The sequence below is a fragment of the uncultured Eudoraea sp. genome, from assembly GCF_947260015.1.
Taxonomy (GTDB): domain Bacteria; phylum Bacteroidota; class Bacteroidia; order Flavobacteriales; family Flavobacteriaceae; genus Eudoraea.
Window position 1 is genome coordinate 1 of sequence record NZ_CAMYOM010000026.1, and the last position, 45,215, is coordinate 45,215.

45 protein-coding genes are annotated in these 45,215 nt (G+C 37.4%); 11 read left to right on the forward strand and 34 right to left on the reverse strand.

From position 1 onward, the window contains the following. Positions 1-23: 23 nt before the first annotated feature. Both Q0X66_RS11025 and Q0X66_RS11030 read right to left on the reverse strand, forming a co-directional pair. Entirely contained in the window at positions 24-398 is a 375-nt protein-coding gene (locus Q0X66_RS11025; protein WP_297706302.1) for a hypothetical protein, read from the reverse strand. A 28-nt stretch (positions 399-426) separates the two neighbouring features. Then, positions 427-1,119, reverse strand: a complete 693-nt coding sequence (locus Q0X66_RS11030; protein WP_297706304.1) for an arylesterase — start codon at positions 1,117-1,119, stop codon at positions 427-429. 74 nt (positions 1,120-1,193) lie between these two features. On the opposite strand from Q0X66_RS11030, the gene Q0X66_RS11035 reads away from it, so the two are divergent. Both Q0X66_RS11035 and Q0X66_RS11040 read left to right on the forward strand, forming a co-directional pair. Beyond that, complete coding sequence (locus Q0X66_RS11035; protein WP_297706306.1) at positions 1,194-1,883, forward strand: ABC transporter ATP-binding protein; 690 nt, start codon at positions 1,194-1,196, stop codon at positions 1,881-1,883. Between the two features lie 50 nt (positions 1,884-1,933). Then, positions 1,934-4,435, forward strand: coding sequence for an FtsX-like permease family protein (locus Q0X66_RS11040; protein WP_297706392.1), 2,502 nt, complete (start codon positions 1,934-1,936; stop codon positions 4,433-4,435). 688 nt (positions 4,436-5,123) lie between these two features. Here the strand turns inward: Q0X66_RS11040 and Q0X66_RS11045 are convergent. After that, a complete protein-coding gene (locus tag Q0X66_RS11045) occupies positions 5,124-5,423 on the reverse strand; it encodes a GIY-YIG nuclease family protein (protein WP_297706308.1) in 300 nt (99 codons plus the stop codon). A gap of 743 nt (positions 5,424-6,166) precedes the next feature. Here Q0X66_RS11045 and Q0X66_RS11050 point away from each other — a divergent pair. After that, the gene (locus tag Q0X66_RS11050; protein WP_297706310.1) at positions 6,167-6,424 is read left to right on the forward strand and encodes a hypothetical protein; all 258 of its coding nucleotides are present in this window, start codon (positions 6,167-6,169) and stop codon (positions 6,422-6,424) included. A 243-nt stretch (positions 6,425-6,667) separates the two neighbouring features. Here Q0X66_RS11050 and Q0X66_RS11055 read toward each other — a convergent pair whose 3' ends face one another. The 10 genes from Q0X66_RS11055 to Q0X66_RS11100 form a co-directional block, all read right to left on the reverse strand. Further along, the gene (locus Q0X66_RS11055) at positions 6,668-6,829 is read right to left on the reverse strand and encodes a hypothetical protein (protein WP_297706312.1); all 162 of its coding nucleotides are present in this window, start codon (positions 6,827-6,829) and stop codon (positions 6,668-6,670) included. Further along, on the reverse strand, positions 6,826-9,351 hold the full coding sequence (locus Q0X66_RS11060) for a M14 metallopeptidase family protein (protein ID WP_297706314.1): 2,526 nt from the start codon (positions 9,349-9,351) through the stop codon (positions 6,826-6,828). Before Q0X66_RS11060 ends, Q0X66_RS11055 begins: the two co-directional genes overlap by 4 nt. 119 nt (positions 9,352-9,470) lie before the next feature. Next, a complete protein-coding gene (locus tag Q0X66_RS11065; protein WP_297706316.1) occupies positions 9,471-10,691 on the reverse strand; it encodes a sensor histidine kinase in 1,221 nt (406 codons plus the stop codon). 470 nt (positions 10,692-11,161) lie between these two features. Beyond that, entirely contained in the window at positions 11,162-14,524 is a 3,363-nt protein-coding gene (gene secA / locus Q0X66_RS11070) for a preprotein translocase subunit SecA (protein WP_297706318.1), read from the reverse strand. 213 nt (positions 14,525-14,737) lie between these two features. Then, positions 14,738-14,962, reverse strand: coding sequence for a DUF2795 domain-containing protein (locus Q0X66_RS11075; RefSeq protein WP_013551418.1), 225 nt, complete (start codon positions 14,960-14,962; stop codon positions 14,738-14,740). A gap of 136 nt (positions 14,963-15,098) precedes the next feature. Beyond that, positions 15,099-15,674 (reverse strand): cob(I)yrinic acid a,c-diamide adenosyltransferase, encoded by a 576-nt coding sequence (locus tag Q0X66_RS11080; protein WP_297706320.1) that lies wholly within the window; start codon positions 15,672-15,674, stop codon positions 15,099-15,101. 89 nt (positions 15,675-15,763) lie between these two features. Next, on the reverse strand, positions 15,764-15,910 hold the full coding sequence (locus Q0X66_RS11085; protein WP_297706322.1) for a hypothetical protein: 147 nt from the start codon (positions 15,908-15,910) through the stop codon (positions 15,764-15,766). A 33-nt stretch (positions 15,911-15,943) separates the two neighbouring features. Next, entirely contained in the window at positions 15,944-16,444 is a 501-nt protein-coding gene (locus Q0X66_RS11090) for a hypothetical protein (RefSeq protein ID WP_297706324.1), read from the reverse strand. Positions 16,445-16,499: 55 nt separating this feature from the next. After that, positions 16,500-18,380 (reverse strand): ABC-F family ATP-binding cassette domain-containing protein, encoded by a 1,881-nt coding sequence (locus Q0X66_RS11095; RefSeq protein ID WP_297706326.1) that lies wholly within the window; start codon positions 18,378-18,380, stop codon positions 16,500-16,502. Continuing rightward, entirely contained in the window at positions 18,377-19,606 is a 1,230-nt protein-coding gene (locus Q0X66_RS11100) for a DUF4105 domain-containing protein (RefSeq protein WP_297706328.1), read from the reverse strand. The genes Q0X66_RS11095 and Q0X66_RS11100 overlap by 4 nt, the downstream gene beginning before the upstream one ends. A 70-nt stretch (positions 19,607-19,676) precedes the next feature. On the opposite strand from Q0X66_RS11100, the gene Q0X66_RS11105 reads away from it, so the two are divergent. Continuing rightward, a complete protein-coding gene (locus tag Q0X66_RS11105) occupies positions 19,677-20,426 on the forward strand; it encodes a CDP-alcohol phosphatidyltransferase family protein (RefSeq protein ID WP_297706330.1) in 750 nt (249 codons plus the stop codon). A gap of 97 nt (positions 20,427-20,523) precedes the next feature. Here the strand turns inward: Q0X66_RS11105 and lptB are convergent, their stop codons facing one another. From lptB to Q0X66_RS11125, 3 genes are all read right to left on the reverse strand, one after another. Beyond that, positions 20,524-21,264, reverse strand: coding sequence for an LPS export ABC transporter ATP-binding protein (lptB, locus tag Q0X66_RS11110; protein WP_297706332.1), 741 nt, complete (start codon positions 21,262-21,264; stop codon positions 20,524-20,526). Positions 21,265-21,489: 225 nt separating this feature from the next. Then, positions 21,490-22,329, reverse strand: a complete 840-nt coding sequence (tatC, locus tag Q0X66_RS11120; protein WP_297706334.1) for a twin-arginine translocase subunit TatC — start codon at positions 22,327-22,329, stop codon at positions 21,490-21,492. Then, positions 22,329-23,294 carry a KpsF/GutQ family sugar-phosphate isomerase gene (locus Q0X66_RS11125; protein ID WP_297706336.1) on the reverse strand — a complete coding sequence of 322 codons (966 nt, stop codon included), beginning with the start codon at positions 23,292-23,294 and terminating at the stop codon, positions 22,329-22,331. The genes tatC and Q0X66_RS11125 overlap by 1 nt, the downstream gene beginning before the upstream one ends. Before the next feature lie 233 nt (positions 23,295-23,527). On the opposite strand from Q0X66_RS11125, the gene recQ reads away from it, so the two are divergent. Next, positions 23,528-25,729 carry a DNA helicase RecQ gene (recQ, locus tag Q0X66_RS11130; protein ID WP_297706394.1) on the forward strand — a complete coding sequence of 734 codons (2,202 nt, stop codon included), beginning with the start codon at positions 23,528-23,530 and terminating at the stop codon, positions 25,727-25,729. A gap of 84 nt (positions 25,730-25,813) precedes the next feature. On the opposite strand, the gene Q0X66_RS11135 is transcribed toward recQ, so the two are convergent. Genes Q0X66_RS11135 through Q0X66_RS11145 form a run of 3 tightly spaced genes read right to left on the reverse strand, consistent with a single transcriptional unit; the run spans position 25,814 to position 26,783 of the window. After that, positions 25,814-26,113, reverse strand: a complete 300-nt coding sequence (locus tag Q0X66_RS11135; RefSeq protein WP_297706338.1) for a CCC motif membrane protein — start codon at positions 26,111-26,113, stop codon at positions 25,814-25,816. A 22-nt stretch (positions 26,114-26,135) separates the two neighbouring features. Then, positions 26,136-26,462, reverse strand: a complete 327-nt coding sequence (locus tag Q0X66_RS11140) for a CCC motif membrane protein (RefSeq protein WP_297706340.1) — start codon at positions 26,460-26,462, stop codon at positions 26,136-26,138. Between the two features lie 15 nt (positions 26,463-26,477). Next, entirely contained in the window at positions 26,478-26,783 is a 306-nt protein-coding gene (locus Q0X66_RS11145) for a DUF2752 domain-containing protein (protein ID WP_297706342.1), read from the reverse strand. 43 nt (positions 26,784-26,826) lie between these two features. On the opposite strand from Q0X66_RS11145, the gene Q0X66_RS11150 reads away from it, so the two are divergent. Then, the gene (locus Q0X66_RS11150) at positions 26,827-26,994 is read left to right on the forward strand and encodes a hypothetical protein (RefSeq protein ID WP_297706344.1); all 168 of its coding nucleotides are present in this window, start codon (positions 26,827-26,829) and stop codon (positions 26,992-26,994) included. 16 nt (positions 26,995-27,010) lie between these two features. Continuing rightward, on the forward strand, positions 27,011-27,559 hold the full coding sequence (locus Q0X66_RS11155) for a Smr/MutS family protein (RefSeq protein ID WP_297706346.1): 549 nt from the start codon (positions 27,011-27,013) through the stop codon (positions 27,557-27,559). A gap of 5 nt (positions 27,560-27,564) precedes the next feature. Here the strand turns inward: Q0X66_RS11155 and Q0X66_RS11160 are convergent, their stop codons facing one another. Further along, the gene (locus Q0X66_RS11160) at positions 27,565-28,071 is read right to left on the reverse strand and encodes a hypothetical protein (RefSeq protein WP_297706348.1); all 507 of its coding nucleotides are present in this window, start codon (positions 28,069-28,071) and stop codon (positions 27,565-27,567) included. A gap of 115 nt (positions 28,072-28,186) precedes the next feature. On the opposite strand from Q0X66_RS11160, the gene Q0X66_RS11165 reads away from it, so the two are divergent. After that, a complete protein-coding gene (locus Q0X66_RS11165; RefSeq protein WP_297706349.1) occupies positions 28,187-29,335 on the forward strand; it encodes a cysteine desulfurase family protein in 1,149 nt (382 codons plus the stop codon). Here the strand turns inward: Q0X66_RS11165 and Q0X66_RS11170 are convergent. The 3 genes from Q0X66_RS11170 to Q0X66_RS11180 are packed head-to-tail and all read right to left on the reverse strand — an operon-like array spanning position 29,322 to position 34,159. Continuing rightward, complete coding sequence (locus tag Q0X66_RS11170) at positions 29,322-29,984, reverse strand: hypothetical protein (RefSeq protein WP_297706351.1); 663 nt, start codon at positions 29,982-29,984, stop codon at positions 29,322-29,324. The genes Q0X66_RS11165 and Q0X66_RS11170 overlap by 14 nt on opposite strands. Before the next feature lie 10 nt (positions 29,985-29,994). After that, positions 29,995-32,463, reverse strand: a complete 2,469-nt coding sequence (locus Q0X66_RS11175; RefSeq protein ID WP_297706353.1) for a TonB-dependent receptor plug domain-containing protein — start codon at positions 32,461-32,463, stop codon at positions 29,995-29,997. Between the two features lie 4 nt (positions 32,464-32,467). Then, the gene (locus Q0X66_RS11180) at positions 32,468-34,159 is read right to left on the reverse strand and encodes a M23 family metallopeptidase (protein ID WP_297706355.1); all 1,692 of its coding nucleotides are present in this window, start codon (positions 34,157-34,159) and stop codon (positions 32,468-32,470) included. A 209-nt stretch (positions 34,160-34,368) separates the two neighbouring features. On the opposite strand from Q0X66_RS11180, the gene Q0X66_RS11185 reads away from it, so the two are divergent. The 3 genes from Q0X66_RS11185 to rny all read left to right on the forward strand — a co-directional run bounded on the left by Q0X66_RS11185 (position 34,369) and on the right by rny (position 36,852). Next, positions 34,369-34,659, forward strand: coding sequence for a hypothetical protein (locus Q0X66_RS11185; protein WP_297706357.1), 291 nt, complete (start codon positions 34,369-34,371; stop codon positions 34,657-34,659). Between the two features lie 14 nt (positions 34,660-34,673). Further along, on the forward strand, positions 34,674-34,970 hold the full coding sequence (locus Q0X66_RS11190) for a cell division protein ZapA (protein ID WP_297706359.1): 297 nt from the start codon (positions 34,674-34,676) through the stop codon (positions 34,968-34,970). Between the two features lie 313 nt (positions 34,971-35,283). Next, on the forward strand, positions 35,284-36,852 hold the full coding sequence (rny, locus tag Q0X66_RS11195) for a ribonuclease Y (RefSeq protein WP_297706361.1): 1,569 nt from the start codon (positions 35,284-35,286) through the stop codon (positions 36,850-36,852). A 101-nt stretch (positions 36,853-36,953) separates the two neighbouring features. On the opposite strand, the gene Q0X66_RS11200 is transcribed toward rny, so the two are convergent. From Q0X66_RS11200 to Q0X66_RS11250, 11 genes are all read right to left on the reverse strand, one after another. Then, positions 36,954-38,237: a DUF3570 domain-containing protein gene (locus tag Q0X66_RS11200; protein WP_297706396.1), complete on the reverse strand. Its 1,284-nt coding sequence runs from the start codon at positions 38,235-38,237 to the stop codon at positions 36,954-36,956. A gap of 83 nt (positions 38,238-38,320) precedes the next feature. Beyond that, complete coding sequence (locus tag Q0X66_RS11205) at positions 38,321-38,533, reverse strand: DUF4266 domain-containing protein (protein ID WP_297706363.1); 213 nt, start codon at positions 38,531-38,533, stop codon at positions 38,321-38,323. Next, entirely contained in the window at positions 38,530-39,516 is a 987-nt protein-coding gene (locus Q0X66_RS11210) for an FAD:protein FMN transferase (RefSeq protein WP_297706365.1), read from the reverse strand. Before Q0X66_RS11210 ends, Q0X66_RS11205 begins: the two co-directional genes overlap by 4 nt. Further along, entirely contained in the window at positions 39,517-39,954 is a 438-nt protein-coding gene (locus Q0X66_RS11215; RefSeq protein ID WP_297706367.1) for a thioredoxin family protein, read from the reverse strand. It abuts the gene before it with no gap. Positions 39,955-40,098: 144 nt separating this feature from the next. Then, positions 40,099-40,674: a cysteine hydrolase family protein gene (locus Q0X66_RS11220; RefSeq protein WP_297706369.1), complete on the reverse strand. Its 576-nt coding sequence runs from the start codon at positions 40,672-40,674 to the stop codon at positions 40,099-40,101. 1 nt (position 40,675) lies between these two features. Then, entirely contained in the window at positions 40,676-41,551 is an 876-nt protein-coding gene (locus Q0X66_RS11225) for an ATP-binding cassette domain-containing protein (protein ID WP_297706372.1), read from the reverse strand. Continuing rightward, entirely contained in the window at positions 41,548-42,219 is a 672-nt protein-coding gene (modB, locus tag Q0X66_RS11230; RefSeq protein ID WP_297706398.1) for a molybdate ABC transporter permease subunit, read from the reverse strand. Before modB ends, Q0X66_RS11225 begins: the two co-directional genes overlap by 4 nt. Beyond that, positions 42,219-42,620: a TOBE domain-containing protein gene (locus tag Q0X66_RS11235; protein WP_297706374.1), complete on the reverse strand. Its 402-nt coding sequence runs from the start codon at positions 42,618-42,620 to the stop codon at positions 42,219-42,221. Before Q0X66_RS11235 ends, modB begins: the two co-directional genes overlap by 1 nt. Beyond that, a complete protein-coding gene (gene modA, locus Q0X66_RS11240) occupies positions 42,613-43,428 on the reverse strand; it encodes a molybdate ABC transporter substrate-binding protein (RefSeq protein ID WP_297706376.1) in 816 nt (271 codons plus the stop codon). Before modA ends, Q0X66_RS11235 begins: the two co-directional genes overlap by 8 nt. Continuing rightward, positions 43,409-44,173, reverse strand: coding sequence for an SOS response-associated peptidase (locus tag Q0X66_RS11245; RefSeq protein ID WP_297706378.1), 765 nt, complete (start codon positions 44,171-44,173; stop codon positions 43,409-43,411). Before Q0X66_RS11245 ends, modA begins: the two co-directional genes overlap by 20 nt. A gap of 133 nt (positions 44,174-44,306) precedes the next feature. Next, positions 44,307-45,215 (reverse strand): TIGR00366 family protein (locus Q0X66_RS11250; protein WP_297706380.1); only part of this gene is annotated, 909 nt, incomplete at its 5' end.

The window sequence follows — 45,215 nt, forward strand, 5'->3', positions numbered from 1 at the left end:
ATTTTCATTTTAATATCTTTCATTTAGGCCATCAGGTATTTCTCGATAAGCATACATCCTACATAAAAGGAGGCGATAATGATCCAGACAATTTGTGGAATCATCCATTTATATTCCTTAATTGGGAGTTTCCGCAATTTTCGCATATAGGCTACTGTTGCCCATAAGGTAATTAGATTGCCTAAAAAAGCAACTTCCAACTGGTTGAAGAGAAAGGTGTATAGTGGATATATCCATACCAGGACCAGCATGAAAACACCGAAGTGGAAGACTGGATGTATCCGCCCTTCTGTTTCATATACTTTATAAAGAAGCCAGAACATGATGATTGTAAGGAAAATCCAAACGGTTGCAGCGGCAGAATCTATCCAGGAAAGTGCATTGATGATGTTTTCCATACTATTTATATTGTAGTGTGTTTAAAATTTATTTGGTCAGTACGGGCTCCAATACTTCCCATACATTATTAGCCACTATTTTTTGTCCTTCCACGGTAGGGTGAATACCGTCTTCCTGGTTTAATTCAGGAATACCTGCAACCTTATCCAGTAAAAATGGAATAATTAACGTCTCATTCTTATCAGCCAGGTCAGGGAAGATCCTTCTGAATTCCGCTGTATACTCCTGGCCCATGTTTGGTGGTATCTGCATCCCTGCAAGGATGATAACCGTATCCGGGTTTTTCTTCCTAACTGAATCCACAATATCCTGGAGGTTTTGACGTGTCTCATGTAATGGTATGCCTCGCAAACCGTCATTGGCACCTAGTTCCAAAATAAACACATCCGCTTTTTGATTCAGCACCCAGTCAAGCCTGTTCCGTCCGCTGGCCGTTGTTTCACCGCTTAGTCCGGCGTTCACAACTATGTAATTTAAATTTAGGGAATCTACAATTTGCTGAATTACCGCCGGAAAAGCCTCCTTCGTGTCAAGACCGTAGCCTGCTGTGAGGCTATCACCAAAGAACACAATGACCTTGCTGTTATCGGTTTTAGCGACATTATTTTCCGTTTGCTCGGTTGTATCCGAAGAATTTCCACTGGTTTGGCCGGACTTGCCTCCACAAGCCACTAATAGTAAAAACACCAAAAAATAACGAAACTTTAAGAGGGTCTGCATGGTTTAAGGGTCTAAAAGTCGAAATCATTTCCTTATTTTGCTGCTTCGTTGCAAACAAAATTTAATTTCTGATAATGTCAAAGATATTAAACGTTGATCAACTTGGGAAGACCTATTCCAGTGGTTCTAAAAAACTAACCGTTCTTGATGCTATTTCATTTGAAATAGAGGAAGGGGATACCTTTGCCATTGTGGGCCCTTCAGGTAGCGGCAAAACTACTTTATTGGGGCTTTGTGCAGGTCTAGATGAACCCGATTCTGGTTACATAGAACTTTGCGGCACCCGAATTAGCGAATTAAGTGAAGATCAACGTGCCCTTTTGCGCAATAAAGAAGTGGGGTTTATTTTTCAGGACTTTCAGTTACTTCCTACGCTGACTGCGCTGGAGAATGTGAGTGTTCCGTTAGAATTACAAGGGGTAAAGGATGCCAGGAAACAGGCGATGGAACTTTTACATAAAGTAGGATTGGCCGACAGATCACACCATTATCCCTCTCAGTTATCAGGCGGTGAGCAACAAAGGGTTGCTCTGGCAAGAGCCTTTAGTAATAGGCCTTCTATCCTTTTTGCCGATGAACCAACCGGTAACCTTGATGAAGAAACAGGAGAAAAAGTTATAAGACTTCTTTTTGAACTTAATAAAGAAGCAGGTACTACTTTGGTTATTGTAACACATGACCTGGACCTTGCAAAACGGACTCAGCATATTCTCAGGCTTAAAGGAGGAAAGATAGCTGCTAATGAAAGCACAGCAATCTCGTGAAAAAGCGACAGAAAGCCTCATCTATTGCAGGCACAGGCTGGCTTTTTAAAATGGCCTGGCGTGATGGAAAGGCGAGTGGGGCCAGACTAATCTTGTTTATGGCCTCTATCATCCTGGGCATTACAGCGCTGGTTTCAATCCAATCTTTTAGTGATAATCTTAAAGAAAATATTAGTCTTCAGTCGAAATCGCTTATGGGAGCTGATTTTATTATAGATTCAAGACAACTTCCAAATGAAAGAGTGCGGGGAATCATGGATTCATTAGGCGGTTCGAAAGGTATGGAAGTAAATTTTGCATCCATGGCCGCATTTCCAAAAAATGAGAGCAGTAAACTGGTTCGTGTGCGGGGGCTGGAAGGTGCATTTCCACTCTATGGGAAATTAGAGACTGAGCCTGCAGATGCGGCAACAACATATATTTCTGAAGAAGGAGCTCTTGTAGACGCCACCGTAATGTTGCAGTTTGGATTAAAAGCTGGAGATATAATTAAAATAGGCAATGTTAGTTTACCAATTACGGGGACACTTATATCTGCACCCGGTAATAGCGCATTTGGCAGTTCTGTAGCACCACCGGTTATTATTCCATTTAGCATTATTGAACGAACCGGGTTATTGCAGGTTGGGAGCCGACTGGACTATAACTACTATTTTGTTGCACCTCTTGAGATGGACCTCGATGCTCTTGACAAAGAACTCGACCCTATTTTGGATGCTGAGAATGCAGATCTTGATACACATACCTCCGGGAGCAGACAACTCGGTAGGTCTTACGGAAATGTTGGAAAATTCCTCAACCTGGTTGCATTTATTGCTCTTTTATTGGGCTGTGTAGGTATCGCAAGCTCTGTACAAATCTATATAAAAGAAAAGTTGAGGTCGGTAGCCGTGCTTAAATGTATGGGTGCCAGCCGAAAACAGACCTTCCTTATTTATTTGATTCAAATAGCGGGCATGGGCCTTCTGGGGGGTGTTATAGGAACTTTAGGGGGCATATTGCTGCAGTTGACATTTCCAAGCCTTTTACAGGAGTTTTTGCCTTTTGAGGTGCAATTGTCTTTATCACCTCAACCAATTATAATGGGGCTATTGCTGGGCGTGTTTATGTCTGTACTATTTGCGCTACTGCCACTTATGAGTACCTGGTATGTTTCTCCATTACAGGTTCTTCGTATACAGGAAACACCGGAGGAACGTCCCAGAAAAGCCAGGGCCCTTGTGTTTATGGGAATAATAATCTTTATTTTCCTGTTTTCCCTTTGGCTTTTAGAAGACTTGCGTTATGCCCTGGGTTTTGTGATCAGTATTGCGGTAACTTTCTCCATATTGGCCGGTGTTGCCACGCTTTTTATGAAAGGAATTAAGAAATACTTCCCCTCCTCATGGGGATTTACCTCAAGACAGAGCCTGCTGAACCTTTTTCGGCCTAATAATCAGACTATGGTATTATTGGTAGCAATTGGAGTTGGTGCTTTTTTAATTAGTACCCTCTATTTTACAAAAGATATGCTGTTAGCTATGGCACAGCTTGATAGCAATAGTAACACTCCCAACATAATTCTCTTGGACGTGCAGAGCGAGCAAAAGGAAGATGTTGAAAATAGCATAACCCCTAAAGGTTTTCAGGTATTAGATAATATTCCAATAGTTACTATGCGTATGCATACGATAAAAGGACGCGCTGCGAATGATCTTAGACAGGACACAACCCTGACAATGAATAAATGGGTTTTAAATCACGAATTTCGGGTTACTTACCGTGATACCATGATTTCTTCGGAAACCCTTACTGAAGGTGAGTGGGTACCTGAAATTCCAAAAGAAGGTCTTATCCCTATTTCCATAGCTGATAATATTGCAAGAGATGCTGAGGTTGCAATAGGTGATACTATTGTTTTTAATGTACAAGGCGTTCTGATGGAAACAGTTGTGGGTAGTATTCGCGCTGTAGAATGGGCAAGAATGCAACCTAATTTTAACCTTGTCTTTCCCAAGGGCGTTTTAGAAAATGCCCCACAGTTTCATGTAATAACAACCAATGCACCCACCGCCGAGGCTTCAGCCAACCTCCAGCGAGAACTGGTTCAAAAATTCCCCAATATCTCGGTGCTCGATTTACGGCAAATCGTAACGCTCATAGAGAACGTCCTTGATAAGATTGCTTGGGTAATTAACTTTATGGCCTTTTTTAGCATCCTTACCGGTATTATTGTATTAATTGGAGCCGTGCGCACCAGTAAATATCAGCGCATTAAGGAAAGCGTTCTTTTACGAACCCTGGGTGCAAAAAGTAAACAAATTCTGCAAATCACAGCCCTTGAATACTTTTACCTGGGAGTATTGGGAAGTGGTATAGGCATATTACTTTCACTGATAAGCAGTCAGTTACTGGCCACATTTGTTTTTAAAGCGCCATTTGTGCCTTCGCTAGTGCCCTTTTTAGTATTGCTGCCCGGGATAACATTACTTGTTCTCTTAATCGGCCTTAGTAACAGCAGGAGTGTGTTAAACAGCCCTCCATTGGTTGTTTTGCGTAAAGAGGGAAGGTAATAATTGAATTATAATATTAAGGATAGATTTCTCAATCGTTGCTTCGCAACTCATGTCGAAATGACTGTTTGGTTTTAAATAAGCCGGTGCAACGTATAGCTGTCATTTCGAACCGCACGAAGTGCGCGTGAGAAATCTCAATTTATGTATTTCCCATACACTTGCGTGCAGTCTGGATTTCTCAATCGTTGCTTCACAACTCATGTCGAAATGACCGTTAGGTTTTAAATAAGCCGGTGCAGCGTATAACTGTCATTTCGAACCGAACGCAGTGAGCGTGAGAAATCTCAAAATAACTGTTTTCAATTACACTTGCGTGCAGTCTGGATTTCTCAATCGTTGCTTCGCAACTCAAGTCGAAATGACTGTTTGGTCTTAAATAAGCCGGTGAAACGTATAACTGTCATTTCGAACCGAACGCAGTGGGTGTGAGAAATCTCAAAATAACTGTTTTCAATTACACTTGCGTGCAGTCTTGATTTCTCAATCGTTGCTTCGCATCTCATGTCGAAATGACTGTTAGGTTTTAATAAGCTGGTGCAATGTATGGCTGTCATTTCGAACCGCACGAAGTGCGCGTGAGAAATCTCAATTTATGTATTTCCCCATACACTTGCGAGCAGTCTGGATTTCTCAATCGTTGCTTCGCATCATTTCGAACCGAACGAAGTGGGTGTGAGAAATCTAATCAAATGATCTCTTGATTTAGAAATTCCCATTCCGGATTGAATGCATTTATTAGTACTTCTTTCTTTTTTCTACGCCATTTTTTGATTTCTTTTTCTCTTAGTATGGCACTATTTGGGTCTTGGAAACCTTCGTAATATATTAGATAAAAGCAATTATATTTTCCTGCAAAAGACTTTTTTGAATTATGGCTATCAAAATAATGTTGTGATAATCGTCTTTGTATATTATTGGTTATTCCGATGTATATCGTGGTTCTGTTTTCATTAGTGGTTATATATACAAAGTAACGGTACAGCATTTCTTTTAGATTTCTCAATCGTTGCTTCGCAACTCATGTCGAAATGACTGTTTAGTTTTAAATAAGCCGGTGCAACGCATAGCTGTCATTTCGAACCGAACGAAGTGGGTGTGAGAAATCTCAAAATAACTGTTTTCAATTACACTTGCGTGCAGTCTGGATTTCTCCATCGTTGCTTCGCAACTCATGTCGAAATGACCGTTGGTTTTAAAATAAGCTGTTGCAACGTATAGCTGTCATTTCGAACCGAACGCAGTGTGCGTGAGAAATCTCAAAATAACCGTTTTCAATTACACTTGCGTGCAGTCTGGATTTCTCAATCGTTGCTTCGCAGCTCATGTCGAAATGACCCGGTTGGCTATATAATTTTATGTAAAATATAGCTGTCATTTCGAACCGCACGAAGTGGGTGTGAGAAATCTCAATTTATGTATTTCCCCATACACTTGCGAGCAGTCTGGATTTCTCAATCGTTGCTTCGCAACTCATGTCGAAATGACTGGTTGGTTTTAAATAAGCCTATGTTGTCCAAATCTGTCAATCATTCTTTTATAATCCATCTAGAAACCCGGCTTAATTACCCAAAATACCGATGAAGGGTTTTTCACTTCAATTCGTTTCATCCGAAATTTTTATCGCTTTATCGCAAATTTTTCCAGCTACCGAAAAATAAGGGCTTTCAGCGATTAATACCTTAAGGATATCACTTTCTGTAGTTATTTTATTATACCCAATCTAATAACATGAAAGCCTTTTTAACCTTAGTACTTATACTTTTATTCGGAGCTGTTGCTCTAGCCCAAAAAACTACAGACTATGGTAAAGTTGAAACATTTCAAATGGATATTGTTCTGGATTATAGCCTTCTTCTTTCTCACGATAGTGGGCAAATTGAGGGAACAAAAGAAGACGCTGTTGCGCGCTTATACAAATTCAAGAATTCAAGAATAAAAAAAGCTTTGGCTTTTTCTACTAAAAAAAATAAACCCAAATTAGCATAATTCCCAAACCTATGATACTATTTATTCTATTATTACCCGTTGCACTTTTAGTAAGTTATACAATTGTTTTTCCAAAAACAAAAGGCGTTTTGAGGCCTATTAAAGTGCCCAAAGGAAGTAGATAAATTCTCCCTTTGTATTTTTAATAAAGCAAGAGTCTCATTATATTTCTAATTTTCTTTTTACTGGCCTTTTGGGATGTTTATCATATCACTTCCGGACTGGTATTTACAGGGCCAAGAGCTAAGCTCTCTTTGGAAATAAATTACGGCTATGGGCAATCGGATATGAATAGGCAATCCAACCTGATAAGGCCATCACCAGCTTGACCATAGTACCTGCCTTTAATGACCTGATCTCTGTGATATCTATCTCAGACTTCATCCCTGCCAATAGGCTTATCAATCATTTTTCTTTGGAATCTTAATTTTATCACCCAGGAAGAGGGCATTCAAAAACAATCGGTTGGTTCCGTACCATGAACCCCGGAAATTTGGATTATCCGCGAACAAAACTACTCTGCCATCACCTAAGGGACTTACTATAAGTGAAGCGGAAGATTTTAAGAATTCTTCGCTGTTCTTTCTACTTATATACCCGTCTATTAGGGCATTCCTGGAGTACTTCGCTACTGTGGAATATTCATTTCTACTTGGTGAAAGCCATACATTATTGTTTTTGTAAACCGGAATGTCTGTATCTCTGTAACCAAATGCCAGCGGATGGGTTATATCCAGATCGGCCTTAAGTATAATTCCTCCCAGTCTTTCTCTACCCAGATTCTCTGCCGCATCTACATAGGGTTTTCGCAATACTGCCTTGGTAGAATCTACCTCGGATTTGGTAAGTTTCTCTTTAACTAATTTTTTATCGATAACCCATTTGGAGGCGGTTCCGATAGTAATAAGTGTATTCCCTTTTTTAACCCAGTCCGAAAGTTTGGTTCGCTGCTTCTCTGTAAGGCTATATTTACCCGAAACCATCACCAATGTATTGTATTCTTCGAGCTTTGCCTTATCGTAATTCCTGAGAGGTATTTTTGTAATTGGCATATGTACCCTGGTATCTAATAAATGCCATACCTCTCCGGCTTCATAAGAGCGAGTTCCATTTCCTATAAGCAATGCGGCTTTCGGTTTGGTTAACGGCCGAACATGCCTGCTACCAAGATCAATTCCCCGGCTGTTGTAACCCGTGGCCATCCCATAAATAGGTACCTGATATTTTTCCTGTGCTTCAAGCACCCATTTGTATACTTCATCCGCATCTTTTTTTTGAAGGCTTACGGGTAGAATTAAGGCTCCATAATTAAAAGACTTGCTGGTATTATTAACCGTTGTGGTAAATGGTTTAAAGGCAGAAGAGATTACCAATTTCTTGGACTGAAGAAAATTTAAAACTGCAGGTGCGTTGTAATCATCCCAATCTATAATATAGGCATAAGAAGATTTTTGTACAGGTTGGACGTTTATAAGATCGGCTGTAGAAGTTATTTTATCTCCCCGATTAAGCTTCTTTATTCCCCTATAGTTAATATTATAGAAATTTGCCACAGACCAGGCAGAAGCATCGTAAAAAACGCTGTCCCGGTATTTTTTATAAGTTTCAAACATGGTTTGCACCATTCTGTATTGCGGTTGGGATGTGGGCACTACATAGGAATCATTTCCGTATTTGTATACATCTATTTTGTGGATTAATAATTTATCAATAAATGCCTTTACCCTGTTTTTGTCATAGCGATCTCCAAAGCTGTATCCTTGAAGTCCTTTTATTGCCGAATTCATCATAGCCGTTTTAAAGAACTCTTTTTGATATGATCTCAGATAGTCTTTGTTTTCAACTGCGGCTTTCACAGTTGTGATACTCGAAGTGTACTGGTTGCGAATAGTGAAGGGAAATGTGATTTCCCCAAAGGCAGTTTTCTGCTTATGCCCCCTTGAGCTGGCCTGTTCAAACAACAGCCCAAGGCCACCCTGAATATCAGGATAGGAAGAGCCGTAACCCGGATAGGTACCGTCAAAAACTTCTTTGGTAAAATAAAATGAGCCTATGCTGTCTAAGGCCTTTGCAAAATAGTTTCCAAACAGATTATTTAGATCTTCATAGTTCTTTTTAGGCATAATTGGGTTAAGAGAACCGTTCGCTTTCATTGGTTCAAAGAAATAGGTGCTTTGTGAACCCATTTCATGAAAGTCTGTAACTACATTGGGGTACCATTCATGATACCATTTAAGTTTACCACGACTCTCCGGGTTTATTGCCAGAAGCCAGTCGCGGTTGAGGTCGAACCAATAGTGATTGGTGCGCCCGCCAGGCCAGTATTCGTTGTGTTCTGCATCCTGGGGGTCTGCCACCAGTGGATTACCCTGATAGCTATTTGCCCATTGTGTATGCCGATCCCGACCATCAGGGTTGATAGTAGGATCTATAAAGATTACTGCGTTGGTTAGGTAATTAAGTATCTCAGGATTATCAGAAGCTACAAAAGTATAAGCGCTTAAAAGGGCTGCTTCGGAACTGGATGGCTCATTCCCATGTACGTTATAACCCAAATTAATAAAAATTGGAAGTGATGCGTCGGGGGCAGAGGATTTGCCTGGATCTGTAAAGGTAAGATGCCTTTCCTTAATAGATTCCAGATTAGCCAAATTATCTGGGGTTGTAATGGTTAAGATTAGCAGTTTTCGTCCCTCATATGTACTTCCATATTCATGAATAGAGGCCCGGTCTGAGAGTTCTGCCAGTTTTTCTAAATAGGCGACAATAAGATCATGCCTGGTATGACGTTCTCCAATTGCATAACCTAAAAACTCTTCAGGAGAAGGAATGTTACTATTAAAAGGATGGTATTTTTTGAGAAAGTAATCCTGACAGAATATAAGGCTACTACAAAGTAAAAAACAGACTAGTAAAATATTCTTCATAAGGGCAATTTTTGAATTAGTCGGCTAAATATAGGTATAAATTGACTTAGTAGAACTGTTTTACAGCAGGAAGAATAAGTGTCAGAAACAGAGATTAACCGTTCACAGCTTAGGTTTTTTTATGCTACTGATTGATGAATGTCGCTCTGACCTATTTCTTTAAAATTCACAATATAGTTTGTTCCTTTTTTGGAAAAGTCCCTGATTATGGATCCTTTTAGCTGACGGGCAAGGTTATGAATTAGCTTTAAGCCCAGGGAAGGTGTATTTTTAAAATTCACTTCGTCTGAAAAACCAACACCATTGTCCCCAATATTAAGTACGTAGTCCTTATTGGCTATTTTCTTTAACTCAATATGAATTTCCCCCTGGTCATTGCCTTTTATTCCATATTTAAGGGCATTTGTAAGTGCTTCGTTAATAAGGAGGCCAAGAGGAATAGCGGTATCTATGCCTAATTCTATTTGAGGAATGTTAATGTTTACCTTAACGTTACTATCGGCACCCTTTACAGATTTCACGAGGTATTCACTTAATTCTTGAACATAGGATTTATAATCTATTTTAGACAAATCGTCGTGCATATAAAGCATTTCATGAACCATGGCCATGGAGATGACTCTGTTCTGACTGCTTTTAATAAGATTTTTTACTTTCTCATCCTTTATTCCCCTTGATTGAAGACTTAATAGGCTGGAAACGGTTTGCAGATTATTTTTAACCCTGTGGTGCACTTCTTTGAGCAGTGTGTCCTTTTCATGTATCCGTTCTTCAACTTCCATCTTGGTTTTATAAAGGTTGTGGTGTGCTTTTAACAGGTTTTTACCCAGAACTCCACCCAGGAGGTAAACTGAGAACAAAACGCTTAAAAAGCTAAATAGGTTTTGGCTCTCGGCGGGAACCACATTCCGGGTTAACGAAAAATCGGAAATTCCCTGAACAAAAATTAAAGCAATAATCAGAAGAGTGATGTACAAATAGATTTTCCCATAATTGCGTGTTGTCGCATATCCCGCAAATACAACAATGGCGAGTACAAAAATAAATGGACTGTTTATGCCGCCTGTTAACATGGTGATGGCTGTAGCCGAGGCTAATCCAAGTATAGAAAGGATGTTATAGGTAAGGGTTAGGTTTTTATGAGATGCATAGGCCAGGTTATTAATTACACTCAACGCGCCAAAGGCAATAAATATATGGGGAACTACTTCATAAATATCCAGAAAACCAAGACAAATCAAGCCAAATAGCAATGAGAAAATAGATGCAAAATAGCTAACCCTTAGGGTCAGACGTATTTTATCCTGTATTCTGTGCTGATGTTTGATTGGTTTTTCCATGGTCTTAGGTTATATTCATTAATGTAGTCATGCTACATATAGGAAATCGCAACCGAATTTGGGAAGCGAATTCCCTTAATAGTGTAAAGCTAGATATGTTTTATCAAATATTCAACAGCTATGAGGACAAATAGTAATTTAATTATTTACAATGCCAATAAGTGTTTTATTTTATTGTTATAAGGGCTTCAACGGTAATTGAAAAACTGCAATAAGGTTTTTGCCTGACTTTTTTCGCATCCAGAAAGGCCTGACATTTAGTTTTATCTGTCGTTAGCGGTTTTCGGTAAGTACATCGCATCCCATTTCCATTGGAGAAGAGGTAGCTGGCATGCTAATGGAAGTCAGGAATTTATGTCGGGAAGATTTCATATCAAAGGAAAATAAAGTGCTAGTACTTAAAAATATAGCATTATAAACTAAAAAGGCGTCCATATACGGACGCCTTTTTAGTGATAGTAGAGATTTTGTCAATCTTCAATCAATACCCATTCCCCCCGGTCTATAAGGGGCTCTGCCTGTTTGAATTTGACAGTCTTGCTTTCGCCCGACATTACATTTTTTATAGTGACCCTTTCATTTCTGCCAATTTTAGGTTTTACCCTGACAATGGTTTCTGTAATCGGGGCTCTACCACCTTGATTTTGCCCTACTGCCCTGTTCCGGGCGGCTAATTCATCATTATTCGGAATTTCCTCCTTAGTGGTCTGCAGCTTTTCTTTTGGTCTTCGCACATTCCTTGCTTCCTGAATCTCATTGGTGTCAGCTGAGGGCAATTCCCCTTTGAACAGGAAGGAAACAACTTCTTTGTTTACGTTGTCAATCATGCTTTTAAAAAGTTCAAAAGCTTCAAATTTATAGATCAACAAAGGATCTTTCTGCTCGTGAACAGCCAACTGAACAGACTGTTTTAACTCGTCCATTTTCCTCAGGTGAGTTTTCCATGCGTCATCAACTATGGCCAGAGTTATATTCTTTTCAAAATCTGTAACCAATTCTTTACCATTCGACTCATAGGCATTTTTAAGATTGGTAACCACATTAAGTGATTTAATACCATCTGTAAAAGGAACCACAATGCGTTCAAATTTATTGCTGCTGTCCTCGTATACCTTTTTAATTACAGGGAACGCCGTGGCGGCACTTCTCTCCATTTTACTCTGGTAATAATCATATGCCGCAGTATAGGTGGTATTTGCGATCTCCAGAAAACTCTGTTTTGCGAATTCCTCTTCTGTAACCGGTGAGGTAATGGAAAAATACTTGATGAGTTCAAACTCAAAATTCTTGAAATCGTTAGCTGCCTTATTGGTATCAGCAATTACCTCACATGTATCATAAACCATGTTTGCAATATCTACCTTAAGTCGCTCGCCCTGCAGTGCATGTCGTCTTCTTTTATAAACTACTTCCCGTTGGGCATTCATTACATCATCATACTCTAATAGTCGTTTACGAATACCAAAGTTATTTTCTTCTACTTTTTTCTGTGCCCGTTCAATAGATTTGGTCATCATAGAATGCTGGATCACTTCTCCTTCTTCAAGACCCATTCTATCCATCATTTTTGCAACCCTGTCTGAACCAAAAAGGCGCATTAAGTTATCTTCCAAAGAAACATAAAATTGCGAACTTCCAGGATCTCCCTGACGTCCTGATCGTCCTCTCAACTGCCTGTCGACCCTTCTGGAGTCGTGTCTTTCTGTACCTACGATGGCCAAGCCCCCTGCTTTTTTAACTTCTTCAGATAATTTTATATCGGTTCCTCGTCCTGCCATGTTTGTTGCAATGGTTACGATACCGGCATAACCCGCTTCTGCCACAATATCTGCTTCTTTTTTATGCAGTTTCGCATTCAAAACATTGTGTGGAATTTTTCGTATTCCCAGCATTCGTGATAGTAATTCAGATATTTCCACGGAGGTGGTACCAATAAGCACCGGTCTTTTTTGTTCAGAAAGCTTGGTAACTTCGTCAATAATGGCGTTGTATTTTTCTCTTTTGGTCTTATAGATAAGATCGTTTCTGTCATCCCTCACAATAGGCCTGTTTGTAGGGATCTCCATAACATCCAATTTATAGATCTCCCATAATTCACCTGCTTCGGTTACTGCGGTACCTGTCATACCTGAAAGCTTTTTGTACATTCTGAAATAATTCTGTAAAGTAACCGTAGCAAAAGTCTGTGTCATTGCCTCGATTTTTACATTCTCTTTCGCTTCAATGGCCTGATGTAATCCGTCTGAATACCTGCGCCCGTCCATAATACGGCCGGTCTGTTCATCAACTATCATCACCTTATTTTCAATAACCACATACTCCACATCTTTTTCGAAGAGCGTATATGCCTTTAATAGCTGGCTCATAGTGTGGATACGTTCGCTTTTTATTGCAAAATCTTTAAATAATGCCTCTTTTTCTGATGCTTCCTTCTCGATTTCCAGGTTTTGATTTTCGATTTTTGCAATCTCACTTCCAATATCCGGCATCACAAAAAAGTCTTTTTGATGATCTCCGGAAATATATTCTATGCCCTTATCTGTAAGTTCAATCTGGTTGTTCTTTTCATCGATAACGAATAATAATTCCGCATCTACCTGAGGCATTTCCCGATTGTTATCCTGCATATAAAAATTCTCAGTTTTTTGAAGCAGTTGTTTTATGCCTTCTTCACTTAGAAATTTTATAAGAGCTTTATTCTTGGGTAAGCCCCTGTGCACCCTAAGCAATTGAAAACCACCTTCTTTAGTATTTCCGGCGGAGATTTCTTTTTTGGCTTCTGCCAGAACTCCAGTAAGGTACTGACGTTGTTTTTGGACAATGTCTGACACTTTAGGCTTCAGTTCATTAAATTCATGACGATCTCCTTCCGGAACGGGCCCGGAGATGATTAAAGGAGTACGGGCATCATCAACGAGTACAGAATCTACCTCATCCACAATAGCATAGTGGTGTGGCCGTTGTACAAGGTCGCCAGGTGTATGGGCCATGTTATCTCTAAGGTAATCGAATCCAAATTCGTTATTGGTTCCATAGGTAATATCTGCGTTGTAAGCTGCTCTTCTACCTTCAGAATTAGGTTGATGCTTGTCTATACAGTCCACGGAAAGCCCATGAAATTCGAATATTGGCGCCATCCACGCACTATCCCTTTTAGCCAGATAATCATTTACAGTAACCAGATGGGCCCCTTTTCCTGCCAGCGCATTCAGGTACATTGGAAGTGTAGCAACAAGTGTTTTACCTTCACCCGTCTGCATTTCTGCAATTTTACCCTGATGCAAAGCAATCCCGCCGATTAACTGTACGTCGTAGTGTACCATATCCCAGGTAACTTCTTTTCCGGCGGCATCCCAAGAGTTTTGCCATACTGCATTATCACCCTCCAGGCTTAAGTATTCTTTGGAGCCAGATAACAATCTGTCAAATTCTGTGGCTTCAACAGTAATGGTTTCATTATTTACAAATCGCTTTGCGGTTTCTTTAATTACGGCAAAGGCCTCGGGAAGAATCTCGTTTAAGGTGTTCTCAGTAATCTTATAGACTTCGTCTTCAAGTTTATCTATTTCTGCATATATTTCCTCATTTCTGTCAATATCCAGAGAGGCTTTAACTTCTTCTTTCAATATGTCAATCTGCTTCTGAAGTTCTTCAGATGCCTTTGATATTGTTAGTTTGAACTCTATTGTTTTTTGCCTGAGTGCATTGTGGTCTAAGCTTTCAATAGCTGCCTCAAAGGATTTGATCTCCTTTAAAAGAGGTTGTAGTTCCTTGACATCTTTCTTTGCCTTGTCACCTACAAATGCCTTGATGACTGAATTTAAAATACTCATATATTATTCATGTTTTGATAGCATGCTCTTCAGGACTTAAAGTGCAATTGAATAAGTCTTAAAAATGAGCAAGATGCTATAGAATTGCAATATCCTTTTTAAAGCAAAAGGTATTCCAGATTTCATATTTCTCCTTAAACTTCATTAAGCCTGTCAAAATTACATAAAAAAAAAGCCTCAAATGAGACTTTTAATAGGTTTTAGGAAACTTCTTTAATATTCATCCTCATTCCAGAGGTAATCTTCTTCTGTGGGGTAATCAGGCCATATTTCTTCTATTGATTCGTATATCTCACCGCCTTCTTCTTCCATAGATTGTAAATTTTCAACTACTTCCAAAGGAGCACCAGTTCTAATAGCATAATCAATTAATTCGTCTTTGGTAGCTGGCCAGGGCGCATCGCTTAAATAAGATGCTAGTTCTAATGTCCAATACATGGGTTAATTCTGATTTTAAAATTTTTGCAAAAATAGATTTTTAACCCATATTGCCAAGAAAAATCTGAGTAAAATCACTTATTTTATCAACAATTTAAGGTTTTGATAATTTCATAACGAAGAAAAAGTGTAATTATTAGCCATTTTTCTCTGGAATCCACTTTATTTCATCCGTCTTCAAATCGTATGACAACTTCCTTGCCAATACAAATAAATAGTCTGAAAGACGATTGAGGTAAGTTAAAACCATGCTATCAACAGGCTCATTTTCATGTAGTAGTGATACCATTCGCTCTGCTCTTCTGCAAATAGTACGAGCAATATGACAGTATGACACTGTTGTGTGACCACCGGGAAGGATAAAATGGGTCATTGGCGGCATGGTTTCATTCATAATGTCCATTTCATTTTCTAATTGCTCTACATCTGCCATGCTTATCAAAGGGATATTCAGACGATCTTTGCCACTTTTTAACTGTGCTTTTTCAGGATCTGTAGCTAAAATGGCACCTACGGTAAACAATTTAGCCTGGGTAGTAATAAGAATCTCTCTGGAATGTACATCCATTTCCTGATCCCTGAGGAGTCCAAGCCAAGAATTTAGTTCATCTACAGTACCATAACCGTTAATGCGAATGTGATGTTTAGCAACCCTTGTACCTCCAAAAAGTGAAGTTGAGCCCTTGTCTCCGGTTTTGGTATATATTTTCATAGGCTATTTTAAAACTTTTGAGTTGCAAGTTAGGAAATTGGCTTTATATGAAATTTTTACTCTGTGATAAATAGGAAACCATAAAAGATTTACTCTTTTTTCTTTTTATCCTTCCGCTCATAACCATCCATAAATTTCCTTGATTTTCTTTTCTTTGAGTTTTTTTTACCAAGAATAGAAATGACTAAATAGATCAGGACCACTGCGGCTAATATGTAATAGATACTGTTATTCATAGTTTATAAATAATCTATCTTAAAGTTAAGAGTTTAAATTCGAATCTTAAAATGTTCCCGGGCTTGTGTTTTATGGAAAAAAAGAATGCCGCCAAAATACATATCAACGCTAACTGTCACAAAATCGGCAAGAAGTAATTTATCCCACAGTTCTTTCGAGGTTTTGTTTTTCCTGATATCGCTAATATATATTATTCCCTTGGGTTGTTGTTTGGCGTAGTTTTCCATAGCCAAAATTTGAGATTCTGTAACCAGTGTCCAATAGTATTTTATATCAAATGGATCTTTAAAGGAAAGAGATGGAAATTCGTCTTTTACTTTATTTCTTAAAAGTTCATTTCCTTCTTCAAAACCAAGGCTCTTTGGCTTGAAGTAATTAATGCATTTGAAAAATATATTCAGTGATTTTGATCTGCAGTATTTATGTTTTATATACAGACCCTTTGTAACAAAACGATAAATAAATGGAGAATGGATTCCATGCTGGTTAGTTGCCTTAAACCAAAATTTCAGATATTGAAAGGTACCAGACATAAAAGTAGATTCTTATTATCAGTAAATTCAAATATTGCAATTACCACTTTGTGAATTAGTCTTCCAATAGCACCGAAAGCTCAAACCATCGCTCTGTTTTATTCTCAAGATTTTCTATAATATCTTTTAATTGTATTGATAAAACGTCTATTTCTTCCCCAGATAATTCGGTATTAGCAAATTTATTTTGAAGCTCCTCTTTTTGTTTTTCTAAGTGCTGAATGGATTTTTCCAGCTTGTCATACTCTTTTTGCTCCTCAAAAGACAGTTTTTTGCTTTTGTCATCAGACCGCCAGGAAGTTTTATTTGTTTTACTTTGGGTGCTGTTTCCCTTTTCGGCCCTTTGTTCTAAAACCACACTGTCTTCATATGCCCTGTGATCTGAATAATTCCCCGGGAAATCTTCAATAAATCCATTCCCCCTAAAAATAAATAAATGATCTACTATCTTATCCATGAAATAGCGATCATGGGATACTACCAGCAGGCACCCGGGAAAGTCCAGCAAAAAGCTCTCAAGGATGTTTAAGGTGATAATATCCAGATCATTGGTTGGCTCATCGAGGATCAGGAAATTAGGATTCTGTATAAGGACGGTACATAAATACAATCTCTTTCGTTCACCGCCACTCAGTTTATCTACAAAATCATATTGTTTCTTTCTATCAAATAAAAATCGCTCCAATAGCTGCTGAGCCGAGAGTTGTCTTCCTTTTTTTAAAGGAATATAATCCCCGAATTCGCGGATAACATCAATTACTTTCTGACCTTCTTTTATTGTAATCCCGTTTTGGGTATAGTATCCGAATTTAATGGTCTCCCCAACTACAATTTTCCCACTATCCGGCTGTTCAAAGCCTGTTACAATATTCAGAAAAGTAGATTTACCAGTACCATTTTTACCAATAATTCCGATTCGTTCTCCCCTTAAAAAATTATAATCAAATTTATCGAGTAAGATAATTCCGGGGTAGGCTTTAGAGACTTTATGAAGTTCCAGTATTTTACTGCCCATACGCTCCATATTTATCTCCAATTGTATTTCATGGTTCTCTCTGCGTTGGTTTGCCTTTTCTTTGATGGTATGGAAATCATCAATACGCGATTTAGATTTCGTGGTTCTTGCTTTAGGCTGTCTTCGCATCCAGTCCAGTTCTTTCTTATAAAGCAATTTTGATTTATGTTGTTCTACCGCTTCGCGTTCCATTCTGCCTTCTTTTTTCTCCAGGTAGTAAGCATAATTTCCTTTGTAAGAATAAAGCTGACCATTATCTAATTCCAGAATCTCATTACAAACCCTTTCCAGAAAATACCTGTCATGAGTAACCATAAAAAGTGTAATCTTTTTACGACTAAAATAATCTTCGAGCCATTCTATCATTTCCAGATCTAAATGATTTGTGGGTTCATCCAGAATTAATAGATCTGGCTCATTCAACAGGGCATTGGCCATTGCAAGTCTCTTTTTTTGGCCACCGGATAGACTGCTTACTTTGGCTTTAAGATTGTCCAGTTTTAATTTGGAAAGAATTTGTTGATATTGGGTTTCAAAATCCCAGGCGTTATTCCTTTCCATAGACTCAAAAGCTTTTTGGTAAGCTTCTTCATTTTCGGGATTGTCCAGAGCTGCTTCATAGGCAGCAATAATCTTTAGAACCTCATTGTCAGATTCCAAAATGGTTTGCTCTACGGTTAGTTGAGGATTAAGATCTGGTTCTTGTTCCAGAAAAGATATTCGAATTCCTTTACGGTAGTTTACGGCACCGCCATTTGGGACATCTTTCCCTGCCAGAATATTCAAAATTGAAGTTTTGCCTTCTCCGTTTCGGGCAACCAACGCAATTTTCTGATTCTTATTTATGCCAAACGAGAGTTCTTCAAACAGGACTAATTCTCCATACGATTTGGCTATATTTTCTACGGAAATCAGATTCATTGGAGACTTGGGTTGGAATTTGTGAAATAGCGATAAAGTAGGGCGTATCTATGGCCAAGTATGGCAAATACCACTGCAATTAGCGGAGAAAACTGTTGAATTTGAAAAATCCAAAGTATCAGCGTAATAGCCATTAAAACGAGTAGTATCAAAATATATTTACCCATCCATTTTGGGATTCGGTCTTTTCTTAGGAGAAAATAACAGGCTGCAATATTGAATGGAAATGCCCAAAGGATATTAAAATTATTTGCGGTTGCCGAATGATCGGTCAGGAACCATAGGTAGAAAATGAGTAATCCCGCAGATCCGGTGAACAGAAACAAAAAAAAATCGAGCCTCCTGCTCCGTGTTCCATTTCTTAAATCTATATATGATATTGTGAGGGTAAAGAGTAATAAAAGAAGTAACCAAAAAAGCGGTGATAGGCCAAAATTATTACTAAATATTTTGTTGTTATAATCCAGAACGGCACGTTCCCGAAGGACCAAAGGGCTCTCGGCTAAAGTTGTATTATTCATTTGTAGCATAACATATTTGGGCAGGAACATATACTCTTCAGGGGCAGCTTCCCTATCTATCACGGACCCCAGAGCAAGGTCTATCCCAAAACTTGACCATGAATTAGTAAGAAGATTTTGTTGTATCAGATCTCTAAAAGTGTAATGGTTTTTAAGATGCTCTCCATTAAATTCAAGGCTGTTTCCAAGAACTTTTTTTAATACCTCTGGTAATTTAGTGGCACAATTATCAAATAAGAAGTCGTATTTATAATCTCTGTTTTCGGGCTTTCGGTTGTTTTCTAAAAACCGAAATAATGTGTTTCGATCTTCCCGATCAAGGTTTAATATTTGTTCTTTTACCCATCTGTTTTCCAGTTCATAAGTAAAAAGAAAATCTGAAAATTTTGACACGCTTAAGGAATAAAGCAATTTCCCACTGGCAAATTTATAATAGAAATTAGGGGTATTAAAATCAAACGTTCCGTAATTATAAACCCAATTTATTCCTTGTGCGGAGTCCTGAACTCGAAAAGCACTGTGCCCGAAACTCGAGTACAAATCCTGGCCTGAGTCACATGTAATTATACTAATTTGGGCATTATCTGATAATTGAGCCTGAAGCGAAAAACCAAAAAAGGTGATCCATAATAAGTTAAGGAAGCGAAGTTTTTTAAATTGAATTCTTAGTGCTCTGATCACTTGTGGAATAACTATTAACGACAAATATCCGAATAAAATATGTTAAGAAAGAGTTAGAATAAAAATTATATTATTTTTACTGAAACCACCAGCCATGAAGAAACATATTCCACAGTTTATTACAATGCTTAATATTTTATGTGGATGTATTGCTACGGTATTTGCGGTTTTAAATATGCTGGAACTTGCGGCAATTTTTGTTTTTCTGGGAATTGTTTTCGATTTTTTTGACGGACTTGCCGCAAGATTGCTGGATGCACAGAGCGAATTAGGAATCCAGCTCGATTCATTAGCTGATGTAATAACTAGTGGTCTTGTTCCGGGTATTGTTATGTTTCAGTTGCTTGCTATGTCTCAAACCGGTGGATGGAATTTCGATTTATCAGGCACTTCAGAAGCTTTAACATGGACAGGATTTAAAATTTCATTCCTGCCTTTTTTTGGTTTTTTAATTACCCTGGCTTCTGCTTACAGGTTAGCAAAATTTAATATTGACGAAAATCAGGCCACCTCATTTATTGGTCTTCCTACTCCTGCCAATGCCTTATTAATACTTTCACTTCCGTTAATACTATTATATCAGGGAAATGACTATTTAAATCAAATAATCCTAAATCCTTGGTTTCTGATCATAATTACCATTCTGAGTTCCTATCTGTTAAATTCGAGGATAGAATTATTTGCTTTAAAATTTAAGAACTGGAGTTTTAAAGATAATGCCTTACGTTATATTTTCGTAATTGTAAGTTTAGTCTTGCTTTTGACCATGAAATTTTTAGCGGTACCAGCCATTGTTCTTTTTTATATAGTTAGTTCCATGGTATATAAGATTGGTGACAGATAAATTCCTATAGGAATATAAATCAATTTTCGTTGACTTCCCTATTATCCGGGCTGTTTACCAAATATGTTTATTGCCTGGTCCTTGTAGAAGGAGTATTTTAAAAATCCAATTTCTTTTTACGAAGTTCAAAATTCTTTCCTAAATAGACTTTGCGCACCATTTCGTCTTCTGCAAGATCTTCAGGTATGCCCGATTTTAAAATGCCACCCTCAAACATCAGGTAAGATCGTTCTGTTATTGCGAGGGTTTCCTGAACATTATGATCAGTGATCAGGATACCAATATTCTTATTTTTTAATTGAGCCACAATTCGCTGAATATCTTCAACCGCAACCGGGTCAACACCAGCAAACGGTTCATCAAGTAGTATAAATTTAGGGTCAGTAGCCAAGGCTCTTGCTATTTCTGTACGTCTGCGTTCACCACCGGATAACAAATCTCCTCTATTCTTTCTAATATGCCCAAGTCCAAACTCTTCTATAAGCAACTCCATTTTTATGTGTTGCTCTTTTTTGCTCAGTGTCGTAAGTTGTAAAACGCTTAAGATATTATCCTCAATACTTAATTTTCTAAATACTGATGCCTCCTGGGCTAAATAGCCTATACCGTTTTGAGCCCTTTTATACATCGGAAATTTTGTAATCTCAGTATCATCTAAAAAAATCTGTCCTCCATTGGGTTTTATAAGCCCTACAATCATGTAGAAGCAGGTAGTCTTTCCAGCTCCATTGGGACCCAGCAGCCCTACTATTTCTCCCTGGTTAACTTCCAGGGAAATACCCTTAACCACCTTGCGCCCTCTGTAGGCTTTCATTATGTTATCTGCTCTTAATTTCATTCAGAAGAATTATCTTTCAAATCTAAGTCATTCTACTTTCTACTGTTCAGAATTATAGTTTTTTTAACCTTCCTGAAACTCCAGTTGCTCCCAATAATTCTTAGATTTTTCATTCAAAACACCTTCAATATGTCCGTTTATATCCAGATTGAAGATCCTCTTTATTATTTTGTTGTTATCAGTAACAATTTCCCATTCATTTTAAAACGGCAGGCATTAAACTCCTCAACTGGTTTTGATATTTTTATTTTCTTTTTTTGCTTCTCTCCGTAATACAACTTTTGAAATGTAGATGCTTATCTGGTAAAGGATAAGAACGGGTACAGCTACTATAATCTGGCTTGCGACATCCGGAGGTGTGATTACAGCGGAGAGTATAAGTACAATAACGAGAGCAATTTTTCTATATTTTTTAAGTATCTCCGGGGTAACCAACCCAACTTTTGTAAGAAAGAATATAATTATTGGTAGTTCAAATATTATACCGCAGGCGATTACAGCCGCCCTTACGGTTGAAATATACGAGCTTAAATCTATCTCCCTAACAATTTCATCACTGACGGAATAACCACCTAAAAAATTTATTGAAAGAGGGGCTACAACATAATAACCAAATAGTACGCCCAGAAAAAATAGGGAAGAAGCAATAAATATAAAACCACGGGAATTGCTGCGTTCCTTATCATATAATCCGGGACTGACAAATTTCCACATTTCATAAAGAATGTAAGGGAAACCAAGAATAAATCCAGCCCAGATAGACGTCCAAATATGGGCAGAAAACTGTTCCGCCATTTGCCTGCTCTGAACAGTAAATATCGGTTCCGTTACACAAAATGCTTCACTAAAACCAAGGAGCCTGGAGAGTTTACAGAATACGCCATAGGTGGGAAAGTCTGGTTTTTTTGGTCCGAAAATAACCGTGTCGAAAATAAAGTCTTTCATTAGAAAAGCCACTATACCAATCAGAACTACCGCAATAGTTGATCGAATAAGATGCCAACGCAGTTGTTCCAGATGGTCCAAAAAGGACATTTCATTAGGGTCTCCAGTTGCTTGTGCCATTAAAGTATTCCTTCATTAATTAGATTATGTAAATGAACAACACCTACATATTCTTCTCCATTCACAGCCAGTAATTGAGATACGCCGAAAGATCGCATTTCTTTCAATGCTTTTATGGCAAGAACATCTGCACCAATCGTCTTAGGATTAGTTGTCATTATGTCTTTAGCCTTCAAGCCATTTATGTTTTCATATTTGTTAAGCATCCGCCTGAGATCACCATCTGTAACAATTCCAACAATTTTGTCATTGTTCAAAACGGCAGTCACACCCAACAATTTTTCAGAAATTTCAATAATAACCTGCTTTACATCAGCATCAACGTCCACTTGGGGTTTTAAATTGTTTCCGACAATATCGGAAACTCTCAGGTAAAGTTTTTTTCCAAGTGTTCCACCCGGATGATATTTAGCAAAATCCTGACTACTGAATCCTCGCAATTCCAAAAGACAGATAGCGAGGGCATCACCCATTACAAGTTGGGCCGTAGTACTGGTAGTTGGTGCCAGGTTATTTGGGCAGGCTTCTTTTTGAACAAAAGTGTTCAAAACAAAATCTGCATTTTCAGCCAGAAATGAATCTAAATTCCCACACATTCCAATTAACCGGTTATTTCCCTGTTTAATTAACGGAACCAACATTTTTATTTCAGGCGTATTTCCGCTTTTGGAGATGCAAATTACTACATCATTTTTCTGGATTGTACCCAGATCCCCATGTATAGCATCGGCTGCATGCATAAAAATTGCCGGTGTCCCCGTAGAGTTCAAGGTAGCTACTATTTTAGAAGCAATGATTGCACTTTTGCCAATACCAGTAATTACTACACGCCCCAATGATTTATAAATGCAATTTACGGCAAGTGCAAATTGTTCATCCAAAAGTGTGGACAAGTGTGCAATGGAGTCGCTTTCCGTTTTGATGGTTTTTTTAGCAGTAGCTATTATAGCTTTGTGATTACTCAATATGGTTTTGAAATTATATGTTTACGATTATAGAAATTAACTTAATATGTAAACAGATTTTAAAAGAATGTATTATATTTAAGAAAACAAAATTACACAAACTTATTTTATAGGAGATTCTAAACTACAAACAATATAATTTATCATAATTACTCGCCTAAGGACAAAAAGAAATATCTTAAGTTTAAATACGATTATAGTTATAATAGCAGACTCGACATACTAAATTTGCACTGATTTTGAATGAAATTGAACTACATGCTGCGCTAAAAAAATATTTTGGGTTTTCCAAATTTAAAGGACTGCAGGAAGATATTATAAGAAATGTCATTCAAAACAAAAACACCTTTGTAATTCTGCCTACAGGAGGTGGAAAATCACTATGTTATCAGCTTCCTGCCCTTTTAAAAGAGGGGACAGCTATAGTGGTATCTCCTTTAATAGCTCTAATGAAAAATCAGGTTGATGCCATTCGAGCTGTTTCCTCACATGCCGGAATTGCTCATGTTCTGAACTCTTCTTTAACCAAAACTCAGGTTAAGGAAGTAAAACAAGATATTTTAGATGGTGTAACAAAATTGCTCTATGTAGCACCCGAATCCCTCACAAAAGAGGAATATGTGCAATTTTTACAATCTGTACCTCTTTCATTTGTTGCGGTTGACGAGGCGCATTGTATTTCTGAGTGGGGACACGATTTCAGGCCGGAATACAGAAATCTAAGGGCTATTATTGACAGGTTGGGCGATAACATCCCGATTGTTGGTTTAACGGCAACAGCTACACAAAAAGTCCAGGAAGATATTATCAAAAACCTTGTAATAACAAATGCAACGGTTTTTAAAGCATCTTTTAACAGGCCCAATTTGTTCTACGAAGTAAGGCCTAAGACAAAAAATGTAGATGCGGATATTATTCGTTTTGTAAAGAAGAATAGTGGTAAATCGGGAATAATTTATTGTTTAAGCAGGAAAAGAGTTGAAGAACTAGCCCAGGTATTGCAGGTTAACGGGGTAAGTGCCGTGCCTTATCATGCCGGATTTGATGCCAAGACACGTTCCAGGTATCAGGACATGTTTCTTATGGAAGATGTGGACGTGGTCATCGCGACTATTGCTTTTGGAATGGGAATAGACAAGCCAGATGTGCGATATGTCATCCATCATGACATACCCAAAAGTATTGAAAGTTATTATCAGGAAACAGGACGTGCAGGAAGGGATGGAGGTGAAGGCCACTGCCTCGCATTTTATTCTTATAAGGATGTGGAAAAGTTAGAGAAATTTATGTCCGGAAAACCGGTGGCAGAACAGGAAATTGGGAACGCCCTTCTTCAGGAAATTGTTGCATATGCCGAAACATCTATGTCAAGAAGAAAGTTTATTCTTCATTATTTTGGAGAAGAATTTGATGAGGTGAATGGCGATGGTGCAGATATGGATGATAATGCCAGAAATCCTAAGGAAAAGGAAGAAGCGAAAGAAAATGTTATCAAGCTAATCAAAACGGTCCAAGGCACTAAAGAAAAGTTTAAGGCTAAAGAAATTGTCCTGGCACTTATGGGCTCTACTAATGCACTAATTGCTTCACACAAAACCGATGAAAAACCTTTTTTTGGTATTGGATCTGACAAGGACAAAAGTTATTGGATGGCCTTAATCAGGCAGGTATTGGTTGCCGGGTTACTAAAAAAGGAAATTGAACAATACGGAATATTACATGTTACAAGTGAAGGATCTTTATTTCTTGAAAATCCTACTTCCTTTATGATGACGAAGGATCATGTATATAACAAAGAAAATGACGACGCCATAATTACTGCCTCAAAGAGTGCTGGAGGGGCCGCAGACGAAAAATTATTGCGTTTACTTAAAGATCTCAGGAAAAGTGAAGCTAAAAAGTTAAATATTCCCCCTTTTGTTATCTTCCAGGATCCCTCCCTTGATGACATGGCTCTAAAATACCCTATTTCCATGGAGGAAATGATAAATATTCATGGAGTAGGTGAGGGCAAGGCAAAAAAATATGGAAAACCCTTTGTGTTACTTATTACGAATTATGTTGAGGAGAATGAAATAATTAGGCCGGATGACCTTATTGTAAAGAGTACAGGAGCTAATTCCGCTCTTAAGTTGTATATTATTCAGAATGTGGATAGAAAGTTGCCTTTGGATGATATTGCCTCTGCAAAAGGACTTGAATTGCAAGATTTAGTGAAGGAAATGGAACAAATTGTTTTTAGCGGTACTAAATTGAACATAGGCTATTGGATAGACGAAATATTGGATGAGGATCAACAGGGTGATATTCATGATTATTTCTTGGAAGCTGAATCTGACAATATCGAAGAAGCACAAAAAGAATTTGATGGTGAATATGAAGATGAAGAATTGCGACTATACCGGCTAAAATTTATGAGCGAGGTAGCCAATTAGGACTTATATTGTACTGCCAGTTACAAATAAAAGACCCTCAGTACGAGGGTCTTTTATTTAAGTCTAATTCGTTAAATTTTGTTTTTAAAAGTTTCCGCTAGTAATAAAAGCAGCTATAACCCCAAAATAAAGGATTCCGAAAACGAGATATATTAAGGCCAGGGCCATTCCAACATAAGACAAAATCCGGCCGGTTCTGACACTTTCATAACCAGAATAATTTTCAGGATGTTCTTTGTAAAGCGCCTCCGCTTTATTGGCACTACTTAAGCCAATTGCACTAAAAATAATTGCAAAAGGGCCGCAACATGTTATGGCTCCTATGATGGAAATTATTCCCATCGTCAGAGCATTGCTAGCCCCCGGTAATGGTTGTAGATTCATTTTTTTAATTTTCTAATTAGATTTATTCCTCCCATTGTTCCGTCATTTCCTGAACTTGTTCCATATAAGCGTCCCAACCACCTATTTTATTAATCTGATAAACGGATATAGAGAACCAAATTATTCCTAATACCATTCCAATGATCGATAATATTTTAGCTGTTTTTAGCTGACTGTAGTTTGAGTACAATTCCGGATTTTCTTTATACTTATTTTCATCCTTATATACCAGAAAAAATGCTATTCCTGCAATAATAGCCGCCGGAAAGCCACCAAAACAGCAACATAGGTATGAAAGAATTGAAAGTACAATGGCTATGGTTACATTAGGTAATTTTTGTTGTTCCATGAAGTATTCGCTTGATTAGAAAAATTTTAAAATAAAGTTGATCAATATTGTTGTTACACTGGCTATCATTAAGAATATACTTATCTTATTTGCATATTTTATGGTCATTAAATTATCTAACAATAAAAAGCCCAAAAGCAGTATTATAGGGTATATTGCGGGATACATTTTAAAAGCCTCAATAAATTCTCCATGAAAGAGTAAAACAGCTGCTCTTTGAATACCACATCCAGTACATTCTATACCTAAAAGCTGCTTATTCATGCAGGGTAACATATAATCTTCATTCAAAAAAAGCAATATGGATGAAGCTATTTTCATTTTGGCAGATTATTCAACCGAAAAATACCATTATTTTTGAGGAATGAAAACAAATCGAATCATTTATTTTTTGCTTATTATGGCCGGTGCAATTATTATGGCTACGGGAGACCAGTTGGTTAAGAAGGAGTATGCCATGTGTGTAGGCATAATTTTACTGATGTTTGGAATTTATAAATCTTCTAAGGTTTGGACTAAAACAGATGAATAAATAATGAGAAAGGACAATGAGAAATTTTAAAGAAGGAGACAAGGCTGAAGTCATAGACGATAACATTACAGGGATAGTTATGCTTATTAAGGGCGATTTAATAACAATACGGACTCCTGAAGGTTTTGATATGGATTTTACTGCATCCGAATTGATGCATACTGAAGGAATAAATACTATTAAAGTAAGTAATATTGAAGTTGCACAGGTGAAGGCAGTCAAGGAACAGACGGGGAAACCAAAAATCAGAAAAGTTAAAGCAAAAGAGCGTAGTGCACCCAAAATGGAAGTTGATTTACATATTAATCAACTCGTTTCTTCTTCAAAGGGGATGACTAATTATGATATGCTGAATATACAAATGGAAACGGCTAAAAGACAGCTTGAATTTGCCATTCGCAAAAGAATACAAAAAGTGGTGTTTATTCATGGAGTAGGGGCAGGGGTTCTTAAAGAAGAATTGAATTATTTATTTAAGCGATACGAAAATGTAAAATACTATGATGCAGATTATCAAAAATATGGTTTAGGTGCTACTGAAGTCTATATTTATCAGAATTCGTGAATAGATTACTCCGTGGTGGTTATGGTGCCAAAATCATTAATCTGCAGGTCAGATATTCGCTGACCTTCTGCATTTACCAGTGAAATTCCACTTAATTCAATTTTGTGCTCATAAATGGTTGAATCGCTTTCACTCTTCACAGTTGTAATAAATACGTCTCCCCCTTCACCTTCGAACTCCTCAACCACCGTTGGTGTGATTGGTGGTACCGCATCACAAAAATAATTATTAGAGATATTGTCGGAAAAAGTCCGATATATCAACTGGGATTGTCCTGGAATTGCACTCTTAATAGTGTCTGTAGAAACTTCATTCTTAAGGATACCACTTTGCAATTCAAGAACTAAAGCTTCGGCTGAATTGAGTTTAAAGAATAGCGTGCTGTTAATAGTTGTAGTAGATTCACAGAATGTGATACTGATATCGTTAAAATCTACTGCTTCTATTATTAAATCTCCGTCATCACATGAGTTGAAAAAGCAAAAAATAAAAAATAAAAATACTCTGTTCATGCCTCAAATTTAAATGAATTTAAGGCTATTATCCTAGTGACTTGAGTTGATTTTGTGAAGAGTTTAAGTTTATTTCGATTATTTTTGGTTTTGTTTCTCAATCCAAAGCTTATTCATGCAAAAGATCTATTTTGATAATGCTGCTACAACCCCTGTCAGGGAAGAAGTAATTGCAAAAATGCAGGATGCCCTGGTCAACTCTTATGGTAATCCTTCTTCTATTCATGGATTTGGAAGAAGCGCCAAAACGGAAATTGAGCAAGCGCGCAAAACAATTGCCAAATATTTGAACGCCCAACCTTCTGAAATTATTTTTACATCCGGAGGTACCGAAGCAGATAACATGATTTTAAGAAGCGCTGTCAAGGACATGGGGGTTCAAACTATTATTACTTCAAAAATAGAGCATCATGCCGTATTACATACTGCAGAGGCCTTACAAAAGCAGTTCGGTATCCTTATTGAATTTGTTGACCTTGATAGTTTTGGTAATCCGGACATTCAGCATTTGGAAAAGTTATTATTGGCAGATGATTCAATAAAATTAGTTAGCCTAATGCATGTAAACAATGAAATTGGTAATATTTTGGATCTTCAGGAGATCGCGGTGATATGCAAAGCTAATGGTGCACTTTTCCATTCAGACACAGTACAATCTATAGGTCATTTCAAATGGGACGTACAAACCACACCGATTGATTTTATGGTAGCCTCAGCTCATAAATTTCATGGACCCAAAGGGGTTGGCTTTGCTTTTATAAGAAAAAACACCAATTTAGAACCTCTAATACTAGGCGGCTCACAAGAACGCGGTTACCGGGCAGGAACTGAACCAATTCACAATATTGTAGGGTTAAAAGAGGCTTTCGTTGCTGCCTATGATGATCTGGAAGAGGAAAGAAAATACATCACCGGCCTTAAAGAATATTTTATTAAAAAGATCAAAGTAGCTATACCTGAGGTTGAATTTAACGGATATTCGGGAAATTTGGAAAGGAGTACCTATACTTTGGTAAATGTTTGCCTGCCATTTAGTAAAGAGAAATCGCAAATGCTTTTATTTCATTTGGATCTTAAAGGGATTGCTTGTTCGGAGGGGAGTGCCTGCCAATCAGGCGCCAGTGGCGGTTCACATGTACTGGCAGAAATTTTGTCTGATGAAGAACTGCAAAAGCCTTCTGTCAGGTTTTCTTTTTCAAAATATAACACAAAAGAAGAAGTAGACTACGTAATTGGGGTTTTGAAAGAGTTTAGTCAGACTTAGGATTTTTATTCATTCTTATCCTCCCCTTGTCATATGGAAATTTGCGCACCAGTTTTTTCATCATTTTATCAATCATGTCAGCTGTATTTCTTCCGGATTTTTTATTGATTTCATTCTCGTATTTCCACAGTAATTTCCCTGTTTTTCCATCACTTATTTTGATGCCGATTCTACCGTGATTAGAATCACCTATGAAATAGTCCATAAAGCTAAACTCAACAGGAATTCCTTTAGAGAGCAGGATATTTAGTTCCAAATTCCCACTTACTATGGCATCTACCTCCAGAATTTCTGAAAGTTCTTTAATGGTATAAGTATCTATATTATTGTAAGTAATGTTTTTTTTAGCGAGTAAGGCATTAGTGTTTTTAATATTTTGAAAATCAACTGTGAATTTCTTCTTTTTCTTTCCCAGGCCAAAATAGGTCTCCAGGGCATCCTGTACCGCATAGCCTTCTTTTTCTTCTAATTTAGAAGATTCCTCCTTGGTAATTTTTTCTTCTAAGGTAAGATGCGTAAAAAACGGAATAATAGCCAGCACATGATGATCCTTACTAAGGGCATCAAATTTGCTGCTTTCGTATACATTTTTTTGGGCATTGATAAAAGTGCCGCAGGCAAGAAGGGTAATTAAAAGTAATTTTTTCATTCTAAATTAACTAAAAACGCATACTTAATTTCAGGTTGAACACACGGGATGTCATGTAATTGGGAACCGCAAACTCCAGTTTACTATCCACATCTCTTACCCATGTGTTGGTTATGGAATTTTGATTGTTAAATAAGTTGTAAATCTCAAAACCAAAGTTTAATTCTTCAAAGCTATATAACCAGTGACCTTTTGGGTATTGTTTATTTAATCCTACAAAAATATAGGAAATACCCAAATCTGCACGTTTATAATCTCTTAATCTATTCTGAAAATTATAAGGATCGGCATAACTTGGTGAACCTCCGGGTACTCCGGTGTTGTAAACAAGATTCAAATACATCCTTAAACTGGGTATTGTTGGGATGTAATCCTGCCACAATATGCCTAATTGAAACCTTTGATCTGTTGGCCTTGAAATATACCCTCTGTTATCAATATTTTCTTCGGTTTTAAGAAAACCAAGGCTTACCCAGGATTCTGTTCCCGGGACAAATGCACCATTCATTCTCATATCAAATCCATAAGCATAGGCCTTCGCATTATTAGCAGCGGCATAACGTATTCTGACATCATCAAGAGTGTAAGGATTTACATTAGTCAAATTCTTATAATACAATTCGCTTACTAGTTTAAAAGGCCGGTTCCAGAGCTCAAAGCTATATTCATTGCCAACTATAAAATGTACAGATTTTTGTGCTTTTACGTCTGGTTGAATAGTACCAGTGGGGTCTCTTAATTCACGATAAAATGGAGGTTGTTGATAGACCCCCGCGGCAATTCTAAATAACATATCGACCCTCCATGAGGGTTTGATTGCAAACTGTCCTCTTGGGCTGAAAATAATCTGAGAATTACTGGAAAACCCTTCCCCGCTAACCGTCCAATATTGGGTCCGGAATCCTAGGTTATAATAAATATTACTGCTGTTCCATAGTGCTCTTCGGCTATATTGAAGATATCCGGACAGACGATTATTTTTTACGAAATTCAAAGCGGAAACAGATGTGTACGGTACTATTGCTGCGTTAAAAGGATCTTGCGGTTGATTGTTTATAAACTCATCAGTTGGAGGTCTCACCGAATAGCCTAAAGAGTCCAAAAATTCAGATTCACGTATTTGATCTCTAAAGTCTTCATGAGTATATTTAATCCCCCATTCCCAGGACTCCTCGTTTTTACTCAGTTTGCCTTTATGTGCCACATTCAATATGAGCGCGTCAAGATCATTTCTTGCTCTGTTAAACTGAGTACCTAATCCCCTTGTGGAGGTTACATCACCAAGATTGTTACTGCCGAGATCTGTATCAATCTCACCTAATTCATATTGTGAAATAACATCGGAATATTCTTCTTCCGTTGTATGGTAAACAGAAGTTATAAAACTTAGTGAAACATTGTCATTTACGTAATAATCAGCTTTTAGTGCCCCTAGGCTGGTTTTATAGTTATTATCTTCTTCTCCTTGATAAAAAACAACAAGAGCCTTAGGATCGCTAATTGTTCCAAAATTGGTCTGTCTGGAAAAAGGCACATTTTTATAATCATTAACAGAAAGATTTCCTAAAAAGTTCAAGTTGAATTTTCTGGAGAAATGGTAAGTAAGATAGGTTTGTACATCTGCAAAGGCCGGTGTAAAATTCGTATTGGTCTGCTGGCTATTTACCAGAAGGCTATTGTCTCTGTAACGGACACCGGTTACACTAGTGAAATTTTTATTTTTGGATATAGTTTCAAGTGTAACTCCTCCTCCAAGAAAACTAGCTTCAATATTCAACCCGAACTCGGTTGGACTTTTATAGGTAATATCCAAGACAGAGGATAGTTTATCCCCATAATGAGCCTGAAAACCACCAGCTGAGAATTCCAGATTTTGGACCATATCACTATTTACGAAACTTAATCCTTCTTGCTGACCGGAACGCACTAGAAACGGCCGGTAGACCTCAATATCATTGATATAAACCAGGTTTTCGTCATAATTCCCGCCCCTCACAAAATACTGCGTACTTAGTTCATTATTGGAAGAAACTCCCGGAAGTAATTTCAGCACATTTTCTACACCTGCATTTGCTCCTGGAATTTTTCGTACAAGTTGTGCGGAAATGGTTGTTATACCTTCCGCGCTTTTTTCTCCGCTTGCCGTAACTTCAACACCATCTACCTGAATTACATCAGTTTTCATTACCGGGTTGAATTCAAAAGTCTCATTAGTAGTAAGGATTAAATTCTCCAGGATTACATTTTTATGGCCTAAATGAGTAAAAATAATTGTTATTTCCCTGTCAGGAATTACTTCTAGTAAATAAAATCCGGTTGAATCCGTATAGGTGCCATGACCCTTGGTAGTTATGTTTACATCGGATAATGGCTCATCATTAACTCCCAGAACTACCCCTGTTATTGATGCCTTTTGCCCGCTTACCAAAGTAATCGAACCCAATAGAGCAAGAAGGAATAAGAGTTTAGAACACTTCAAAAGTTTATTTTCTGTAAAAACTACTGGTAAAGGTATTTGAATTCCCTACGTTATCTGTAACGATTACTTTAAGCTCACATTGCGTTTGATTTAGAATTTTGTCATCAAAATTATAGGTAAGTGTTTTTGTTTTGGGTTCGTATTCCATTAATATCCATTCGCCATTTAATGTGGCAGAATAAGTGTCAATGCCACTTAGATCATCAGAAATCGTAAGACTGAGATAACGGTAGTTATTTAACCATTGCTTTTCCTTAAAGTTCTTAGAACGTATTTTTGGTTGAATTGTATCCTTCGCCAGGGTATAAGTACCAAGGCTTCTGGTTCTGGTAGTAAAGGTTGTCCCTCTTTTAAAAGTGGTCATATAATTAGCCTTCTTTTTTCTGTCGAGACGAGCTATGAACATTTTCTTTCGCTGCTGTGGAGGATATTTAGTTACATCAAAAGTAATTGTAAAGTTTTTGTGTGCCGGGATCCTATTGTTGTGAATCACAACTGTATCCTTACCTTTTTGGAGGTCCATATAAAAATTATTATAAAAGGTATTTGCCGGAAAATAGACTTTTGCTGCACTTAGGTCATAATTATTAGGTTGTTTAGATATAATAAAATAATCTGTCTTCAATTCATTCTTAATAGCAAGTGGCTGCTGTCTTTTTCCTTCAACAGGAATAACTAGTTTTACCAGATTATCATGCAGATCCTTTATTAGGATTTCCACTTTGTAGTAAAGTCCTTCTGCAACAGCAATTTTTCCTTCATTATATAGTTGATTATATATTTCAAGTCGATTTCCCGGTGCAATAAAGCAGCGTTGTATGCGCTGGTGATATTTCCCAAAATGGTCGTAATCTATCAGAGTATTGATATATCGGGTTTCTTTAAATGAGAACGATTCAAAATTAAAATCGGTGTAAATTTTTCCATTCACTAATTGTTGAATAGAATAGATTCCATTCTTATTGGCCGCGAGATCTTGCCTGTCATAGGTGTTTACACCAAAACCAATTGTTCCGGAGGCGTAGACTTTATCTGCCAGGTAAGATCCATCCTTTTGTTTGTTGAATTTAATTTGAATCTTCTTACTGCTTCTATTTACCTGCGCGTCTTTAGACAATGGATAAGCAAATAAACTAACAAGCGTTGGATTGGTGGCATCGCGCACCTCTAAACCATAAAGAAGTGGGTTAGTTGGTTTTTCAGAAATACTACTTCTTATTTCAAAATGCAAATGAGGCCCCGAAGACCCTCCTGTGTTTCCGCTATAGGCTATAAGCTGATCTTTTAAGACCTTAATGTCGCCATAATCGGGAAATATTTCAACTTCATATGACTTTTTCTCATATTGAACCCTTTTAATAAAGGATTCAATTTCCGGCGAAAATTTTTGAAGATGTCCATATACCGAGGTATAACCATTGGGATGGGCGATGTATATAACTTTCCCATATCCCCAAAGTCCTATTTTTATTCTTGTTACCGTACCATTACCTATCGCATACACGGGCAATCCCTGTCGCTGTTGGGTTTTAATGTCAATACCAGAATGAAAATGATTTGATCGTAATTCACCAAATGTACCTGCGAGTACTAACGGGATATCCAAAGGAGGCCTGAAAGTGTTTAGGGGGTACTTTTCCTGACCCAAACCAGTAAGAACGGTAAGAAGAAGTAGGCTTAATATAAGTATTCTCATAGCTGCTAAGTTGATGCGAATTTAATTAATACGAGTTAAACTTGGAAAAAAGGTCTGTTAACAACCATAATTTTCTTTAATATTTATTTCAATTTGTGGAATAGTCCTATTTCTTGGATTTAAAGTGTTACTTCAGGAATAATTGCAAAAACTATTGCGAAGTCGTTTGAGGTGTGTTAACTTTGTGTAAAACGTATTGTAATTTGCATATGAGCGAATTGGTTGAAATCGTTGATTCCTTAGAGAATAAAATTAGCAAGCTCCTACACAAAATAGAATTGCTAAATCAGTCTAAAATAAAATTGGAGCAGGAAATTGTTACTCTTAAAAATGAGGATGAGACAATAAGGAATACCATTTTGGAATGGGAAGAAAGATATAATTCTCTTAAGCTTGCAAATTCAATGCTGGGCAGTGATAATAATAAAACTGAAGCAAAGCTCAAAATAAATACATTAGTTAGAGAGTTGGATTATTGTATAGCTCAACTTGCTGAGTAGTGTTAATAAGAAATATGGGAGAGAAGCTGAAAATAAAGCTCTCTATCGCAGATAGGGTATATCCTTTGACCATTGACCCGAGTCAGGAAGAAGGACTAAGAAAGGCTGCAAAGAATATAGAACAGCTTGCCAAGAAATTTGAGCAAAATTATGCCGTTAGGGACAAACAAGATGTCTTGGCCATGTGTGCCTTGCAGTTTGCCTCCAAGATTGAACAAAGAGGCATAGATAATACAGAGGATACCAAAGAAGTTAAAGAACGCCTAAGGGCGTTGGATCAGCTGGTAAACTCTAAGCTTAGTATAAAATAAGTTCTTTAACATAATACAAAGTTACTGCCCACATTGGTATTTAATTTTTGACGAACTCAACACTAATTTGGATCAATTTGTTAGCCCTAAACCTGTTTATAGGAGTTTGTACAGAACTTCACCAATGTGGGTTTTTTATTTAAATTGGTTTTATGAATCATTTTGAGACCTGATCTCGATTTGTTTTTTACCCGTTGGGGATTAACAATAATAGTTTTAAAGTCAAATTACTTAGTGATTGCTCGCATTATTTTCAAGCGCTGCATTCATACTTTAACTAGGGGCAGGAAAGTATTAATTATTAAAATAGGTTATGGATATTACAACAATTGCAATAGCAGCTTTAGTTGGTTTGGTAATAGGATTAGTTGTAGCAAAAGTCTTAGAGAAGGGTAAGGCATCAAAGACCGTTGCTAATGCAAAAAAAGAAGCGAATTCTATCCTAAAAACAGCCAATATAGAAGGCGAGAATATTAAAAAAGATAAGATTTTTCAGGCTAAGGAGAAGTTTTTAGAATTAAAAGCAGAACACGAGAAAGTAATCATAAACAAAAACAAAAAGATTGCCGAATCTGAAAAACGAACAAGGGATAAAGAATCACAGATAAGCGGAGAATTGGCTAAGAACAGAAAGCTAAATGAACAACTTGAAATTAGACTTAAAGATCTCGAGCACAAATCTGAACTTTACGATAAAAAGCAATCTGAACTTGAAAAACTTCATAAAAGACAGGTTCAACAGTTAGAGGTCATTTCCGGCTTATCGGCAGAAGATGCAAAAAGCCAGCTCCTTGAATCTTTAAAGGAAACAGCCAAAACAGATGCAATGGCTTATTTGCAGACCACAATGGAGGATGCTAAGCTTACAGCGCAGCAGGAAGCCAAGAAAATCGTCATAAACACAATTCAGCGCATTGGTACTGAAGAAGCTGTTGAAAACTGTGTATCTGTATTCAACCTTGAATCTGATGATGTTAAAGGTCGTATTATTGGAAGGGAAGGACGAAATATCAGGGCACTTGAAGCTGCAACAGGAGTAGAAATAATTGTTGATGATACCCCGGAGGCTATTATACTATCTTGCTTTGATTCTGTTAGAAGAGAAGTAGCCCGATTGTCTTTACATAAACTTGTTACGGATGGCAGAATTCATCCGGCCAGGATTGAGGAGATTGTGCGAAAAACTGAAAAGCAAATAGAACAAGAAATTGTTGAGGTTGGAAAACGCACTGTTATTGATTTGGGCATTCATGGATTGCATCCGGAATTGATTAAAGCCGTAGGTAGGATGAAATATAGATCTTCATACGGACAGAACTTATTACAACACTCAAGAGAAGTAGCAAAACTTTGTGGGGTAATGTCGGCAGAATTAGGGTTGAATCCAAAAATAGCCAAGCGAGCAGGTTTATTACATGATATAGGTAAAGTGCCAAATACCGAGGTAGAAGTGGAAACACCTCATGCAATTTTAGGGATGCAATGGGCCGAGAAATTTGGGGAAAAACCGGATGTCTGCAACGCCATTGGAGCCCACCATGATGAAATAGAAATGAAAACCTTAATATCACCAATCGTACAAGTATGTGATGCTATTAGTGGTGCCCGTCCCGGAGCAAGAAGACAGGTGCTGGATTCCTATATTCAAAGACTAAAAGACCTTGAAGATATCGCCTTTGCTTTTGGAGGTGTACAAAAAGCTTATGCCATTCAGGCCGGAAGGGAATTGAGGGTTATTGTTGAAAGTGAAAAAGTAAGTGATGAGAAAGCTGCACAGCTTTCATTTGAAATCTCTCAGAAAGTTCAGACCGATATGACCTACCCTGGCCAGGTAAAAGTTACAGTAATACGTGAAACACGTTCGGTCAATGTGGCCAAATAAAGAGCCATCTATACAAATTTAAAAACGAGCTTTAAGCTCGTTTTTTTTCATATATACTGGGTTGTCTTAACAAAGGACATTCAAATATAACGGCAATCGTTTTAATCAACTACAAATTTAAAACCGGCGGTAATAATTCCTGCGCTTAAACCTGTATTCCTTTTGTAATAATTATATTTTAAATCAATACTCTTCAAACCTAATTTCAATTTATGTTGTTTCATAATTATGTTGGTATAACTAATACCGAAACCATATTGATTTGCATTGTAATCAGACAAATCATAATCTGAAGTGTAGAATTGCGAGCTTGAAAGATGTTCATTATATGGCGCAAAATAATCTGCGGCCTTTTGGTTGTAAAAGCGATATGAAGGATATAAAGTGAATTTTTCCGCAATTTTTACGGGAACTTCAATACTTAGTGTATTTGAATTTATGCCCCAATCATCAAAATAATATCTATAATATGATCGTACAACCAGATATTCATTGATAAAAAAGTTAAGTCGGCCCCCCAGTGCTACTTTAAACCTGGAATACGGCAAGCGTTCAATATCATCCGCGAGATGAAAATTATCAATAAAAGAATCTGCAACATCACTAAAGTAAACCCGCTGAAAAGGTGTGGAAAGCAAGCCTTGCTGCAATACTAAATCGGCTAAAAAAGTTCCTTGTATGTTTTTGGAAAGGATTTGCGACAAACCAACGCCAAAAGAATAGGAATTTCTATTCTCATCCGTTAAAACAGTAAAAGACGGATTGTAATCAGGATTTCCTGTAATGGTATTTTCTATAAATAAAAAATCATTCAATCCCCTGCCACCCGGGGCAAAGGGTCGAAGTTCATAGGGGTAGATGAGCGTCCATTTATCTAGAAATACATTACCCCTAAACCCAAGTTCGGTATTTTTCTCATTGAATAATCTTGTATAGCTACCCCCAAAACCCAGAGAGGTGTAATCGTATTCTGTGGAATATGAAAGATTTGCGGTCCATATGGAATTCCTATCCTCTGAACTATGGCTGTAATTTCCTGAAATATTATACCAGGTATCATCCCTGGAGGCGCCCGAGGCAGCTATAAAAGGATCTGCAAAACCTTTGTCAAACGGGTTTATGTTACTAGATGAGGCAGAGGTGTATGCCGAAATACCGGCATCCACTGTTAGTACGTCATCATCACTTAAAGGAATTGCAATTACCAATGTTCCGGTAATATCTGTTAACTCTTCAGTGCCAAGTCCACCTGTTACAGCCGCATTTTGGCCATCCTGACTATAGTAACTAGCTAAAATGTCTATTTCAGCGGTTTCCAAAACCCTCTTTTTATAATCTCCGTCACTTTGGCCCGGATTCTGAGCATGGCAAATACCAAAGACCATGAAGAGACCAATAAAAAGTATGAGTTTATGAAATGACATAGTTTTTCTAAAAAAAGGGGAGTTTAATTCTGCTCATCGTCAGATTAATTGCATCCACAACCGCCACCAGTTTTACCTCCATTTGCACCAACTGCAGCTTCCCGATAAGAATGAAATATGGTTATGTTTCTGTCTGATAACTTTTCCGATAGTACCATATCAGGATCATTGATATTTACTTTTTCGTATCCCTTTACTGCAACACAACTATTTAAAGCTAAAGGGATACATGCTACTAAAACAATTTTTTTAATCATATCCTGTCTATTTCTATATTATCGGAAGTAAATACTTTCCCACTTTCGTCAATAATTATGCACTCTACCTGAGGTAACTGATTAATTCGGTTTAATCCTGTTTCTTTACCCATTACAAATACAGATGTTGCAAGCGCATCTGCCAATTCTGCTTTTGGAGCAAATACAGTTACGCTCAAAATACCGGTAGCGGGATAACCTGTTCTAGGGTCAATAATATGCGCGTATCGAATACCGTTAAATCGCACAAATTTCTCATAATTGCCGGAAGTAACTACAGCACCATTCGAAATTGGCAAAACGGCAGCCGCTTTGGTTTTATTTAGTGGATTCGTAATAGCCACGGTCCATTCATTACCATTAGGCTGTCTGCCCCATGTATTCATGTCTCCCGATGCATTAATAATACCTGCCTTAACGTTGTTTTTAACCAATAAGGCTTTTGCCTTATCTGCCGCATATCCCTTCCCTATGGCTCCGAATCCAATTTTCATTCCTTTTTCTTTAAGGAAAACCGTTTTATTCCCGGAATCCAGAATTATTTTTTGGAATCCCACCTTATCAACGGATGACTTTATTTCTTCGTTTGAAGGCATTTTTTTCATACTACCATCAAATCTCCAGATTTTGTCCATAGACGCATAACTTATATCAAATGCGCCATCAGTTAATCCTGAAAGACCTATAGCCCTTTCAATTAAGTTGTATAATTCTGCACTTACTTTAACCGCCTTAATTCCGGCATTCAAGTTGATTTCAGATGTCTCGGAATTAGGGTCCCAGGAAGAAATGAGCTTTTCAATTCTTGAAATCTCTTTTACTGCAAGGTCTATTACGCTATTGGCTTCAGTTGAATCCTTTACGACCACAGTAATTTGAAAACCACTGCCCATTAATTTTAGGTTTCTATGAAAGGATTGCTGTGCCATTAAAGGAACAGTACTTAAAAGTAGAATGAAAATGATGCTAATTTGTTTTGCCATTTACCCGGAAAAAGATTCTAAAAGACTGATATATTCTTTAACGGTTATTTTCTTATAACCAGTTTGTCCCAAAACCTTCCCATCTTTATCAAGGACAACAACTAATGGAAAGTATCCATTTTTATTATAAGTTTCCGCTAGCTGTTCATTTTTTTCCTGCTGTTCGGCCGTGAGCATATTTTGTTTTTTACGCGGAAAATCTGCCAATACCATAACAAAATGGTCTGAAGAATAATTTTTGAATTCTTCAGAGCTCCAAATCTGTTGATCAAGTTTTATGCAAGGTGCACACCAATCTGAGCCTTGAAAAACTAAAATTATCGGTTTATTTCCAGCTTTAGCCATTTCTTTGGCATAGTTGAAATCTGTCTGCCATTCCTGAGCCCAAATTGTCGCCGAACCAATAAATAGTATCAGAAAGAAGGTTCTTATTTTCATATGATAGATTAACGCTTTTTTTTAAGATTTCGTATCCTGTTTTTGATAGGGACCACCTACTTTTATTAGGATTTTAAGATAATCGCGATTCATGTGGTTAGTTACATAATTACACAGGGTGGCTGGGTATAGATACTGCCAAATTTAAAGTATCTCTTTGAAGCTTTTCAAAAGATCATCGCTGGCTATTACAGTAGCGAATTCATTATGTAAACTGGCTAATTCAACTTCATGAATCATTTCTGCTTTGTATTTTGTTCCATCGGCACCTACTTTATCAAAAGTAGCCGTTGCGTCAGCAACTAAAAATGTATCATATCCCAAATTCCCTGCCATTCTTGTACTACTCGACACACAGTGATCTGTAGTAAGTCCAACTATCACAATTTTTTTTATTGCAAGTTCGTCTAATTGTTGTTTTAAATTTGTACCAATAAAAGCACTGTTCACCTCTTTCTCTATAATTGTTTCGCTCGCCAATGGCTCTACAATAACCTTGAATTCGTTCCCTGGCTGGCCCTTAGCAAGCGGGGAATTCGGATTGGTTGAGTTATGTTTAATATGAAATATGGGAAGCTTATGATTTCTCCAGAATTCGAGGATTCTTCTTGCATTTGATTCAGCTTGAAGATTATTTCTATGGCCTCCGTAGTAGTCAATATCATCTAACCCTTTCTGAATATCGATAAGAAGTAATGCCGGTTTACTATCAGAATTCATATTATTCAATTTTATAGAGAATTGGATTAAAGGCTTTAGAGGCAACTATTACTTTATCACCAATGCCCAGGGATTGTACCTCAGATTTATCGGCAACTACTTTAACCACATTGTTTTGAATAAGAACCGAAACAATAACGACAACATCCTGGGGTTCTATCTTCAAAACTTCCCCGACAAATTTAAATTTACCGCTGACTTTTTTGTTGGAAAAGATATCATTTGGAATACCTTTTCTGGCAATTTTTCCCTGTTCAAGTACAAAAACCCGATCAGAAAGTTTGATAATCTCGCCTATATCATGACTTACCAATAAAGTAGTCAGACCATATTCATTATGAATTCTTGTAATGTAATCCTGGAGTTTCAATCGAATTTTATAGTCCAGGGCGGCAAGTGGCTCGTCCAATAAAAGAATATTTGGTTTGCGAACCAGAGCTCTGGCCAGGGCAACCCTTTGTTGCTGACCCCCTGAAAGTGTTTGTGGTTTTCTAAGTTGCAGATCACCAAGTTCCATCATTTCTATAAGATCTGTGATCACTTTTTTATGCTGTCCTTTTTTAGATGCGAACTCCAGATTTTGTAGTACCGTCATATTTGGAAATAAGGCATAATCCTGAAAAACATATCCTATATTCCTATTTTGGGGAGACAAATAACTCCTATTTTTGGTGTCTACCCAATTGTCATTTTCTACAGTTATAATACCCTTATCTGGCTTTAATAAGCCGGCAAGGATTCTTAAAGTAGAGGTTTTTCCGGCACCGGATTCACCATAAAGAGTAACCAATTCCCCTTTTTTAATTTCACATTTTATGCGAAGGTTCATTTGTCCGTCAGAGGCACTTAAAGTTTTATGAATATCAATTTTAATCATTTCCAAAAGCGCTTTAGATACCCACCGTTTATTAAATAAACCATAAGCAGGATACAAAATGTAATGATAAACAATACTGTAGCATAGAAATTAGCGGCACCATAATTCATCGCTTCAACTTCCTCATATATTGCTATTGACGCAACTTTGGTCTTTCCGGGAATACTACCGCCTATCATCAGTACAACTCCAAATTCACCTACGGTATGTGCAAAAGCAAGCACAATGCCGGTTAATAAGGAAGCTTTGCAATTGGGTAGCAGTACCTTGAATAAAGTGGTCCATTTTGATTTTCCCATCACCTGGGAAGCTTCCGTGAGTGAATGAGGTAGAATGCTAAGACCCGATTGTATGGGATGAACCATAAAAGGCAGGCTATAGATTATGGAGGCAAGGACAAGTCCACCAAATGAGAACACCAGTTTAAGGCCCAGCCATTCATCTATCCAATTCCCAAATGCGTTTCCCGGACTGAAGGCTACGAGGAAATAAAATCCCAGTACAGTTGGAGGCAAAACCAAAGGCATGCTAATAAGAGTTTCGATAAAGGGTTTGGATCTGGATTTTGTATTTACTAACCAGTATGCCAATGGTATGGAAATAGCTAATAAAATTACCGTAGTAACAACAGCAAGTTTTAAGGTAATAAAAAGTGGATCCCAATTCATCATTCAGAGAGCATAATTTCATTAGTTTTAACCATAGCACATACGGTTAATTCTTCTTCTAAACTAAGCTGATCCAAGGCATTGGTAGTAATAATGGAACTTATGTCACCCGCCGGGGTATTGATCATGATATTGCTTAATAATAAACCACGTTCAATAGTTCTTATTACCCCTCTAACTTGATTTTGAAGGCTTATTAAATGCTTTATGTCCCTGCCGATAATAACTTCTGTTTCCTTAAATAAAACCTTAACCAAATGACCTGGAGTTAAATAGGAAGCCGTTTCCGGAGTTTCTATGACGATGGCCTTAAATAGTATTTGATCAGAAAGCGCTACAGTTACAAGCGACAAATTACCGTTTACCTGCACTTCTTTGATATGACCCTCTAAACTATTCATCTACCGAATATCCGAAATCTTTTAATATAATCTTCGCCTCTTTGGAGAAAAGAAATTTATAAAATTTATACGCCTGCGAATTATTTCTATTGGGTTGATTTATTACGACTACACCCTGTGAAATTGGAGTATAGCTTGAATCATTTATAAAAACCCAATACCCCTCACCCTTCATTTCAGGTGAAAGTACCACTGATTGGGCCGTAAATCCTATTTCAGCCGATTTCGAATATATAAATTGATTGGTTTGGGCAACACTTTCACCATATACCAATTTATTCTCAAGACCATATAAAAGCCCATTTTTTTCCAGTACTTCAAGAGCTGCCTGTCCATAGGGTGCTGTTTTAGGATTTGCGAGTGCTATATGTTTAATGTCAGAATCATTTAAGTTTTCTATAGATATCGGCAGTCCGTCAACCATTGTCCAGAGCACTAATTTTCCATAGGCATAGATCTCAGGGGCTGCTGTGGTTAGGCCTTTCTTATAAAGATCCGAAGGGTATTTCATATCAGCCGAGACAAAAATATCAAAGGGTGCGCCTTCAATAATTTGAGCGGTATGCTTACCAGAAGAACCTATGATCAATTCACAGCTTATACCAGTCTTTTCAGTAAATTTTTCTATAATTGACTCCAATGCGTATTGGGTATTAGCCGCAGCCGCAATCGTAATTTTAGAAGGTTCATTTACCCCGGTACAGGCATAAACAAGAGCTATTAAAGCAATTCCTATTAGGTTAAAAACTATTTTTTTTTCAATCTGTAATTTGTTATATAGAAGGACTTTAAAATTCCAATTCGGCATAGGCAACTTCTTTTGTAATTTCTCTTATATTACCCGGATAATCTTTCCCCCTTAACCGGCTTACTGTGTGAGCTTTTAGTTCATCTTCCGGATATGATTGTATCAATTCCTGAATAGTTCTTTTATCCAAATCGTCCTCGATATGCTCCAGCCATTTATCTGCCAGTTCATCTGGCAAAATTAAAGGCATTCGGGGTCCAGCTGCCTTTGGATTATTATGGATCCTGGACATCATAGCATTGCCTACCGTTGTCACTATAGAAAAGGTATTGATCAATTCCCCAGTTTCTGTATCTACCCATTCACTCCAGAGTCCGGCCAGCGGCAAAGGTTCATTATCCTTCCTGCTCACATAAAATGGATAGGTTTTGCCGGCATAATGATGATGTTCATAAAAGCCGTCTACATAAATAATACATCTTTTATTTTTGGCTGAATTTCGGAAGGAGGGCTTCTCAAAAATGGTTTCTCCTCTTGCGTTAAGAGTATTGTTCCACAGTTTTTTTAATTGTGACTTATCTTTTACCCAAAACGGAACAAGACCCCAGGTTGCAAGAGTTGGTTCATATGGAGAACGATCCGAATAAATAAATAATTTTGGGTGATTAAAACCCGATACATGATAAAGCGGCAGGTCCGATAAGGGCGCCAGTTTTTCAATGATCTCCTCAATGGCCTTCTCGTTTCCGTAATGTCTGGCCCTTTTTAACTGGGCTTCCAGACTTGCCTTGATATCGTAACACATATCTCAATTTTTAGATCATGAGGAAGAATTAAATTTAAGAAATTTTGTTCAATAATTGATTGTTGAAAAAATTAGGTTAACTACTGAATTAGTCAAAACCAGTAAAGACAAGATAAAGGTTTGATTTACAACTTTATAAAGGCATCCAAACCAGTAGTGCCGACTGAATGATAAAAAATAAAATAAATGGAATTACGAAGAACCCCATAATATCTCTTGCCTGCAATTTGGTTCCGGCTGCCATTACAGGAAAAATTATAAGTAAATAGAAAGGTTGAAGGGCATTACTCAGGCTTTCTCCATAAGCTATGGCCATTGATGCTCTGGCAATCATGGACGTAACTTCAGATTCACTCAACCCTGCACCCAGTTCCTTTACTACATTAATAATGCTCGGACCTATTACAGCAAATTCTCCACCTGCGGATGGGATGGCAAAATTCACCAAACCACCGGAAACATAGGCTAAAAAAGGATAGTTGGTCATGGTGGCAATTGATGATTGAATTTCTCCAATTTTATCACCCAAACCCGTTGAAAACATAATTCCCATAATACCGGCATAAAATGGAAATTGGAAAAGAATTCCAGAAATATTGCTACTCGAACGTTTCATGGATATGCTATAACGAAGCGGGGTCTTATGCAGAAATAGGCCAATCATCAAAAACATAAATATGATGATATTAAAATTCAGATCAAACCCATTTGTGTAGAAGTAGTGGCCAATATAAATGAAACCAAAAAGTGCAATGGTCATTTGTAAATAGGCGCTATTATTCAAAATGTCGGAGAGGGCCCTAAAAGGAAGCTGATATGATTCTGCTTCTGCTTTTACTGAAGTTTCTTTTTCTGAATTATCCAGGATCAAAAGATCAGATAATTCTTTTTGCTTGTTGTTTTTTGGAATCAAAATGAGGAATAACAACGGACCTACCACAATAAAAAGCACAATCATGGCCAGATTGACCGCAGAACCTAGAGTATAGGAAGTTGGAATCAATTCTGAAAGAATTCCAGCTTCTATTAAAAAATTATTCTC

Bases quoted from the DNA above. Each gene is read 5' to 3' on its own strand.
- Q0X66_RS11200 (WP_297706396.1), bottom strand. From the start codon at position 38,237: ATGGTCTTTGGTATTTGCCATGCTCAGAATCCGGGCCAAAGTGACGGA.
- Q0X66_RS11180 (WP_297706355.1), bottom strand. From the start codon at position 34,159: ATGAGAATACTTATATTAAGCCTACTTCTTCTTACCGTTCTTACTGGT.
- Q0X66_RS11190 (WP_297706359.1), top strand. From the start codon at position 34,674: ATGGGAGAGAAGCTGAAAATAAAGCTCTCTATCGCAGATAGGGTATAT.
- modB (WP_297706398.1), bottom strand. From the start codon at position 42,219: ATGAATTGGGATCCACTTTTTATTACCTTAAAACTTGCTGTTGTTACT.
- Q0X66_RS11225 (WP_297706372.1), bottom strand. From the start codon at position 41,551: ATGATTAAAATTGATATTCATAAAACTTTAAGTGCCTCTGACGGACAA.
- Q0X66_RS11080 (WP_297706320.1), bottom strand. From the start codon at position 15,674: ATGAAAATATATACCAAAACCGGAGACAAGGGCTCAACTTCACTTTTT.
- Q0X66_RS11210 (WP_297706365.1), bottom strand. From the start codon at position 39,516: ATGGCAAAACAAATTAGCATCATTTTCATTCTACTTTTAAGTACTGTT.
- Q0X66_RS11145 (WP_297706342.1), bottom strand. From the start codon at position 26,783: ATGAAAATAGCTTCATCCATATTGCTTTTTTTGAATGAAGATTATATG.
- Q0X66_RS11220 (WP_297706369.1), bottom strand. From the start codon at position 40,674: ATGAATTCTGATAGTAAACCGGCATTACTTCTTATCGATATTCAGAAA.
- Q0X66_RS11165 (WP_297706349.1), top strand. From the start codon at position 28,187: ATGCAAAAGATCTATTTTGATAATGCTGCTACAACCCCTGTCAGGGAA.
- Q0X66_RS11085 (WP_297706322.1), bottom strand. From the start codon at position 15,910: ATGAATAACAGTATCTATTACATATTAGCCGCAGTGGTCCTGATCTAT.
- Q0X66_RS11035 (WP_297706306.1), top strand. From the start codon at position 1,194: ATGTCAAAGATATTAAACGTTGATCAACTTGGGAAGACCTATTCCAGT.
- Q0X66_RS11150 (WP_297706344.1), top strand. From the start codon at position 26,827: ATGAAAACAAATCGAATCATTTATTTTTTGCTTATTATGGCCGGTGCA.
- Q0X66_RS11160 (WP_297706348.1), bottom strand. From the start codon at position 28,071: ATGAACAGAGTATTTTTATTTTTTATTTTTTGCTTTTTCAACTCATGT.
- Q0X66_RS11215 (WP_297706367.1), bottom strand. From the start codon at position 39,954: ATGAAAATAAGAACCTTCTTTCTGATACTATTTATTGGTTCGGCGACA.
- Q0X66_RS11065 (WP_297706316.1), bottom strand. From the start codon at position 10,691: ATGGAAAAACCAATCAAACATCAGCACAGAATACAGGATAAAATACGT.
- Q0X66_RS11185 (WP_297706357.1), top strand. From the start codon at position 34,369: ATGAGCGAATTGGTTGAAATCGTTGATTCCTTAGAGAATAAAATTAGC.
- secA (WP_297706318.1), bottom strand. From the start codon at position 14,524: ATGAGTATTTTAAATTCAGTCATCAAGGCATTTGTAGGTGACAAGGCA.
- Q0X66_RS11045 (WP_297706308.1), bottom strand. From the start codon at position 5,423: ATGCTGTACCGTTACTTTGTATATATAACCACTAATGAAAACAGAACC.
- Q0X66_RS11075 (WP_013551418.1), bottom strand. From the start codon at position 14,962: ATGTATTGGACATTAGAACTAGCATCTTATTTAAGCGATGCGCCCTGG.
- Q0X66_RS11170 (WP_297706351.1), bottom strand. From the start codon at position 29,984: ATGAAAAAATTACTTTTAATTACCCTTCTTGCCTGCGGCACTTTTATC.
- lptB (WP_297706332.1), bottom strand. From the start codon at position 21,264: ATGAAATTAAGAGCAGATAACATAATGAAAGCCTACAGAGGGCGCAAG.
- modA (WP_297706376.1), bottom strand. From the start codon at position 43,428: ATGCCGAATTGGAATTTTAAAGTCCTTCTATATAACAAATTACAGATT.
- Q0X66_RS11060 (WP_297706314.1), bottom strand. From the start codon at position 9,351: ATGAAGAATATTTTACTAGTCTGTTTTTTACTTTGTAGTAGCCTTATA.
- Q0X66_RS11050 (WP_297706310.1), top strand. From the start codon at position 6,167: ATGAAAGCCTTTTTAACCTTAGTACTTATACTTTTATTCGGAGCTGTT.
- Q0X66_RS11040 (WP_297706392.1), top strand. From the start codon at position 1,934: ATGGCCTGGCGTGATGGAAAGGCGAGTGGGGCCAGACTAATCTTGTTT.
- Q0X66_RS11025 (WP_297706302.1), bottom strand. From the start codon at position 398: ATGGAAAACATCATCAATGCACTTTCCTGGATAGATTCTGCCGCTGCA.
- Q0X66_RS11155 (WP_297706346.1), top strand. From the start codon at position 27,011: ATGAGAAATTTTAAAGAAGGAGACAAGGCTGAAGTCATAGACGATAAC.
- Q0X66_RS11245 (WP_297706378.1), bottom strand. From the start codon at position 44,173: ATGTGTTACGATATCAAGGCAAGTCTGGAAGCCCAGTTAAAAAGGGCC.
- Q0X66_RS11135 (WP_297706338.1), bottom strand. From the start codon at position 26,113: ATGAATCTACAACCATTACCGGGGGCTAGCAATGCTCTGACGATGGGA.
- Q0X66_RS11105 (WP_297706330.1), top strand. From the start codon at position 19,677: ATGAAGAAACATATTCCACAGTTTATTACAATGCTTAATATTTTATGT.
- Q0X66_RS11030 (WP_297706304.1), bottom strand. From the start codon at position 1,119: ATGCAGACCCTCTTAAAGTTTCGTTATTTTTTGGTGTTTTTACTATTA.
- rny (WP_297706361.1), top strand. From the start codon at position 35,284: ATGGATATTACAACAATTGCAATAGCAGCTTTAGTTGGTTTGGTAATA.
- Q0X66_RS11235 (WP_297706374.1), bottom strand. From the start codon at position 42,620: ATGAATAGTTTAGAGGGTCATATCAAAGAAGTGCAGGTAAACGGTAAT.
- Q0X66_RS11205 (WP_297706363.1), bottom strand. From the start codon at position 38,533: ATGATTAAAAAAATTGTTTTAGTAGCATGTATCCCTTTAGCTTTAAAT.
- Q0X66_RS11090 (WP_297706324.1), bottom strand. From the start codon at position 16,444: ATGTCTGGTACCTTTCAATATCTGAAATTTTGGTTTAAGGCAACTAAC.
- tatC (WP_297706334.1), bottom strand. From the start codon at position 22,329: ATGGCACAAGCAACTGGAGACCCTAATGAAATGTCCTTTTTGGACCAT.
- Q0X66_RS11140 (WP_297706340.1), bottom strand. From the start codon at position 26,462: ATGGAACAACAAAAATTACCTAATGTAACCATAGCCATTGTACTTTCA.
- Q0X66_RS11095 (WP_297706326.1), bottom strand. From the start codon at position 18,380: ATGAATCTGATTTCCGTAGAAAATATAGCCAAATCGTATGGAGAATTA.